The sequence below is a fragment of the Pantoea sp. Mhis genome (genome assembly GCF_009830015.1).
The window spans coordinates 1-57,671 of record NZ_SZZX01000003.1 but is presented as its reverse complement, the minus strand read 5'-3'; the positions used below and the strand labels follow the sequence as shown (position 1 = coordinate 57,671).

Sequence of the window (57,671 nt, the reverse complement as noted above, 5' to 3'; positions counted from 1 at the left end):
TACAACATAGATATGTCTGAGGTACAAAATCCTAATATAAATAGCTATCATACTTTAAACGATTTTTTTATTCGTACTCTAAAAAAAAATATGCGTCCAATTGACAATGATTCATTATTTCTATCTTTACCAGCAGATGGAACTATCAGTCAACTAGGAAACATTAAAGGTGAACAGATTTTTCAAGCTAAAAATCATTTTTATACACTCAACAATCTACTAGGTAATAATGAACGTTTAGCGACACAGTTTTTAGACGGAACATTTATTACTATTTATCTATCACCACGAGATTATCATCGTATACACATGCCATGTAATGGGATTTTATCCGAGATGATTTATATTCCTGGCAAATTAAATTCATTAAACTCTTTTAATGTTTTAAATATTAAAAATCTATTTGCAGAGAATGAACGTTTAATTTGTGTATTTAAGACTGATTATGGTCCAATGATACAAATCCTTGTAGGAGCTATCATAGTGGGAAGTATTGAAACAGTATGGGCGGGTATTGTATCATCTACATCATCTAAAAAAATAATTAAATATTGGCAATATTCAACCCATGATAAAAACAAATCTATTGTATTATTAAAAGGTCAAGAAATGGGTTGTTTTAGACTTGGTTCAACAGTAATCAATTTATTTATAAAAAATCATGTAAAGTTTGTAGAAGATATTAAAATTAATAATAAGACACGTGTTGGTCAAACTTTAGCTATCAATTTATTTCATTTTCATAAAAATACGAAAAATAATAAATATAAATAAATACTTATGCTTCATACGAACTTTATATTAATTTAAGAGTTAAATTTTGCACATAAAATTATTTAAAATAAATACAAATAGAAATTAAAAATTTTAACTCATTTATTTTGATTGATACTATAAATGATTTAATCATTTAAATTAAATGATATCGATATCATAAATAATATTATTTAATTAAATATATTTATTATCGTGTAATTTTACACTAAGAATGTAGAATTCTAATTCTACTAACGTTAGATTTTTTGCTTATTACGTATAGTATATGTTATTGTTAGAAACTAATAAATAACAAGAAAATTTATATAATCAATATATAATTATATTATTTGTTTCTTAAAATCTTTACCTAGTTTTATATCTTGTTCTAATTCTTTTAAAGAATTAGTTAATATTTGTTGTTCAAAAATACTTATCTTGCCAATTGGCAAATATTGCTTAATACCACTTTCTCCTAATAAAAGTGGTTGTGCAAAAAAAGTAGCATATTCACCATCTCCTTCTACATAAGCATATTCTATAATATTTTCTCTTCCTTGTAATCCTTTTATCAAAGATAGACTAAAACGTGTTGCTGCTTGAGCCATAGATAATGTTGCTGAACCTCCACCAACTTTAGCATTCACTACTTCTGTACCAGCATTTTGTATGCGTTTTGTAAGATAAATGATTTCCTCTTGGCTAAAACTAATATCTTTTATTTGTGATAGCAATGGCAAAATAGTCATGTTTGAATGTCCACCAACTACCGGTACTTCAATTGTTGTTGGTTGTTTATTTTTTAATTGCGAAACAAATGTATTAGCACGAATAACATCAAGCGTAGAAACACCTAATAAACGTTTGCGGTCATAAACACCCATAGTTTTTAGGACATCTGATGCAATTACTACCATACTATTTACTGGATTAGTGATAATCCCAATAATAGCTTTTGGTGCAATATTAGCAATCTGCATTGTTAAATTACATACAATATCTGCATTGATTTTAAATAGATCAACACGGTCCATACCAGGTTTACGTGCTATTCCGGCTACAATCAATACTATATGCGCATTTTGCAATGCCTGTGAAGCATCTTCACCTTTAAATCCTTCTACTCGCACGGCAGTGGGAATATGACTAAGATCTATAGCAATTCCTGGAGTAATTTCAGAAATATCATATAATGCAAGGGTAGAACCTATTGGTAATTGTATTTTTAATAAAAGTGCAAGTGCTTGGCCAATACCACCTGCTGCACCAAGGATTGCAATTTTCATTTTTAATCCTTTTACATGAAATTTAAATACTAAATTAGTTATTTGTTATTAATGTAATATGTTATATTAACATATTACATATGTAGTTTATATTATTAATCAATAGCTTAAAATCATTAACAATTAACGAGTATTTATCGTTCCGATATCATCAAAATAATAAGATACAATTTATATTGTAAGTATGTAATATACTTTAATTTGAAATAAGAAGCAGATCATTTAATATAAAATATCTTAAATAGTATAATGTAACGAATACATTTAAAAATTATATAATTAATTATATATATTATATAAATTTATATACTTTATTTTTATAAATATTCTGAACAATAATCATATATTATTAGTCTATTTTAGACTGGATAGTAGAAATAGAGTGATTATTAATATACTTTCAAATTTAATGAGAAACATAAATTATAAGAATTTAATTATTAAATTAATTGATATTAAACATTAATCTTATTAAATATAGATAACGTATTTTAGTAAAATTACTGCTATTTACTATTTGTGTGTTTAAACACAAAGCATATTTAAATTCTTTTAAATTTATAAACTAAAAATTTTTTCTAAATAGTTAATATCAGTACTTCCAAGTTGAAAAGTTGTATCGTACATTATTTTTATTTGAAGTTCAATATTAGTTTTGATGCCATCAATAATTAACTCTCCTAATGCATTTTGCATGCGAGCAATAGCTACATTACGGTTTTCACCGTAAGTAATTAATTTACCTATCATCGAATCATAATATGGAGGAACACTATAACCAGCGTAAATATGAGATTCCCAACGAACACCAAATCCACCTGGTGCGTGAAAACGTGTAATTTTTCCTGAGCTAGGTATGAAGGTATGAGAATCTTCAGCATTAATACGACATTCTATGGAATGTCCTCGAACTATAATATCTTCTTGTTTTATGGATAAAGGTCGTCCAGCGGCAATACATAATTGTTCTTTTATCAATTCTATTCCTGTAATCATTTCAGTTACCGTATGTTCTACCTGAATGCGAGTATTCATTTCTATAAAATAAAATTTATCATTCTCATATAAAAATTCAAATGTACCTACTCCTCGATAACCTATTTTAATACAAGCATTTACACAAAGTTCACCAATATAATTACGTAATTTAGGACTAATATTCGGCGCTGGTGCTTCTTCGACTACTTTTTGATGACGCCGTTGTATAGAGCAGTCTCGTTCTGCTAAATATATAGCGTTATTTTGTCCATCTGCTAAAATTTGAATTTCAATATGACGAGGACTTTCTAGATACTTTTCCATATATACTGTATCATTATTAAAAATAGCTTTAGCTTCAACCTTTGTCATATTAATAGATTGTTCTAATTCTTGCTCACTTCGCACAACACGCATACCTCGACCACCACCACCACTTGAGGATTTAATAATAACAGGATAACCTATATGATTAGCAATCATTCGAATTTTATCTATAGTTTCTACAAGTGGACCATCAGATCCAGGTACGGTAGGTATGCCCACTTTTTTCATTATGTTAATTGCAGATAATTTATTTCCCATCAAACGAATGGTTTCTGCTTTAGGTCCAATAAAAATAAATCCTGAACGTTCTACTTGCTCAGCAAAATCTGCGTTCTCAGAAAGAAAACCATAACCAGGATGAATGGCAACTGCACCAGTAATTTCTGCAGCTGAAATAAGTGCTGGAATATTTAAATAACTTTTAATTGATTGAGCTGGTCCAATACATACCGTTTCATCTGCTAATAATACGTGCTTTAACTCACGATCTGCAGTAGAATGGACTGCTACAGTTTTAATACCTAATTCTTTACAGGCACGTAAAATACGTAGTGCAATTTCACCACGGTTAGCAATTACAACTTTATCCAGCATTTTTTCCCTTATTATTCAATAACGATTAATGGTTCATCAAATTCAACCGGTTGACCATTCTCTATTAAAAATGCTTTGATAATTCCAGATTTATCAGATTGAATCTGATTCATCATTTTCATTGCTTCTACAATACATAATATGTCACCCCTGTTAACTCTTTGGCCGACTTCTACAAAAGCTTTAGAATCTGGATTTGGAGTACGATAAAAAATACCAACCATCGGTGAACGTACAATATGACCATTAACTGTTACTTTTGACCGATTAGCAACTGCTGATGACATAGGATCAATTAATGATGTAGTTTGTAACATTGTAGATGTATCATAGTTTTGTTGAGTAGGATAACAAACATTATTAGTAGAACGGCTAATACGAACAGATTCTTTTCCTTCAGAAATTTCTAACTCAGCAATACCTGATTCTTCAACTAGTTCGATCAATTTCTTGATTTTATGAATATCCATGAATATGGGTTCCGTACTTTCTTTTATTAGAATATGACAGCCGTTTTACTGCTGTTTGCAAAGCCCAGATATAACCATCAATGCCAAATCCACATATAACACCCGATGATATATCTGAAAAATAAGAATGACGTCTAAATAATTCACGCGCATATAAATTAGTAATATGTACCTCAATAAAAGGAATATTAACAGCTAATAAAGCATCACGTATTGCGATACTAGAATGGGTAAAAGCAGCAGGATTAATAATAATGTAGTCTACATTATTTTGTGATTTATGAATATAATCAATTATTTCTGTTTCTGAATTAGATTGTAAATGACGAAATTTTACATGATATTGTTTAGCTTGTTCAGTAAGCTTATTAACTATTTCTGATAATGTTTTATTGCCGTATTTTTCGCATTCACGCGTTCCTAATAAATTTAAATTGGGTCCATTTAAAAGCAATATGTGAAAATTATGAGCCATATTACGTATATTCTCCTATTATTAATAATAATACATTATAAAATATTCCATTACTTTATATTATTAGAAATAAATAACAAAGTTATTTATAATGTTAGATACTATAACTATATATTTTAATATAATAATTATTCATTAGTTAATAAAATGACGGCTACTAACATATAAGCAATTATATACATATTAAGCACAATATAGTATAAACTTATAAGTAATAAAATGATTTAACACAAAGAACGATTATACCGTCATTATTAATAATAATAATGTATTAAAAATTAGTAGTCATATATTATTAGTATATATAATTTTAATTCAAGTTTTTATAAACATATTAATTTTTATATATTTTAAATTTAAATTATATAGTCATTTTGCTAATTAATGCCTTTATATTTATGTAAGATTAAATATTAATTGATTTTTAAAATTAAATTAATATTTTAAGTGTATAATTTAATCTTGTATAGATTGTTATATAAAATCTAAAGCTTATTTTTGATTAATTTTAATAAATCTAAGTTTTAACTAATCTAATTGATATTTCTAGAATAAAAAATCATAGGATAATTTTTTAGAATTTAGACAATTAGTAATTAAATTTTATAATTTAAAATATGAATAAAATTATATAGATGTAAATTTAGTAACAATAAAATACGCAACATTTATTTTATATTGAGTTATATGATGTTATCATTGTATAGAAGTAACTTAAAAGCGTATATATATTATATAAATATCTTTAAATTAAGGATATTTATATGTTTAATTACTCTATGTAAATGTATTAAATGTACTTTTATACAGTGAAATTTGTTTATTAAAATACAAATGTACAATTTTATTGTACGAACATATACCAGAATTAATTTATTTATATTTTCTTTTAGCTGTAATATTTATTATTACATTAATTATAATAATTACTATGTTTATAATTTTGTTATCACTTATATTTAAAATCATTAAATATCGTGATTATATTTTTAATATACATATATTCATATAAATATTTAAGTTGTATTAATTCTATAATATTTAACAAGATAAACATTTTTATTTTCTATCCTAAGATAGCGGGATTATTCTTTAGTATGTTTAAAAAATTTAGAGGTATGTTTTCTAATGACTTGTCCATTGATTTAGGTACTGCAAATACCCTAATTTACGTAAAGGGACAAGGTATTGTTTTAAATGAACCTTCTGTGGTTGCAATTCGTCAAAATCGTACTGGTTCTGCGAAAAGTGTAGCTGCTGTAGGCTATGCTGCCAAACAAATGTTGGGACGTACACCAGGTAATATTGCGGCCATTCGACCTATGAAAGATGGTGTTATTGCAGATTTTTTCGTGACCGAAAAAATGCTTCAGCACTTCATCAAGCAGGTACATAGTGATAGTTTTATGTGTCCAAGTCCTCGTGTACTAGTATGTGTACCAGTTGGTGCAACACAAGTAGAACGTCGTGCTATTCGAGAATCAGCTCAAAGTGCTGGTGCACGTGAAGTTTTTTTGATAGAAGAGCCGATGGCTGCAGCTATTGGTGCAGGTTTGCCAGTTTCTGAAGCTACTGGATCGATGGTAGTTGATATTGGTGGAGGCACGACTGAAGTTGCAGTTATTTCTCTTAATGGTGTTGTTTATTCTTCTTCTGTACGTCTTGGAGGAGATCGTTTTGATGAAGCTATTATTAATTATGTACGTCGTAATTATGGTTCATTAATCGGAGAAGCAACAGCTGAACGTATTAAACATGAAATTGGTTCAGCATATCCATGTGATGAAATGCGCGAAATCGAAGTACGTGGTCGTAATTTAGCGGAAGGTATTCCACGTGGCTTTATTCTAAATTCAAATGAAATTTTAGAAGCTTTACAAGAACCATTATCTGGGATTGTCAGTGCTATTATGGTTGCGCTAGAACAATGTCCACCAGAGTTAGCATCAGATATTTCTGAGCATGGCATGGTACTAACAGGTGGGGGAGCTCTATTACGCAATTTAGAACGTTTATTGATAGAAGAAACTAGTATTCCTGTAATAATTGCAGAAGATCCATTAACATGTGTAGCACGTGGTGGCGGCAAAGCACTAGAGATGATAGATATGCATGGAGGAGATTTATTCAGTGAAGAATAATTCTTCTTTTATTTTAATGTGTGAATATGATGGATTTGATTTTAATTAAATCAGTGTTTAATATTTAAGATTTTATGTAAGGAATTACTTTAACTTATGAAGCTAATATTTAGTAATAGAGGACCATCTCTACAATTACGTTTGCTTTTAGCAGTTGTTTTAGCTATCATGACGATGATAGTTGATAGTCATGTAAGTTATTTCGTTCGATTACGTAATTATCTAGATACCTCGGTTAGTCCTCTTTACTTTTTAGCAAATATACCCCATCAATTGTTTGATAATGTTGTGGAAATGTTCGTATCTCATCAAAAACTTGAAAATGAAAATAAGGCATTACGTAAAGAATTGTTTTTAAAAAAAACTGATTTGTTGATGCTCAATCAATATAAAAAGGAGAATTTGTACCTTAGTAGTCTACTTGGTTCTCCATTACATGAAAATGAATATGAAATAATAGCAAAAAGAGTGCCTACAAATATTAATACCTATACAGATCAAATAATTATAAACAAGGGAAGTATAAATGATGTTTATATAGGTCAGCCATTAATTAATGATAAAGGTATAGTAGGACAGATAGTAACAGTTGGTAAGGTCAGTAGTCGTGCTCTCCTAATCTGCAGTGTATTTCACTCACTACCCATTCAAGTGTTACGTAATGATATTCGCTTAATTGCAAGTGGTAATGGTTGTAATGAAGATTTGCAATTAACGCATCTACCAGCAGATAATATTGATATTCGTGTTGGTGATATGTTAGTTAGTTCAGGTATAGATGGTCGTTTCCCAGAAGGTTATCCTGTAGCAGTTGTTTCATATATAAAAACAGATGAGCAATCTGATTATATCACTATTAAAGCACATCCAATAGCTAACTTACTATATTCAAAATATTTATTGTTATGGGGAACATATAACAACAATAAAATACCATTGTTACCAGATAAAGTACACGAAATCGCTAATGAAAGATTAATTTTAAAGAAAAATCAGAATCTACAACTTACTGATAAGATCAATACTCGATGATACATAATATCACATAAACTTATTAAAGTTATTTAATATAAATAATTCTGAATAATTCTTTATAATTTCATAGCATATATTTTAAAGGAGTTACCCTTGAGTAGATATTCTAGTAATAGATATTGGGTAATTTGGTTTTCTTTTATGATTGCACTATTGCTCCAAATAGTGCCTTGGCCACCAGAAATTTATATATATCTACCATTATGGTTATTGCTAACTCTTATTTATTGGATATTGGCACTTCCACATCGTATCAGTATTGGTACAGGTTTTTTATTAGGTTGTATTACGGATTTAGTTACAGGTTCTGTACTTGGTTCACATGCTCTTGCATTTAGTGTTATTACTTATTTAGTAACTTTAAAATGCTATATTTTTCGTAAATTACCCTTATGGAAGCAAGCATTTATAATAATGATATTATCATTTACTATGAATTTTATTATATTTTTTGCTAATTATTTAATTATAAGGATACCATTACGTGCAGAAATTTTCTGTAGCACCATAAGTAATGGTATTGTTTGGCCTTGGTTATTTTTGTTTATGAGAAGGATGCGTCGTCGATTTAAAATTCAGTAAAATATATAATTTAATTTTATTTAATTAATTAGATAATAAAATCCTAATTTATAACATTTGATTTCATCAAGGCAGTAATTTATCAATTAAATAAAAAGTTTAAAATTATTTAAAATAAATATATTATCTATCTTAAATATAAGATCTAAGATAAGATATAAACAAATACATGATAATAAGAAACAATTTTAATAAAAAGTTAATTATGTAAAATATAAGTATATATTTTATTATGTGCTTATCTAATGATATTAATGAGTAAAACGATGACTTTACATTTAGTTAGTGAACAATTATTAACAATTAATAATATTAATCAACAGAATATTTATTCTTTATTAGAATATCTTTCAGAACGTCGTATAGATTACGGTGATTTATATTTTCAATCTAGTTTTCATGAAAATTGGATGCTGGAAGATAAAATAATTAAAAATGGTTTTTATCATATTGATCAAGGAGTAGGAATTAGAGCTATTAGTGGTGAAAAAACTGGATTTGCTTATACTGATCAATTAACAATAAATGCTTTATTTCAATCTGCTCAAGCTGCACGTAATATTACTCATAAAAAATCTAATAGTGGCACAAAATGTAATTTACTAAAAACACATGAATATTCTTCTTACTATAAATCACTTAATCCACTTAATAGTCTAACAAAAGAAGATAAAATTGCTTTACTGCATCGTATTAATACAGTAGCACGTGCTACTAGTTCTTATGTACAAGAAGTTAATGTAAACTTAAGTGGCACATATGATCAAGTTTTAATCGCTGCAACTGATGGTACTTTAGCAGCTGATATAAGACCTTTAGTACGTATTTCAATTAATGTACAAGTTGAAGATCAAGGAAAAAGAGAAAATGGATCAAGTGGCGGCGGAGCACGTACAGGTTATGAGTTTTTTTTTAACACCATAAATGGAGATGTACTGATAGATCTTTGGGCGCGTGAAGCAGTCCAAATGGCACTTGTAAATTTATCTGCAATTGCTGCACCAGCTGGTGCATTACCAGTGGTATTAGGTTCAGGATGGCCAGGAATATTACTACATGAAGCAGTTGGTCATGGTTTAGAAGGTGATTTTAATCGACGCCAAACATCTGTATTTAGTGGTCAAATAGGAAAATTAGTAGCATCTGAACTTTGTACTGTAATAGATGATGGAACGATTCAAAGATCACGTGGCTCATTATCAATTGATGATGAAGGTGTAATAGGACAATATAATGTACTTATTAAAGAAGGTGTACTGAAAAAATATATGCAGGATAAACTTAATGCACGTCTTATGTCAACTAGGTCAACAGGTAATGGTCGACGTGAATCTTATGCTCACTTACCTATGCCACGTATGACTAATACTTATATGCTAGCAGGTAAATCTACACCGCAAGAAATTATTGAAAGTGTAGAATATGGTATTTATGCTTCAAATTTCGGAGGTGGACAAGTCGATATTACTTCAGGTAAATTTGTCTTTTCTACTTCAGAAGCGTATTTAATTGAAAATGGAAAAATCACTAACCCAATTAAAGGAGCAACGCTAATAGGTTCTGGTATTGAAGCAATGCAGGAAATTTCAATGGTAGGTAATGATTTATCTTTAGATAAAGGAGTTGGAATATGTGGTAAAGAAGGACAAAATATTCCGGTAAGTGTAGGACAACCTACTATTAAATTAAATAAATTAACCGTTGGAGGAACAATTTAGTTTTATATCCTCCTAGAAGAAAGGCTATTGTTAAGTTATATTCATATATATAAACAAAAGTTTTACATAGTATAAGAAGTAATCTATATAAACAGATACAAAAATATATTAAAATAGCAAGGTCTAAACTTAAGAACTTGCCTATTTTTAATTTATTATAACTACATGAAATTTATAAATTATAAACAAAAGAATCGTCATGAAAATTAGAGTTTTGTACAGTATGAGTTCCTATTTACTGTAATATTCTAATCTATGGTTACGAGCAATGATAAAGTCATGAAATTAAATTATATAAATTTAAATCAAAAGTATGAAGTATTTTCTGAAAATTTTTTCAATATTATTTCTGAGTTATCTCAAGATAATTGTATTCATAAAATATTTAATATTTATTAAAGCTAGTAGTGATATTCTTTATGTTATGTCGAATAAATTACATGGGATATATCAAAGATGATTATGTAGTAGCTTGTCCCTTGATTGATTTCAATTTTCATCCATTTTGTATTCCTCCTATCATCCTACTCATCAGTAATGTCTAACTTAAAGAGTTACTTTAAATTAGAAATTATATCTTTTTATAAGGATATAAATTACAGTGTTTAATTTAATATCGTTCATGGAAAAATTATTCTCTACGCTTTTACTTACAACATATCCTAATTACTTTATCTATTCGTTAAGAAAAATATCTTATTATCTAACTTTTACTTATCCTAAGAGATGTACATAAAGTGATATACTTAAGATATTTTATCATCTATTGTACAAAATGTTAATTTACTAATGGTCAATATAATTCTTAGATAAACCCATTAAGCTATAAAATTTCATATCTAACTTAATAAATCATTTTGATAGTTTTACTTTTTTATTAATTCCAATTTACGTTTGCATACTTTTTATTTGTATTTTTAATACAAATGCTAGAGTCTAGTTATTAACTAGAGTTAATTTTAATAACGATTAGACACATTGGCCTTATCTTTTATACAGTTTCGATGAAAGTAATTTACGTATCCAAAACCTATTCTTCATATATTTGCAGTATAGCTATCAGCTATACACTCATTCATCATATAATATTTCATTGTATTGCTTAATTTCAGTAACAATGAAGACGTCTTCTTGTGTTATTAATTTTATGTACTTTATAGTAGCTAAAAGTACGTTTTCTACTAATTAGTAATTATCTAATTCAATGACTAAGTAATCTTCATTATTGTCGTCGTATTTAATGATGTTAGCTCTATATAGTAGATTTACTTAATTCACACCTCACGTTATTTTTGCAATATATTAATATATTGCAAATTATATTGTTACACTATTAGATATTTTCAGAGATATTACTCTTGAATAAACCACTAGTTCCCCAAATCGCAAAAGTAACGTTGCTGTTGCTGTTATACTTTTAAATATTAGTCTTGGGGCTAAATTTTAATTTAGATTAAGACTAAAATCTTTGATTAAAACTTAATTAAGTTTAATTAATAAAATTTTATTTTGTTAGTTAATTTATATATCTAAGTTAGATATTCTTTTTTAATAAAATTTTATTAGCAAATTAAAAACATAAATATTAATTTTTAAAATATTTACATAAATTTTCTAATATATTATTATAAATGAATATTATTAATATAAATTAAATAAACATAATCTATGATTATCTTGAAGCCATATTCTATTGTCTTGTTCTAATACAAATATTTTTAAATAACTTTATTTATACTTATTTAACCTAATGCATGCTAGATTTATTCTATATAATATTATTTTAATAGAAAATCACTTTAGATAACTTAACTAAATAGTTTTTAACCATTCATGATTAAATCATTTAATAAAAGTTTAATTTTTATAGTTAATTGCTATTAATAGCAAATTATTTTTAATATGTTATAAATATTCTTTTATTCAAGTACTTTAAATGATATTATTATATCTATAGAAAATTTAATTTGTTATTTTAAAGTGAAATTATAATTTGGTACGTATAACTCAATATTTACTCTCTACTTTAAATGAGATGCCTGCTAATACAGAACTAATTAGTCATCAATTAATGCTTCGTACAGGTATGATTCGTAAATTAGCTTCTGGCTTATATATATGGTTGCCTACTGGTATACGAGTATTAGAAAAAATTAAAGCTATTTTACGGGAAGAAATGAGTAGGATAGGTGCAATAGAAATATCTATGCCGATAGTTCAGCCAGTTGAGATGTGGAGAGAAAGTGGTCGGTGGACACAATACGGACCAGAATTATTAACACTAAAAGATAGAAGAAATAGATCTTTTGTTCTTGGACCAACCCACGAAGAAATCATTACCGTTCTGATGCGTGATGAATTAAATTCATATAAACAATTGCCCATTAATTTATATCAAATTCAAACTAAATTTCGTGATGAATTAAGACCACGTTTTGGAGTAATACGTTCACGTGAATTTATCATGAAAGATGGATACTCTTTCCATCTTACTGATAAATCTTTACAAAAAACATATAAAGAGATGCAAATAGCTTATAGTCAAAGTTTAAAACGTATGGGTTTAAATTTTTGTATAGTTCAAGCTACTACTGGTTCTATTGGTGGTAACTTATCACATGAATTTCAAGTATTAGCAAAAAATGGTGAAGATAAGATTGTATTATCTAGTGAGTCAAATTTTGCTGCTAATATTGATAAAGCTGAAGCTATGGCTCCAATTGGAAAACGACCACGACCTTTACAAAAAATGATTTTATTTGATACTCCAGGTGTTCAAACTATTGAAGATTTAATTAATCAGTATAATCTACCTATTGAACAAATAGTTAAGACTTTATTTATTAAAGCAGTCAAGGGAAGTGCTCATAGTTTCATAGCAATGTTATTACGAGGTGACCATCATCTGAATAAAAGTAAAGCTGAAGAGTTGGATATTGTAACAAAACCTTTAGAAATGGCAACTGAAAAGGAAATTAAAGAAATGTTGGGAGTAAGTCCTGGTTCACTTGGACCTGTAGGATTAACTATTCCAGTCATTGCTGATCGTACTGTAGCAAAAATGGGGAACTTTTGCGCTGGTGCTAACATAGATGGAAAACATCTAAAATGCATTAATTGGGGTAGAGATTTACCAGAACCACGTGTTGAAGATATTCGTAATGTAGTAGAAGGTGATCCTAGTCCAGATGGACAGGGTATTTTAAGAATTGAACGTAGTATTGAAGTTGGTCATATCTTTCAACTAGGATATAAATATACCCACGCTATGAAAGCTAAGGTTCAAGATGAAAAAGGCGTTAATAAAATTATAACTATGGGTTGTTATGGTATTGGTATTACGCGTTTAATTGCGGCTGCAATTGAACAGAAACATGATGAACGTGGTATTATTTGGCCTGTAGCTATTGCACCATTTAAAGTTGCAATTTTACCTATTTATATGCATAAATTTCACAATGTTAAAATATTATCTGAAGAGATATATCAAATATTATGCTCAAAAAAAATTGATGTTATTATGGACGATCGTGAAGAAAGTCCAGGTACTATGTTTACTGACATAGAGCTTATTGGAATTCCTCATATAATCATAATCAGTAAACGAAATCTTGAAAATGAAGACATTGAATATAAATCAAGATTGAGTGGTAAAAATCAATTCATTAAACGACATGATATTGTAAAATTTTTAATCAATATTATTAAATAATAATTTAATATAATGTTTGTATTATAATGTATTTTTACTTATCTTTTCCATATTATTTGCCATCCTTGATTATTTTTAGCAACACCTTCATATGTAGTAAATAATTTTGGTGCGCCAATTAGAATTTCATTATAGTATATTAAAGGAGTACGTTGTCGTTGCCATGGAGGAATACCTAAGTCTTGCCATAATTTTTTTATTTTACGTCTATGTGCATAGCCAACTATATGATGATAGCCAGAAGCTTTGAAACGAATAGTAATTTGTTCATTATCTGTTGGATGACGCCATTTTGCAATATTGTTAATTGCTTGTAATTCTCCTAATCCTTTCGGTAAACATAAAGGATAATCCCTATTATGCCAAATAAAAATATCTGTGCTCGGTAGTGGTAGTTTTGACAAATAATAAAGTTTATGACGATAACGTCGTATTTCGTAATTAGAGAAATGTAAACATGGTTGTGCATCTTGTCGGCTATACATTACTTCGTGTATAATACGTTTTAATATAGCTCTAGATGGAATGAAATCACTTTGATTAGCAGCAATCCAACGGCGCAATATAACATGACAATATGAATCACTCATGTTTCGTAAAGGAAACCAATCTAATGCACCCTGTTTATCAATTAACCGTGCAAGTTGTTCAGATAACAAATCATCTAGTAACTTTTCTTGTTCAGCACAGTTTATAGCTGTTCTTGCTACTGCAGTATTAAAATGAGGCCATTTAGCTTGCAATAATGGTATTATTTTTAAACGTAAAAAATTACGATCATAATAACAATTAAAGTTACTTTCATCTTCTTTCCAAGAAAGTTTATGTAGATTAGCATACATCTTTAATTGTTGTCGATCAAAATTTAGCAACGGACGTACATGAATATAACCATTAAATGAATTCTTTAAAGGCATTGCCGATAAACCTGCTGGTCCACTGCCTCTCTTTAATGCTAGTAATAGGGTTTCACATTGGTCATTAAGATTATGAGCAGTTAATAAATATTCACCAGTTTGTAGTTTCTCAAAAAGTATTTTATAACGCATATTGCGTGCATTACATTCGAGATTTCCAGCAAATTTATTAACTTTTATGTACAATACTTCACACATTATATTCCATTGATGACAAATTTGCTTACAATGTGATGCCCAACTATCAGCATTTACACTGAGACCATGATGAACATGTAATACGCGTAAATTCAATAAAGTTTGTTGTCGTTGCCAATATATTAACTGATGTAACAATACTGTGGAATCTAAACCACCACTAAATGCTAATACACACCGTGCATTAGATGGTATTAACGAAGCAAGATGAGAGAACGACATATAGTACACCTAGTAATTTGTATAAAATGTTTATATTTCATAATATAATATGTTATTAATAACAAATCTATTTTTATTTATACAACTAGATTAGTTATGAGTACAATATTAAAGTAATATAATATTTAGTATCTATAATTTATACTATTACTTAAGTAATAGTATAAAAACAAAAATAAATAAAATTAGCTATTATACTAAATAACTTCCATTAAAATCATAATTTTATAATTAATTAAATTACTTAACAAAAACATAAACATTATTTAAATAAATTATCCGATTATTTTAATTCTAATATTGTTATCTATTATAAATATAATATTTATTATACTATATTCATAGTGATCTATATATCTTATATAGAAAATATTAAAAATAAATTAACTTTAATATAAGTTAGGTAAATAAAATTAAAATAAGAGGAATAATATCAGTCAATTAACTCTTTTAAAAATTAATTAATTTATTTTATATATTTATTAAATACTTTAATTCATATATATTTGTTTCTAGGTATTTTACGTCGACTAAATCGGTAAACATAATGATTTAATAAAAATCAATCATTCTTTTGAATAATTAAAGGTAAAAACATTATTAATAATATTTTTGAAAAATTGATTTTATCAATTAAGATACAAACATATAATGGCTCGTTAATTAAAAATAATTTTATTTATATAAATATATAAACCATAAAAATTTAAATGATATATTTAATATTATTTAAATTAAAAATTACAATTTTAATTATAACCATAACTAATTAATCGATGATAACGGCGTTTGAGTAATTCTTCAGTACTCCACCGTTCTAAATTTCTTAAATCAATTAATAACTGCTTTTTTAATATATTTGCCATCTCAATTGGATGTCGATGAGCACCGCCTAAAGGCTCTTGAATAACAGTATCAATTATGTTCAGTTCTAATATTCGATCTGCAGTAATCCCCATTGCTTCAGCAGCAAGAGGAGCTTTATCGGCACTTTTCCATAAGATAGAAGCACATCCTTCCGGAGAAATTACTGAATATATGCTATATTGTAACATATTTACTTTGTCACCTACACCAATTGCCAGTGCGCCACCAGAACCTCCTTCACCTATAACAGTACAAATAATTGGAGTTTTTAATTGTGACATTTCCTGCAAATTACGTGCAATAGCTTCAGCTTGCCCTCGTTCTTCTGCACCTATACCTGGATACGCTCCAGGAGTATCAATAAAAGTAAACAAAGGCATGCGAAAGCGTTCAGCGATTTTCATTAAACGTAATGCTTTTCTATAACCTTCTGGAGTTGGCATACCAAAATTACGACGGATTTTTTCTTTAGTATCTCTAGCTTTTTGATGGCCAATAATCATTACAGGACGTCCATCAAGACGTGTAATACCACCGACTATAGCTTTATCATCTGCATAAGCACGATCACCTGCTAATTCATCAAAATCATCAAAAATATTACGAACGTAATCTAATGTATACGGTCTTAAGGGATGGCGTGCAATCTGCACAATCTGCCAAGTTCCTAAATCTGAAAAAATTTTACGAGTCAATTCAATGCTTTTATCCTGTAAACGTTGAATTTCGTCATCTAAATTAATATGAAGATTTTCATCTTGATTGACAATTGATCTTATCGAATCAATTTTAGCTTCTAATTCTGCAATTGGCTGTTCAAAATCTAGATAATTAAAATTCATAATATTTATATACTCTATTTAAATTCTAATGTTACCTGTTCAGTTCCTACTAGTGATCGCAAATTGTTCATTAAAGAATCACTCAGTAGGATTCTCCATTTTTTTTTAAAAACTAATTTTGTCTGAACACTGTTTTTTTGATAATGGATATGTACTAGAACATCACCAGAATGACAAGTTTCCAAAACTTGAGCAAGATTATTTAAAAGTTGATCATTCATCTGATTTTCTAATAACAAAATGGAAATTCCAGATACATATTTTTTACGTGCTGTATCAATGTTCATTATTTTATATGCTATCATTTTTATACTGCTTTTGAACTTATCAAAAATTACTTGACCACTGACTATTAAAACATGATCTTTTTTTAAAATATTTTGGTATTTATCTAAAATATCACTAAATAATATAATTTCTAGAAAAGCAGAAGAATCATCAAGAGTGCAAAAACCAATTCGATTTCCACGTTTAGTAATCATTGTATGAATAGAAATAACAATTCCAGCTATAACAATAATTGTACCATGTTTTGAAGAATATATATCCTTCAAACGGATATCTTCTGGCACATAATGTTTAATTTCTTTTAAATATTGATTTATAGGATGACCAGTAAGATATAAACCCAATGATTGACGTTCTTGATCTAATCGCATCTGTTCAGACCATGGTAGAATATTGGAATCAATTTTTTTTACTTGGGATGATTGTGCTTCTAGAATACCAAACATATCAACTTGACCTATTAATTGATCTTTGATATTTTGTTCAGCTGTTTGTATTGCAGATTCTAATTGATGTATTAATAATGATCGATGTGCACCAAGACTGTCAAGTGCTCCAGACATGATTAATTTTTCTATCATACGACGGTTAATTTTTTTAGTATCTACACGTGCACAGAAATCAAATAATTCAACAAAATAACCACCGATATTACGAGCATTAATAATTTCTTCAATTGCAACTTCTCCCACTCCTTTAATTGCTCCCATTCCATAAACAATCTCACCTTTATTATTAACATGAAACTGATACAGTCCGCAATTAACATCCGGAGGTAATACTTTTAATCCTAAACGCAAACATTCATCAACCAATATGATCATTTTATTAGTATTATCCATATCAGCACTCATAACTGAAGCCATAAATTGGGCTGGATAATGTGTCTTTAACCAAAGAGTTTGATATGATATCAAAGCATAAGCAGCTGAATGAGATTTATTAAATCCATATCCAGCAAACTTTTCTAGTAAATTAAAAATTTTTTTTGATAATTCTGCATCAATTCCTAATTTTTTAGCTCCTTCTTGAAATATATATCGATGCTGAAACATTTCTTCAGTTTGTTTCTTTTCCATTGCTCTACGTAGCATATCTGCAGCACCCAGAGTATATCCAGCAAAAACCTGTGCAATTTTCATAACTTGTTCTTGATAAAGGATTATACCATAAGTTGATTCAAGAACAGGCTTTAGAATACTATGTTGCCATTGAACATCTGGATAAAAAATTCTTTCACGCCCATGCTTACGATTTATAAAATTATCTACCATACCTGATTGCAATGGACCAGGACGAAATAATGCTACCAATGCAATCATATCTTCAAAACAATCTGGTTTAAGACGCTTAATTAATTCTTTCATACCGCGCGATTCAAGTTGAAATATAGCAGTTGTTTCCGCACGTTGTAGAATATCAAAACATTTTTTATCATTAAGAGAAATATTAGCAAGATTAATTAATTCTAGCTTCTGTTTTGTAAGATATGTATTAATCATTTTAAGTGCTGAATCGATAATAGTAAGCGTACGTAAACCAAGAAAATCAAATTTTACTAATCCAGCATGTTCCACATCATGTTTATCAAATTGTGTTAATGGATGATCACCATTTTCATCACAATACAATGGAGCAAAATCAGTTATCTTAGTCGGTGCGATTACTACACCACCAGCATGTTTACCTGCATTACGAGTTACTCCTTCTAATTTAAAAGCCATATTAATCAGTGTCTTAACTTCTTCATCAGCAGCATATATTTCTGAAAGTTGTGGTTCAACAGCAAAAGCTTTTTTTAGTGTCATGCCTGGATCTAATGGTATCATCTTTGAAATTCGATCTACAAATCCATAAGGATAACCAAGAACACGACCAACATCACGGATAACGGCCTTAGCTGTTAAGGTACCAAAAGTGATAATTTGAGATACTGCTGCACGTCCATATGTTTCAGCAACATGCTCAATTACTTGATCTCTTTTTTCCATGCAAAAATCAATATCAAAGTCTGGCATTGAAATACGTTCTGGATTTAAAAAACGCTCAAATAATAATCCAAATTCTATAGGATCTAGATCTGTAATATTTAATGCATACGCTACTAAAGACCCTGCACCAGAACCACGACCAGGACCAACTGGAATACCATTATCTTTAGACCACTGTATAAATTCCATTACAATTAAAAAATAACTAGGAAAGCCCATCTTATTAATAACATCAAGTTCACTATATAAACGTTTATAATATTTAACTTTATTCTTTATAGGTACATTATTATTAGGAAATAAAATTTTTAAACGATTTTCTAACCCTTGACGTGATTTCATAATTAGAAAATTTTCTGTTGTTATATTTCCAGTAGGAAATTCTGGCAAAAAATATTTACCAAGACAAATAGTAACATTACATCTTTTAGCAATTTCCACACTATTTTTTAGTGCTTCTGGTATATCCGAGAATATTTTGCACATTTCTTCTGGAGTACGCATATACTGTTTAGAGCTGTAATTGCATGGACGCTTAGAATCATTTAAAGTATAACCATCATGAATAGCTACACGTATTTCGTGCGCATCAAAATCATCTTCATTAAGAAAACAAACTTGGTTAGTAGCTACAACTGGAATGTTTTTTGTAATTGCTAATTCTACAGCCGCACATAAATATTCTTCTTCATTAGGACGATCTGTACGCGTTAATTCAAGATAATAGCGATTTGGAAAATATTTGGAATAAAAATTTAAACATGTTAAAACTAAATTATTATTACCTCGTAATAAATTAAGACCAACATCTCCTTTACATCCTCCTGAAAGAAGAATTAAATCTTCACCCAACTCAATTAACCAATCTCTGTCAATTACTGGTCCAGTTACACTATATCCTCTTTGATAAGCACGAGAAATCAACAACGTTAAATTCCGATATCCTTTATTACTAATAGCTAATAACGTTAACTGAAAGAAGTCATCGCTTGTCAATTTACTAAAAACATTAAAATCAGCACCGATAATAGGTTTAATACCTAATTTTTGAGCACTATTATAGAAACGTATTAGTCCACATAAATTCATAAAGTCAGTAATAGCAACTGCTGGCATTCCAATTAAAGATACTTTATTAACTAAATCTCCGATTTTTGCCAAGCCATTTACCATGGAATAATCGCTATGGACTCGCAAATGTATAAAATGAGGTTCAGCCATATAACAATCCAATTTAAAAACAAATCTATTAAAAATAATTTAATTTTAAGCAAATATAATTAATTCTAAAAAATTACAATTATTATTATTTAACTTTATATAATCAAACTCTATTTATTGTAAATTTTATAAATTAATCAAGCTAATAAAAATCATCTAACAGATGACTAAATTTAAAAATTTAAATATAATCAATGTGCTTTAATTAATAATTAAATTATCTATAATTAGATGAAATATAAAAAATATATTAATATTTAATTATTAATTATTTCTAGTACTGCATTTGCTGCTTGTTGATTGGCATTACATCTAATTTTATGATGTAATTCATTAAAAATTTTTAATAATGTATTACGTTTAGTACTTCCACATAGTAGAGAATTTAATTCTATTGCTAATGCCATTGGTTGACATTTATCTTGTAATAATTCTTTTACTAAAAAGCTTCCAGCTAGTAAATTAGGCAAAGAAATATAAGGAACTTTTACTAGTTTTTTTGCTAACCAAAAAGTAAGAGGATTCATACGATAACCAACCACCATTGGACATTTAGCTAACATACATTCTAATGTAGCAGTACCAGAAGCAATAATTACCGCATCGCTAGCAATCATTACTTCACGACTTTTACCTTCTAACATATGTACTGGAAGATCTGGTGTAACATAAGATTTAATTATTTCAAACTGTTTGAGAAGTTTTAAATTTACTAAAGGTACCATTATTGTTAATGATTGGTGCCATTTATATAATATTTGAGCAGCATATAAAAAATCAGCACTTAACATTTCTAATTCAGCACTACGACTGCCAGGTAATAAACCAATACATATACTATTTGCAGTTATTCCTAATTGACGTCTTATGGTTAATTTATTAGGTTCTAATGGTATCTCATCTGCCATTATATGTCCTATAAAACGACATGGTATATTAAATTGATCATAGATTTTTTTTTCAAATGGTAGACAAGACAACACCAAATTAGTATTACGACCTATTTTAAATATACGACGTTTCCTCCAAGCCCAAATAGAAGGACTTACATAATGAATAGTACGTATACCTGATTTTTTTAAATAACCTTCTAAGCTAAGATTAAAATCTGGCGAATCAATCCCAATAAAGATATCTGGTTTAAGATCAATAAAACGTTGAATTAAATCCAACCGTATTTTTAGCAAACGTGGGAGAGTATTTAATACTTCTATTATTCCCATTACGCTTAATTCTTCCATTTCATACCAAGTTTCGCATCCTGCAGCTTTCATACGTGGGCCAGCTACTCCAAAAAAACGAGTATTAGGATAACGTGCTTTTAAGGCATAAATAAGACCTTCTCCAAGAATATCACCAGATATTTCTCCTGCGACTAAAGCGATAATTAGAGGACGTACCAACATATGTTAACGAATTAATCCACGAGTAGAACGAGAAAAAAAATCATAGAAAAGCTGTACTTCATTATATTGTTTTGCTAATGCAGCAATTGCTGGTTTAGCTTCATCCAATGTTTTATTACTTCTATATAATAATCTATATGCATTATGAATAGCTTGTAATCCTTCTTTACTGAAACCACGACGTTTTAATCCTTTTATATTAATGCCAAATGGAATTGCATGGTTACCTTGTGCAATAATATATGGAGGTACATCCTGTGTAATACCAGAACAACCTCCAACCATTACATGTGCACCGATGGTACACCACTGATGTACTGCAGTCATACCACCAATAATAACAAAATCATCTATAGTAACATGGCCTCCTAAAGTAGTATTATTAGCAAAAATGCAACTATTACCTATTACACAATCATGCGCAATATGTGTATTTACCATTAATAAATTATCACTTCCTATTGTCGTTAAACCTCCAACTTGCATCGTACCCCGATGAATAGTTACACTTTCTCGAATACGATTACGATCACCAATGTATACACGTGTTGGTTCGTTACCATACTTTAAATCTTGGTTTATTTCACCAATAGATGTAAATTGATATATTTGATTACCTTTACCAATAATTGTATGTCCATTAACTATTATATGTGATTTAAGTATTGTACCTTCGCCAATTTGTACATTGGCACCTATAAAGCAAAATGGACCAATATAAACATTCTCGCCAATAACAGCACCTTTCTCAACGATGGTGCTAAAATGTATGTTAGCTGTTGAATCAATCACTAATTATGTCTCCCGGCTACGGGCACACATCATCGTTGCTTCACAAGCGATTTCTCCATCAACAGTTGCTATCCCTCGGAAACGTGTCAAGCTGCGACGAGTTTTTTCGAAGGTTACTTTCATGATCAGTTGATCACCTGGTACCACTGGACGTTTAAAACGTGCTTCATCAATACCAGCAAAATAATAAAGTTCTCCTGGTTCTAATTTACCTGTACTTTTAAAAGCAAGGATACCAGTTGCCTGTGCCATAGCTTCCAAAATAAGAACACCTGGAAAAATTGGTTTATTAGGAAAATGTCCTTGAAAAAATAATTCATTAGCAGAAATATTTTTTACAGCACATAAATATTTATGCACTTCAAATTCGATCACACGGTCAACCAATAAAAACGGATGACGATGAGGCAGCAGTTCTAAAATTTCTTCGATTTTTAGAGTATGCTTTTCAATAGTCAAAATACTCTTCCTGTCCTAAAAATTTAATGGTAACAATAACACGGCCTGCGAAGGATCATTGTGATCATCGCAGGCCGCAAATCAGCTCGCAAGTATTGTACTTCCTTGCAATACTATTACCGAACTCTGGTTTACCAGAAGTGAAGAAGATATACTGCTTTATTAGTTATATACTTACTTAATAAATATGCCTAGCATTGCACTTAAATCTTGTGTTCAATGCTCTTTAATCGTTTATTTATACTATCGATATTCATCAATAACACTGCCATTTTACGCCACACTTTATTAGATTGTATTGGAATGCCAGAAGAATATATGCCTGGTTTTGTAATTGAACGTATTACCATACTCATTCCAGTTATAATTACTTCATCACATATTTCCATATGACCATTAATGACACTAGCACCACCAATCATACAATTATGTCCAATTTTTAAATCTCCAGCCATAATGACACCAGCAGCAATTGCTGTATTCTCTCCAATAATAACATTATGTGCAATTTGACATAAGTTATCTATAATAACACCATTACTAATTAACGTATCATCTAGTGCTCCGCGAGCAATAGTAGTACAAGCACCAATTTCTACCAGATTCCCTATTATTACTCTACCTAATTGTGGAATTTTAACCCAATTACCTTGATTATTGGCATATCCGAAACCATCTGCACCAATAACTGCACCAGATTGAATCAGACAATTTTCTCCAATTTGAGTCTTATGATAAATTGTTACATTAGCCCATAAACGTGAACCATTACCAATATATGTTTGTTTACCGATAAAACATCCTGGACCAACTACAACATTGTTACCTAGTTTAACATTAGATTCAATTACGACATTCGCACCTATTGAAACATTCTGTCCTAATATTACACTTGAATCTATCACTGCGCTTGGGGCAATATTTTGCGCTGGTGGAGGTGTAGAATCGAATAGTTGAGCAATATAAGCATATGTTAAATAAGGATTTTTTACCACTAACGCAGATATTTTACAAAATTTTAAATCTTCTTCTGTTAATACCACCGCAGAAGCTTGAAGATGATTAAGTTTATTACGGTAACGCCTGTTTGCAAGAAAAGTTATTTGACCTGTTTTGGCAGATCTTATAGAAGCAATACTAGAGATAGTAATATCTCCGTCTCCATATAACTTTGCATTCAAGTACTGGGCTAAATCAGCCAGTCGGATCGATAACATTAATTATTTAACCTGCTTTAATACATCATTAGTAATATCTTTTTCGTGTGAAACATAAGCAATAGCCTCTGCATTAATCACAATATCATAACCTTGACTTTTAGCAACTTTCTTTATAGCATCATGTATACGACTTAATAATTTATTACGTTCCTGTATTTGACGATAACGTCTATCTTGATCAAAAATTTGTGCTTTATTTGAAAATTTTTCACGTTGAATTATAATATCCCGTTCTATGCGATTTCGTTCACTAGCTTTCATTTTAGATTTGTTGATTTGTAATTTCTGTATTTTATTTTGAATATCTAATTCTTGAAGTTGCAGCTCGGTAGAACGTCCTTTAAATTCATTTTCTAATTGTTTAGCAATAATGTTACGTTGTGGTAATTGCTGAAAAATACTTGCAATATTGGCAATTGCAATTCTTTCAGCAGCTTGAATATTTGTAGAAATTACTATAATTAAAGCTAGACTAATTGAATACAAAAGCTTTTTCATCATACATTCCTTTAAGTTAAACATCATTCTTAACAATAGCACCTTACTATGTAGTAAATTTTATATTGATAAAATATTAAAATAAATCTCACCACCATTAATTAACATTTAATACTGCTTATTACCAAGTTGTACCAATATTAAACTGAAAAGGTTCTGTTTTATCTTCATCATATATCTTTAAAGGTTTAGCATACGAGAAAACTATTGGTCCTAAAGGCGATAGCCATTGTAAAGCAATTCCAGCAGAAATTCTAATATTATATGGATTACTATAATCTGGAATTTCTGAGTTATGCATAAATTTAATATGTTGCCATTTAGTATCCCAAACAGTCCCTGCATCTATAAAAATAGATGTACGAAAAGAATTTTTATATTTTTCATTTAGAAGAGGTGTTGGCATGATTAGCTCAAGACTTGCATTAGCTATAGCATCACCACCAATTGCATCATTTGATTTACAAAATAATTTTTCACTTAAATCACAACTGGACAAACCATTTTTAAAATAAACAGCTTTTGGACCGAGTGTATTAGATTTAAAACCACGAACTGATTTAAAACCACCGCCATAAAAATTTTCATAAAATGGCATTTCTTTCTCATGAATTCCAGTCCCATAACCTACACGAGCACTACCTAATATTACCCAGCTACCATCATTGACTAATGATATATATTGCCGTGTCTCCAATACTACTTTGTAAAAAGAATTATATGATCCAGGAATAGTGACCTTACCACTAAAATGAGTTCGATTTCCACTCGTTGGAAAAATTCCGTTATTTAGATTGTTAAATATCCAACCATAATGAAAAGTAATATCAGATGAAGATAAGTGTTGATTACTATTAAGAAATAGAGGGTTACCGATCGAATCAAAATAACGCTTCATAGCTACATGAGGATGCATATTGGATAAATCGTTATGTACATAACCTAAACCAATCTGTAATGTATTTTTTTCACTAACTGGAAATCCTAATGTACCATTTATACCATAACTTCTATTAGTATAACCAGATTTATTTGCATTATCAGCTTTAAATCGACTATGAAAAACACGACCACTTAGACTGATACCATTTACTGTAAAATAGGGATCAAGCATTGAAATGTCAACATAATCATGATGTTCATTTTTTGTGGTATTAATACTTAAATTATTACCCGTACCCAACCAATTATTTTGGTTCATACCACCTTGAAAACGTATACCAATGCCACTACCATATCCAAATCCAAAATCAAAAGTACCAGTATTATGTTCTTTAACCTTATAAATAACATCTAATTGATCTGAGGATTTCAATATTGGTTTTGTTTTTAGATCAACTGATTCAAAGTAACCGGTACGATTTAATCGTTCTTTTCCTTGTTTAAGTAAATTATTATCTAACCAAGCTCCCTCCATTTGCCGAGTTTCTCGACGTAATACTATATCTTTGGAAATTGTATTGCCTTCAAAGCGCACCTGATGTACATAATAACGCTTCCCACTATCAATGTTAATATGCAACTTAACAGTCTTATCGATCGCATTAAGTTCAGGATATACTGTTATACGGCAAGAGTTATAACCATAATGTCCTAAAACATCTTTTATATTATCTTTTAAATGATTAATTTTTTTTGAATTATATATTTGATTTGATGAAATTTTATGTGTTAAACGCTTAATTTCTACAGAATGTCCTTGCATATTACCTTGAGTATATATGCCTGCAATTTTATATATATCACCTTCAACAATATTAATTGTTATGTAAATTCCTTTTTTATCCGAGGTGAAACTAACTTGACTAGATTCTATATTAAAAGCAATATATCCTCGTTCTAAATAGAAATCACGTAGTGTTTTTAAATCATTAAAGAATTTCTGTTTATTGAATTCAGTATTACTCAATATATTCCACCATCTTACTGAATCATGCAAATCAAAATGAGAAAGAATTTGTTTAGTACTAACTTTTTTATTACCTATAATATTAATTTGTTTGATTTTTGTAGATACACCTTCTTTAAATAACATCTTTAGCTTAACACGATTACGTGGCAAAGACGTTACAATAGAATCAATCGTTGCATTATATTTACCAATATCATAAAAAAAATTTTCTAATCCTTTTTTAACTAAATTAAGTGAAGCATAATTAATTGGTTCACCTACACGAATACCTAAAGTATTAAGATTAGTATTTAATTGTTTTTTACTTAACATTTTGTTGCCGGAAAAAATAATTTCTGTAATAATTGGCCTTTCTTGAACTCTAATTACTAATTTTTCATTATCTGTTAACACATTAACGCTTTCAAAGTTGCCTGTAGCAAACAATGATTGAATCATATTAGCTATATTCTTCTTACTCACTATGTTTCCGACATGGAATGGTACGCTTAACATAGCGGTACTAATACTAATTCGTTGCAATCCTTCAAAATGAATACTTTTTACCTGAAAAGTATCTACACCATAAACAGTGCTGCTACTCAAAAGCAGCAATGCTACAATAAACTTTTTCATAGCCATCGTTTTGTGCGTTATCCTAACACATCTCACATCTATTTATTTTCTAGCTATCAATAGATGTGAAAAATCATTGAAAAGCGCAAGTCCCATTAATAATACTAATAAAATTGAGCCAATACGATAACTAACGTTTTGAACTCTATCTGAAACTTGTTTACCTTTTATTTTTTCAATCAATAAAAATAATAAATGTCCACCATCTAATACTGGCAATGGAAGAAGATTAACAATACCTAAATTTATACTAATTAAGGCTAAAAACATTAAATAGCATAAAACACCATAATCTGCTGACAATCTTGCTCCTTGAGCTATAGCAACTGGTCCATGCAGATGATTTAACTTTACATCTCCACTAACTAATTTTTCTAACATAGACATTGTTATTTTAATTAGTTCCCATGTTTTTAAAGTTGCTGCACTTATTGCATTAAGTGGTCCAAATTGCTTTACTGTTTTATATTTATCAGTGATTGGAGTTGTACTCGGTATTATTCCTGCAAAACTTCCTTTATTATTAACTAATGTATTGTTTAGGATCATCTTCAATTGAAGATTTTTGCCATTACGTTCTACTTCTATTACTTTTGTATAAGTATTATTTTGTAACTTTAATGCAAAATCTTGCCATCGTGTTAAGAATTGTCCATTTAGTTTTATGATTTTATCACCAGCCTGAAATCCAGCTATGTAAGCTGGTGAATTAAATTGGACATTTGCAACTACCATTTTAACTTGTGTATTACTATATGGTAATATGCCTAAAGTAATTACTGGATCTTCTTTATCAGGATTAAATTTCCATTTATATAAATTAATGTATTTTTGTTGAATTTTATGATCACCGAACTGTGAAACACTAAATATAACTTTACTATTACCAATTTTACTTAGTAAAATCATACGTACTGTATCCCAATCAGGTGTGTTAATACCATCTATCGCTTTAAGTTCCATGCCAGATTTAATCTCTGCTTCTGCAGCAATAGAATGATTTATAACTTTATTAACAACTGGCCGCACTACGGATATACCATGAATAAATACAAACCAATATATAAAAATTGCAAAGATAAGATTTGCAGCAGAACCAGCCGTAATAATAAGAGTGCGTTGAAGTATAGTTTTATTATTGAAAGCTTGATGACTAAATTTACTAGATACACAACCTTGAGTGCGTTCATCAAGCATTTTAACATATCCCCCAAGAGGGATAAGCGCAATAACGTACTCAGTATCATAACGATCACTAAATCGCCATAAAATTTTTCCAAAACCGATAGAAAAACGTTCAACTTTAACACCACAAAAACGTGCTACTAAAAAATGCCCAAACTCATGTACGGTTATCAATAGACCTAGTGCGCCAATAAAAGCTACAAGACTCCAAAGTATACTCAACATTAATGCCTATCCTTCCTTAAAAAAAGCGGAATATCAATAACAAATATACTAAAATCGGTACTGCAGATGTAAGGCTATCAATACGATCGAGAATACCGCCATGACCAGGAATTAAATTACCACTATTTTTTATACCAGCTTCACGTTTGAACATACTCTCAGTCAAATCACCCAGCACAGAAGTAAGTACAATAATTATAGAGAAAAAAAACAACATGCTTATTTTAATATTATTAAATGGTGCTAATAAACTAAATAACCACGCAATAATAGTCGAAAATAATAAACCTGCAAACAAACCTTCCCAAGTTTTACCTGGAGAGATTTTAGGTGCTAATAGATGTTTACCAAAATATCTGCCAAATATATAAGCTCCAGAATCAGCACTCCATACAAGAAACATCACAATTAATAACCACCATGTTCCTGTAATGTTTTTAATATTATTGGTATATATACGTAATAGGATAATACTTAAAAAAAATGGTATTAGTATAAACATGCCAAATAATAAACGTAGTAAACGTGAATTACGCCATAATCCCGCAGAAGAAGGATAAAAAGATACTAAGATAAAAGCACTAAACCACCATATTATGGATACCCATAAAAATGCTTGTATTTCGAACTGCTGTAGATTATTTTGAGTGATTTGTAGTATATAAACCATTATTAATAATATAAAACCATATAACATAGCAATGAAAGCTCGTTGTCCATGTGTGATTATTCCTGCTAATAATCCCCATTCCCACGCAGCAAGCATACAAACAGCAATATTTATAATAATAAAAATAAATAACGGTAAATAAGATATCAATAGAATTACTAAAGGCATTAAAATACATGCACTAACAATACGAATTTTCAGCAGAAATCACCTCTCTTAACAAATAATTTTGAGATAATCTCTTGTGAATTTCCGCCATATCGACGTTCTCTTTTCATAAATGAATGTAATGCATCTTGAAAAATTAGTTCATTAAAATCCGGCCAAAGAATATCAGTAAACCAAAATTCAGCGTAAGCAATCTGCCATAGTAAAAAGTTGCTAACCCGATGTTCTCCACCAGTCCTTATTACTAAATCTACAGGAGGTAATTCTTGCGTACATAAATATATAGATAAAATCTCTTCAGTAATATGATCTGGATTTAATAATCCTTTCTGAACTTGTTTAGCTATTTTCTTCGTACCTTGAACGATATCCCATCGTCCACTATAGTTGGCAGCAATGTTCAGCACTAATCCCTTATTATGCTGTGTTAGTTTTTGTGCATAGTGTATACGTTTTTGAATACAATTATTAAATTGTTCAATATCACCAATCACACGTAAGTTTACGTTATATTTATGTAAGCTTTTAACTTCGTTATCAAGCGCCCAAATAAATAATTCCATTAAATCTATTACTTCTTGGACAGGTCTACGCCAATTTTCACTGCTAAAAGCATAAAGAGTTAATACTGATAATTTATGTTTTATAGCAAATTTAACCGCTTTACGTACTGATTTTACACCTGCTCTATGACCAAAGATACGTAATTTCCCTTGCTTTGTTGCCCAGCGACCATTACCATCCATAATAATCGCGACATGACTTGGTACAAGATACGATCTTTTATTGATTAAATCATAATTATTAGAGCACATAATAATCAAATACTTCCTTTACTAGAAGGAGTCCTACTTCAATACATATTACACACATGTTAATCCATATTAAATATAACAATCTAGTATATAATGACCATTTTTAGTTTAACATAAAATTTTAAAAGGAACAAATAACAAAGATATTTAAGCTATTAAACTAAAACGTGGTAATAATTTATTAACAATAATGCGTACACGTCTATCGATCTCCACAACATCTTCAATATTAATTGGTTCTGAACATGAAAAAGATGATAAAATTTCTTTATTAATATGCGCAATATCTGTAAATCTAATTTTATGTTGTAAAAAAGCTGTTACTGCAATTTCATTGGCTGCGTTTAAAATAATAGTGGCCGCCTGACCTTCAGCACATGCATCAATAGCTAATTTTAAGCATGGATAGCGATTATAATCAGGTTTTGCAAAAACTAATTCTTTGATCTGTGTTAAATCAAGTGAATTTATCTCAGTATTAATACGTGTAGGCCACGACATACTATATGCAATGGGAGTCCGCATATCTGGCACACCTAATTGAGCTAAAACGCTACCATCACAATAACGTACCATAGAATGAATAATAGACTGTGGATGTAAGATGATTTCTATTTGATCTAAATCAGTAACATTAAATAACCAACGAGCTTCAATATATTCAAAACCTTTATTGATCATGGTAGCAGAATCAACAGAAACTTTATTACCCATGGACCAGTTAGGATGTAAGCATGCTTGTGCTGGAGACATATAAACTAAATCAGAAATTGGTACATTACGAAAAGGACCACCAGATGCTGTAAGCAGAATTGATTTAATACCATGTTTTTGAAGATCAGCATATCCTAATTGATGCTGCATACTTATAGGTAAAAGCTGAAAAATAGCATTATGTTCACTATCTACAGGTAATAACTGCGCCTTATATTGACGGACTGCGTTCATAAATAAAGCACCACAAGTCACAAGAGATTCTTTATTAGCTAATAATATAGTCTTTCCAGCACGTATAGCAGCCAATATAGGTTGCAAACAAGAAAATCCTACAATAGCGGCCATAACCTGATCAACTTCATCCAATACTGCTAATTCACTAGCTGCTTCAATACCAGAAAACACTTCAGTGTGAATATTTAATAATTTTAATTGTTTACGTAAAATTTTAGCTGAAGCTTGATCAGACATAGCTGCATAACGTGGTCGAAATTGCTGACATTGTGCAATCATTTTAGTTACATTCTGATATGAAACTAACGCTGTAACATGATATTTATCCGGATTAGCTGCTATTATAGATAAAGTACTAGTACCAATAGAACCAGTAGAACCTAGTAAAGTTAATTTTTTCTTCATTAGATATCCTTATGAAGTCATAATGAAGGATATTTTGTATATATGTAGAATACATTTCATAAATTAACAAATTATATAGCTATAAATTAGGCGTCTTGAAATAAAGTATTAATTCTATTTAAATAAATAAAATTAAACCTCCATAAGTTCTTTTTCTTTTTCAACCAATGCTATATCAACATATTGGATATGTGTATTAGTTATATTTTGAATCTCTTCTTGTAATCGATGTTCATCATCTTCACTAATCTCTTTGCTCTTTAGCAATATTTTAATTTTGTCATTAGTTTCACGACGAATGTTACGTATAGCAACGCGACTCATTTCTGCTTCATTACGAACAACTTTAATCAACTCTTTACGACGTTCTTCCGTTAATGTAGGTAATGGAACACGAATATAATTACCATCTGAAGTTGGATTTAATCCAAGATTTGATGATACAATTGCTTTCTCAATTGCTGGTCCTATTGATCGATCAAATACATTAATCTTCAAAGTATGTGCATCTTCTACTGTTATAGAAGCTATTTTATTTAATGGTATAATTGTACCGTAATACTTTACTGTAATTCCACTAAGTAATCCAGGTGCTGCACGACCAGTACGTACTTTACTAATAGTATTCCTAAATGCCGATATACATTTATTCATACGTATATCAGCAATATTTTTAATATTGTTAATCACATTAAACCCTCTAGATTTAAATTAGTGGATTTTATTCAGAATAATTAAAGCATTACTAATGTAATTTCATTTGTCTTATATAATTTATAATTGTAAAAATATAGTATAAATATTTATATATTTTAATTATATTTACTTTTTATTAAGTCATAATTAAAGTTCCTTCTTTTTCACCCATAACTACTCTTCTTAATGCACCAAGTTTATTCATATTAAAAATGCGGATTGGCAGTTGATGGTCACGAGCTAATGTAAAAGCAGCTAAATCCATTACTTTAAGCTCTTTTTCTAATACTTCAGTATATGTTAATTGATCGTACAATTGTGCACTAATATTTTTGATTGGATCAGATGAATAAACACCATTAACTTTAGTTGCTTTTAGCACTACATCAGCTTCGATTTCAATTCCACGCAAACAAGCTGCAGAATCAGTAGTAAAAAATGGATTTCCAGTTCCTGCGGAAAAGATAACTACTCTATTATTACGTAACAAACTGATTGCTTCTGCCCAGCTATAATTATCGCATACACCATTTAGTGGAATTGCAGACATTAAACGAACATTCACATATGCACGATGTAGAGCATCACGTAGAGCTAAACCATTCATTACAGTTGCTAACATACCCATATGATCACCAACGACTCGATTCATTCCTGCCTGTGCTAAACCAGCACCGCGAAATAGATTTCCACCTCCAATTACCACCCCTACTTGGATACCTAATTCCACTAATTCTTTTACTTCTTGTGCTATACGATCAAGTACACTTGCATCAATACCAAAATCTTCATTTCCTTGTAGTGCTTCACCACTTAATTTTAATAGGATACGTTGATATATAGGTTTTATATTTATAGGCATGTTTAGCTCTTAAAATATGAAGCTTGACCTAATTAATTAGGTGTTCTTATAAACATAAGAGAAAATAGCTGATTAAAAAAATTAAGGTAATAGCATTTTACACACCTAAAAAATCACTAGAACTTGTTATGCTCTAACAAGTTTAAGATTTATGTGTTCTTATTCAAGTTTATTAGTAAATTAATTTTGGTGTTTCTATTGCTTCTCCAAGCTCAAATCGTATAAAATTAATCACGCTAGCATTTTCTGCTTCTAATATTTGCATAACACTTTTATTTTGATCAAAAATGAATAATTGACTAATTAAAGATATTTCTTCAATAAATTTTTTCATTCGACCGGCAACTATTTTTTCTATAATTTCTTTTGGTTTATTAGATTTTGCTGTTATTTCTAATTGTATTTCATATTCATTTTTAATGACATAATTAGGTACATCTTCTGGTTTGATAAATTCTGGTTTACTAGCAGTAATGTGCATTGCAATTTGCTTGCTTAATGTTTTATTAAGTCCTTGAGTAGAAATTAAAACACCAATACGTTCACTATGTTGATAACAGTTTAATTCTGTACCTTCTAAAATGGCAATGCGACGAATATTGATGTTTTCACCAAATTTTGAAATTAAAGCAATGCGTTCTTCTTCAAATTGTGATTTTAGTTTATTAATATCAGTTAATTTTTTGGTAATAGCTGTATGCATAATGTCACCAACAAAACCTTGAAAAACATTATGTTTAGCAACAAAATCAGTTTCACAATTAACCTCTAATATCATCGCATAACCGTCACTAATTTGAACATTAATTAATCCTTCAACAACTGCATTGCATGATTTTTTTGCAGCTTTAATAATACCAGATTTACGCATATTTTTAATTGCAAGTTCAATATTCCCATTTACCTCAATAAGTGACGTTTTACATTCCATTATGCCTAATCCAGTACGTTCACGTAATTCTTTCACTAATGCAGTAGTAATTTCATTCATTCAAGAATCCTTAATTTTATTTTTTAAAATTATTAGGAATTAATGTAGGAGATTTACTTTATTAATCAGCAGATTATTTTATGAATATAAAGATATAAATCTGGATTAAATAAGAGAGAATATTCTTTGAAAGTTTTAAAAAAAAATAAGTTTTTCAAATATTAGTGATTTCTTCAACATATTCTGATAAACGTTGAGAACGTCCTTTTTGTATAACAACTGCAACAGCAGTTAGATATAAATGTACAGCACGAATTGCATCATCATTACCAGGAATAACAAAATTAATACCTTCTGGATTTGAATTAGTATCAACAATAGCAAAAACAGGAATACCTAATTTATTTGCTTCTTTAATTGCAATATGTTCATGATCTGCACCAATAACAAATAATGCATCCGGTAAACCTCCCATATTTTTAATTCCACCTAAACTATTTTCCAACTTCACTAATTCACGAGTACGTATCAAGGCTTCTTTTTTAGTTAATTTATCAAAGGTACCGTCTTGAGATTGAATTTCTAGTTCTTTTAATCTTTTAATAGATTGACGAACAGTTTTCCAATTAGTTAACATACCGCCTAACCAGCGATTATTTACAAAAAATTGATCACAATTTAAAGCATATTCTTTTATTGCTTTGCTAGCAGCACGTTTAGTACCAACTAATAAAATTTTACCTTTACGGAAAGAAATTTGACTTAATTCTTTTAAAGCTTTATTAAACATAATAACAGTTTTTTCAAGATTAATAATGTGAATTTTATTACGTGCACAAAAAATAAAAGGTTTCATTTTTGGATTCCAATAACGAGTTTGATGACCAAAATGAACACCTGCTTTGAGCATATCGTGCATAGAAACAGTTACCATAATTACCTCCAACTTTAATTTAACGTTATGCTTGCATGCATTTATAATACATTGATTCCTTATATAGAATCAAAAGCATTTAAATTATATGCCAATGCGTAGGAGTGTTAATTTTATATTTTGTTTTTTAAAGGTTCATGAACAAATAATCAAAATTATAGATTAATTATATTATACTGAAGTATCTTAATACATTGATAATTATCATTTTAACAATCCTTTTAGATTTAAAATAAATATTTATATATTAATAATTTTATTGTAATCTTAGTATTGATTTTAAAAATAAATAAATTATCCCATACTTTTTTATTAAAAATAATAGACTATCATTCCCTATATTATATTTTTATAGTACTAGAATATAGTTATATATTCAATTGATAATATTTTAAAATATTAAAGACATATCTTTTAATACATCAATATATAAACTACATTTATACAGTAAGTTATTCAATATAAATTTAATTATTTTATTATTATAATAATTTCTTAAATTATTAATTTATACTTAAGAAGTATAAATTAGCTAAGTAAATAAAATAAATTATATGGTCATTATATAAATTTATTAGTCAGATAACTACATAAAATATTTATTTTTATTTAAAAAATTACATATAAAGTTCCCGATCTACATCTAAATAATATTAATGTATTAATTATGTTATAAACATTATTTAAATTGTTAAAGATATTTTTTAATCTTTAATTTATGCGATATTTATGAAATTTTTGATTTAAAAAGTTAGGAATTCATTATGCAAGAATTACAGAACATTATTGAAAATACTTTTGAGTACCGTAATAACCTTAGTCCATCAAATATAGATGATGCAACTAAAAAAGCTATTAATCAGGTAATTATACTTTTAGATAAAGGTAATATACGTATTTCTGAAAAAATTAATGGTAAGTGGGTAACTTACCAGTGGATAAAAAAAGCAATTTTATTGTTTTTTCAAATTAATGAAAATAAATTAATAAAAGGCATTGAAACATGTTTCTATGATAAAATTCCAATGAAATTTGCAAATTGGAATATTGATAAATTCAAACATGAAAGGATTCGTATAGTTCCTCCAGCTACTGTTCGTCAAGGAGCATTTATTGCCCGTAATACTGTTTTAATGCCATCTTATATTAACATTGGAGCTTACATTGATGAGGGTACTATGATTGATACTTGGACTACAGTGGGGTCCTGTGCACAAATCGGGAAGAATGTTCATATTTCTGGTGGTGTTGGTATAGGAGGAATTTTAGAGCCTTTACAGGATAATCCTACTATTATTGAAGATAATTGTTTTATTGGAGCACGTTCTGAAATAGTTGAAGGTGTAATTATTGAAGAAGGTTCAGTTATCTCTATGGGAGTGTATATTGGTCAAAGTACAAAAATTTATAATCGTAAAACAGATGAAATTCATCATGGATATATACCTGCTGGTTCAGTAGTTATTGCAGGTACTCTACCTTCTAAAACAGGTAAATATGCAATGTATTGCGCAATCATAGTAAAAAAAGTTGATATAAGAACTCGTAATAAAGTAGAAATCAACAAATTATTACGTTCTATTAATTAGAATATTTATCAAATTATCCACCTTACAGATTGTAATCAAATCAAACTAAATTTCAATAATTTAAATATAATTATTTGATATATATAATTTTCTAAACTTAATAATTCACAGTTACTTTAATATCTAACAAATATCCAAAAATTTATTTTAATTCAATAATTGAAATTTGTTAAAATAATAAGAATTTAATCTTTTAACTACTAAATCCTTAATAAGGATTAAGGTATTTTATATAAAATTATTGTAAGGTAAGCAATAGCTTACCTTACAAAGAACTTGTATATTTTATTGCATTAGTAAAAGATAAATATTATTAGAGCCACGTTGAACATTTATCGCTAAAACCGGTGGTTTTGTATCAAGAATTTTACGTAATTCACCTAGATTTTTTACTGATTGTTGATTAACAGATAAAATGATATCACCTTTTTTGAGACCAACATGTGAAGCAGGACTACCATTTTTTACACTATTAACACGTACTCCTCCTTTTCTACCTCTAACATTACTTAAATCAGCACCTTCAATTCCAGAGTATATTGAAGATGATTCTAATTTGTTTACTTCACTTTCCTGAAGTTCAACTACTACGTTGAATATTTTCCCATTGCGTAATATGCCTAATTTTATTTTAGTTCCTACTGGTAAAGTTCCGACCTCTGCTCTTAGAGCAGCAAAATTACTTAATGGTTTATTATTCATTGATATGATAACGTCACCTGATTTAATACCAGCTCTAGCAGCAGCAGATTTGGATAATACTTGACTAATGAAAGCACCTCGCTGTACATTAATCCTCATTGCTTTTGCTAGATCTGAATTTAATTCAGTACCTAAAATACCTAATTCACCACGTTTTACTTGTCCGTATTCTAGCATCTGAGCTATTAAATTTTTTACCATAGAACTAGGAATAGCAAATCCTATACCGATATTACCACCATCTGGTGCTAAAATAGCAGTATTTATACCAATTAACTCACCATTTAAATTTACTAATGCACCACCAGAATTACCACGATTAATTGCTGCATCAGTTTGAATAAAGTTTTCATAATTTTCTACATTTAAGCCGCTGCGACCTAATGCAGAAATAATACCTGATGTAACTGTTTCACCAAGGCCATAAGGATTACCAATAGCTACTGCATAATCACCTACACGTAAATTATCAGAGCTAGCGATTTTAATAGAAGTTAAATTTTGTGCATTTTCTAATTGAATTAATGCAATATCAGATCTTTGATCTTTACCAATAATTTTAGCATTATAACGCCGACCATCACTGAGTTGTACTTGAATTTTGGTAGCACTATCAATTACATGATTATTAGTAACAACATAACCTTTTTGAGCATCAATAACTACACCTGAACCAAGCACATGAAATTTACGCTGTTGATTACTAGTGTTATTATCATCATTTTCATTATCACCATTGCCTTGACAGATTGGGGAACCCTGAAACGGTGAACCCTCTTGGCAAAATAAAAAATTGTCACCAAAAAAATGTCGAAATTGTTGCGACATATGAGGCGTTTTAACAACAGTATTTCCTTCTACACTAATACTAACTACAGAAGGCATAACTTTTTCTAACATGGGTGCTAAACTAGGTAATTGATAACTCGAGGAGGAAGAGGACGTTATTCCTTCTGCGAAGGTATTTATTGAGCTTAAAGCTATACCAATACTAAATGTTAGAACACTTAACGTTAATGTATTTTTTTTCATTCATCTATGTCTCATCTAAGATTTACGGACAGACCATTCTTTGGTCATGAGAGTGAGATTTAATATTTAGCACGAAGTTCCTAATGAAGTTTTATAAAGGTAAAATTTATTTTTAATACTTTATAAAAAGTTTGTTATATTTTATAATATAAGGTAAAAAGATTTTACTCAAAAAATAATTTCTAATTATATCACTGCTCTTGCTACTAGTAATTTTAATTAAATTAAAATTATAAATAATAACGTTTAGATAACATTTTTAACATAACTATTCAAAAATAGTCACTAATTGATAGTCGGATATTAGATTTTTTAATTTTTATTAAATCAAATTAAATTATATTTTAATATATGAACTAAATATCATGCTTTTCCAATACTGTTATATTTTCATTGCATTATGCCAAATAGCTATACGTACATAACTATATATAAGTAAATTAAATATAATCATTATATAACTATATTTTTAAAAAAACTTAGATAATAGTTATTTAATAATAAGAAAATCTCTAAAAAATAGAAATTTTAAATAGAAAAAGCAAAAAATAAAATTTTGATAAAAGTAATAAGATAAATTATTTCATATTAGCAACATTAAAATTACGTAGCTTAATTACATAAAGTAAATCTAATCTTATTAGATTCAAGATTGAGAAAATGGATGTATTATATTATCACTATTATTTTGATAATATTATACAAATCGAATTTTATAATTAATAATTTTTGTAATGGAATAATAGCTCCAATGTTAAAAATGAGCGATAGATTAAATCTAATGAAAATTAATTCTTATTATACTAACATAAGAATGTTTGGATACGAATTTGGTCAAGCTATGAGACTTGCATAACGGTACTTCTAATAATATTTAAATTTTCTATCTTTAAAGAAGATATTAAATCTGCTTTATTTATAGTAATTCGACAACTATTAAATATTAATTAATTTTTTTGATACTTAAATTACACCAAGTTAGCTATAACTATTAATTATGTTTATTACCGATTTAATATATATTATTAGTAAAAATATATGTTTTTTGATATAGCTGCGTGAAAGCTATTTTGTAATTTTTATGATTTACTTATGCCTAATGTATCATTAATAATAAATAATGATCAAAACTATTAGTTAATAACTAATTAATAGATTATTCAGCTTATTTAAGGTTTCATAAAGTCTTAAATAAAAAATTTGAAGTAATTAAAACGTAAAATATAACATTGATTCATTATTAATGATATTAGCTATTAATCATATTAGATACTAAAAGAATAACCACAACCACAAGTTGTTTTCGCATTTGGATTATTTACAATAAAACGTGATCCATCTAATCCTTCGATATAATCTATTGAACCACCAAATAAATATTGTAAGCTAATTGAATCAATAACTAAAATTACGTCTTGTTTTTCAACAATTATATCACCATCATTGATTTTATCATCCAAAGTAAAAGCATACTGAAAACCATTACAACCTCCTCCTGTAATATAAATACGTAATTTTAATTCTGCTTTATTTTCTTGTTCAATGAGATTTTTCACTTTTTGAACTGCTGTATCAGTCAATTGTAATGGTATATCTATGCTTTGATTCATTTTTTACTCCAATGATACTATCTAAGATATATATGTTTTGTATTTTTAAAAAATATAATCAAGTAATCTTTTACTTAAAAATTTTGATTAATATACTTTAGCCATTAATCTTCAACATTAATTCCAATATTTTATTTTCTATTTATTTCTTGATTTTTCTAATTGACATTATTGAGAATAAATAAGCAAATTATTCCATATGTACTAATTATTATACATATAATAATTAGCCCTTTTATATGTTAAATGCTTATATACAATAAATTATTTGAAATAATACAATATTTTTAATGTATTCATTATGTTAGTACAAATATATTAAGTTACATTATATTTAATATATTCAAGTTATATTTAAATAAATTTATTAAAATTCAAAAATTTTTTAATCTATATATGTATATAATAGTATGTTATATACATATATGAAAACAATTTTGATTTGTTCATTAAACTAATTAGCAATATTTGAGTATTTTAAAAATATATTTGTTATATCTATGTATATATAAATATAATAAATTAGAATGTTAACATTGACTTAAATTATCATAAAACTAACTAAACTAGTTTTATGATAAAATAAAATACTATTAGTTATAGTACATAAATACTATGTATATTTTCAGTAGATATTAGAATTTAAATTCTATTTATAATAATATAAATATTAGTATAAGTTTTACATAACTTACCATATAAAATAACTTCAGAATTAAATTCTTTTATCTAACACAACATATAATATAGCAATAAATCAATTTTTTAATTAAGTTAAAAAATTTTAGATATGAATGACAATAATCATTCAGTTATTTTTTTTGGATTTTCACATAATTTATCTGGATTTAAAGTCCACACTGGTAATGTACGTAAAGTTTTATTACACACAAAATTACCAATTGAATCAATATTAAAATATGAAATATCTTCAGGTAATATCAATTCCAAAGGAGTTGGTGCTTGATTTTCTAAATAACGAATATAAACGTGTAGTGCACCAGTAGCACCATAAAGCTTTGAACTTTGATTATTATCACGGCCAACCCACGTAATAACTACTTCCTTACCATCAATTCCTGCAAACCAACTATCTACTAAATCATTAGTAGTACCCGTTTTACCAGCTAAGTGTGCTTTTGGATATCGTCTGCCTAATATATGAGCAGTACCATGTGAAACAACTTGTTGCATAGCATACATTGTTAAATAAGCAGCTTGTGGAGCTACAACATATTCTGCTTGAGGATAACTTTGATATAAAATAGTTCCATTTTCTGCTATTATTGCGCGTACTGATGATAATTTAGCATAGTTACCTCCGCTAGAAATTGATTGAAACACCTGTGCTACTTCAATAGGTGTTAAATTAAGTGCACCTAATAATATAGAAGGTACTAAATGTAATTGATTTTTTGGCACACCAAGTTTAATCCAAGTCTTAGCAACTGATTCTAAACCTAACACCATACCAAGATGTACTGTAGGTATATTCATTGAGTAAATTAATGCATCTCCTAACAATACTTTGTCAGTATAATGATGATCGTTATTCATAGGTTTCCAAACATTACTATGTGATTGTTTTAAAGCAATTGGAGTATCGGCAATCCATGAATTTAAACGATAACTATTTGGTTGACTTAAAGCTGTTAAATAAGTAGTTGGTTTAGCTAGTGACCCAATTGAACGACGAGCTTGAAGTGCACGATTATATCCAGCAAATTGAGGTTCAGAACCACCTATTATAGCACGTATTTCACCACTAAATCGATCTACTACCACCATTGCTATTTCTAAATCTTTTAGAGCATGCTTTTTTTTTAAAATTGGAATTTCTTTTTGAACAGCTCTGTCTGCTAATTTTTGAGTATTCAAATCTAATGTAGTAAAAATCTTTGCACCAGAAAGATCTTCAATATTATTCCCAATTTTATTTTGAATTTCATTACGCATAAATTGAATAAAAGCTGGTTGCGGAATAATTACACCACCTTTTTTTTGCACACTTAAACCACGCACTGATAATACATCATACAGTTTTTGATCAATTATTTTTTGATGTTGTAATAAATGTAATACTACATTACGACGTTGTATAGCTAATTTTAGACTATGCCATGGATTATAAAGTGATGCACCTTTTACCATACCAACCAAAGTTGCTTGTTGATCTAAGCTTAATTCATCTACTGGACAACCAAAATAATATAAGCTTGCTAATGGAAATCCATGTATTTGTTCATTACCAATTTGTCCCAAATAAACTTCATTAAGATAAAGTTCTAGAATATGATTCTTACTGTATCTGGCATCCATAATTAATGCCATATAAACTTCTCTCACTTTACGCCATAGAGAACGTTTATTTGTTAAAAATAAATTTTTCACTAACTGTTGTGTTAAGGTACTACCTCCTTGTACTGTACGTCCTGCATGAATATTAGCTAAAATTGCACGTCCAATTGAATATAAATTAATCCCACCGTGTCTATAAAAATAACGGTCTTCGGTATCTATTAACATATTTATTAATAAATTAGGAAATCCGGTAAGAGGAACAAATAAACGTTGTTCACCATTAGGTGACTGCAACATACTAATAAGACGAGGATCAAGTCGAAAAAAACCTAAATTACGTCCAGTATCTAAATTTTTAATCTCGGTTATTTCATTTTTATTAAAAGTCATACGTACATGAAACTGCCACTCTTTACTATCTGGAAAATTGAAGGCTCGTCGTAAAATATCAATAGTATTATCTTTAATACTAAATTCACCCGTATGATTAATATATAATACCTTTCGGTATTGTGCTACTTCAAGCAATTTAATTACTTGATTTTGCGTATATAACATACCAGGTTCAAAATCTACAATACGACCGTAAACTAAAACGGGAAATTTCCATACCTTACCATCAATACGTGTACAGATTTCTGAATATAGATAAATTCCCCATATTAAAATTGTAATTATCAAAATTAATGATATTATGGTTAAATAACCTAGATAATGATATTTGCCATTGTATAATAAACGTTTTATTAAAATATACTTATTATTTAGTTTATAGGAACTACGTTTGATATTGTGATGCACAGTTTTAGTTTGTCGTTTTTTGCGTCCAATAGGTTCACGATTGTTCCATAACATGCTACGATTCTCCAATCGTAATTAATGATAATTTGATTAGTTTATTAAACTATATACAAATTTACTGGAAAAGATTAATAATTTCAAATTATTAATCTTTATTTAATAGATTTAAATAATAAAACAGTTACGATAGTTATTATTAATAACCACTATTATACAATACCAAAATATTTTATGAAAATTATTTATTTTAGTTTAATCACTAATAAATAAAAGCTATTGATGCATAATCAGTATTAAATTTTATTTTTTTGTAATTTAGCAATTTAGTATTATTAGTTAGTTTTTATAAAATATTTTCATTTAATTAAATTAACTAGCTTTAATTATAGACTGTATTTTTACAGTCGGCGTTTAAATTATTTAATAATACATCTTATACTTAATATAAGTATTCTTTTAACTACTTTAAATTATTAAATAATCTTATATGAGCTTATAATTCTATGTTTATTATATATAATGATATTTGAATCTTTATTAAATATGATTATCTTCTAAATAGGTTAAAGCTAAATATAAAGCATTATTCATATATGATTTTATCATAACTAAATTGATTATTAATCAATAATCAATTTTTCTGGTTTAGAAAATGAATTATTAACTTTTATCATGATGAAATAATGATTATTGATTTTAATAGATACCTAAATTTTTATAATGATGTTTATCAATTTTTAAAAAATATGCAATAAATTACAGAAAATGTTTAATTAATAAAAAATATAAAAATTTACTACTGATTTTATCATTGGTCATAAAAGATTAAATATTCATCGTCTTCATAGGATACTTTAGTATGAATAATTGCTAACCTTAATAGGTTCTGTTATTTATAACGTTTTATTTTCCCTGATGGGAAACAATAGTACGTATTAAGTAGGAGAAATAACATGCAAAAAGAGCAAAATCGTAAAACATCATCTCTTAGTATCCTAGCCATTGCTGGAGTAGAATCATATCAAGAAAAATTAGGTGAAAAATATATGAATCAAGATCAACTTGATCATTTTCGTAAAATTTTAAAAGCCTGGCGTGATCAACTTAGAAATGAAGTAAGCCGAACTATGTTGCATATGAGAGATGAAGCTGTTAATTTCCCAGATCCAATTGATCGTGCAGTACAAGAAGAAGAATTTAGTCTAGAACTACGTAATCGTGACCGTGAACGTAAACTAATTAAAAAAATTGAAAAAACACTAAAAAAAATGGAAGATGATGATTTTGGGTACTGTGAATCATGCGGCATAGAAATTGGTATTCGTCGTCTTGAAGCAAGACCTACAGCAGATCTATGCATAGATTGTAAAACATTAGCAGAAATTCGCGAGAAACAGATGTCTGGCTAATAGCTATGTATAGAATTGTTATACAATTATTACTTATTACACAGTGAAAATCATTGTTACTTTTTCACTGTGTAGGTACTGAACCACTATCTTTAATATTTTTAATTTATTGTTTATCCTGTTTGTATTCCTCTTTATTTTAATGATTATTATCTTCTTAACAAAATATAATAAATATATATTCATACTAGAAACTAGCTCTATTTAAATATATTAGAACACCTATTATCTAAAATAGATAGTTTTTCTTATCATTATTTTGTTCAGTTGTGGTAATAAGATGTTTAAATAATTTGTAAAATAATATTTTTAATTATGAATCTTATTCAACTCAATTTTGTTATTATGAAATTTTCTATTTATTATCATAGTTAATAATTTGTTATATTTGCTTGAAGGATAACAAGAAATAAACTAAAGGAATTAAACTTAAAAATGCAATGACCATCATCTATAAAAAAAAACATAAGATTTCGCACAAAGATATAAGCGAAAATGCACTTAAGGTTCTAAATCGTTTACATAGAGCTGGATACGAAGCCTATTTGGTGGGAGGAAGTGTACGTGATTTATTATTAGGTAAAAAACCAAAAGATTTTGATGTTACCACTAATGCTACACCTGATCAAATGCGAAAATTATTTCGTAATTGTCGTCTAGTAGGACGACGTTTTCGTTTAGCACATGTAATGTTTGCTTCAGAAGTAATTGAAGTTGCTACCTTTCGTGGTAATCCTCAACAAATAAATGAAATTGATTTTCATTATTTACATCGTAACTATAATGGTGTATTACTTCGTGATAATATTTTTGGTAACATTGAAGATGATGCACAACGTCGTGATCTAACAATTAATAGTCTTTATTACAACATATCAGATTTTACAATACATGACTATGTTGGAGGATTAAAAGATCTACATAACGGAATTATTCGTCTTATTGGTGACCCCGAAACTCGTTATCGTGAAGATCCAGTAAGAATGTTACGTGTAGTACGATTTGCTGCTAAACTAAAAATGCGAATTGCCATTGAAACTGCCAAACCAATTACCAAGTTAGTATCATTATTAAATGATATGCCACCTGCAAGATTATTTGAAGAATCTCTTAAATTATTACAAGAAGGTTATGGTCTTAGTACTTATCAACTGTTACGTAAATACCAATTATTTCAACTCTTATTTCCAGGCCTTGCATCTTTATTTACAGAAAAAGAGGATAGTGTTATAGAACGTATGTTAATACAAGTATTAAAAAATACCGATATCCGTATTAATAATGCTATACATGTTAATACAGCTTTTTTATTTGCAGCAATGTTTTGGTATCCGCATTTAAAATCAACTGAACAAATAATTGCACAAAGTACATGTTTAACATATTATGATGCATCTTCAATAGCCATGAAAAATATATTATATGAAGCATGCAGAGTACTAGCAATCCCTAAAAAAATTACTATGTTAATTCGAGATATATGGCAACTTCAATTAAGAATGCCGCGTCGTCAAGGCAAACGTGCTTGGAAGTTAATGGAACATCCAAAATTTAGTGCAGCTTATGATTTATTAGCATTGCGAGCTAATGTTGAAAATAATTCAGAATTACATCTTCTCATTCATTGGTGGGATGAATTTCAATCATCTGTACCAACACATCAAAAAAATATGCTTAATCAGCTTTGTAACACAGTGCTGAAAAAAAATATTAATAACACTATAAATAGTATCACAAATCGTCATGAATCATGTTTACATCGCTTTAGGTAGTAACCTTGCTGATCCTTTATACCAGATAAACACGGCATTTACTGCTCTTGATAATCTTCCAGATACTATTCGTATTGCCACTTCTTCTTTATATCAAACTTCACCATACGGAAGTTCATTAAATCAATCTGATTATCTTAATGCAGTAGTAGAACTAGAAACACTATTAGAACCAGATATACTACTTCAATATATACAACATATTGAATTAAAACATGGACGAGAACGTAAAAAAGATCGATGGGGACCTCGTACGTTAGATCTAGATATTTTATTATTTGGTAAAGCATTAATTAATACAATTAATTTAATTATTCCACATTATGACATGCATAATCGTCCTTTTATGCTAATCCCATTAATAGAAATTGCTCCACAATTATCTTTACCAAATGGTCATTCATTAATACAATTAATCAGTAATTTAGATTGCAGTACGGTTCATCCATGGTTAAAATAATATAACTTAATGTTAGTCAATTAACTGTTTAATAAGTATATTATATTTTAAAATAAAAATTAGATTGAAAATAGATATTATAACTATTGATGATTTAAATCATTTTAAAATCATAAATTATACATTTATACTTTTCTTACCTAAATTGCTTATTATTTTAAATTCACTTATATATTGTTTGATGAAAATATTAAATTGCTATTATTTGGATATTAACTTGCTATGACTATACAAAGGCAAGATTATATATTACTATTTAGTAAAAATAGTAGAAAATACAAGTATATCATAATACTATAGCAGTATAGTATGATACATCGAAAACATTAATAATAACTGATGTATTTTGTATGCGTTATATTACTACAAAATAAATTCTATACAATATAAACACGTTGTTCAAACAGGCAGCAAGTATGCTAGCAAATAGCTAATTAGAAAATGTATACATATGTTAAGTGTAGATTATTAATTTCCATAGAAAATGGTATCTAACTTTCCTTAATAAATAGATATAATGATAAATTATAAACTATAAGCAGTAATGAAATAAAAGAAGTAAATCATTATTAGGAATGTATGATAAGTATCAAAAGAATATTTACTATTATTATTAGACTGTATACCAGTATAGTGAATAACATCTATCATCAAATGTATAAAAATTCTTCTTATTAATATCAATTTAAGTAATGTTATTGATGAGGACTAAATCTTAGAATCGCATGATTTATTTGCTGTTTTAGTGAAATATTTCTCAATTGGCAAAGTAATTTTAATTACAATAACTGATCTATAGTATTCATAATACGATTTATTCGTGTAATCTGAATATTCAGATAAAAATATTCAGATAAAAAATTGAATACTTTTATCAGAAAAGAGTATAGCGTTAGTTTCTGGTAGCAAGATGGATTATATACATGGATGTCTTCTATTAAATAGATATTTTATGTATGTTAAAATGTAAATATTATATTAGTCTTATCAATCTTTGTAAATTATGTGCAATTTGATTGCATAAGTGATTTAGAGAAATTACATGTATATTCAAAATGGTTATAAGCAATTAAATAAGATTCAAGTTAATTTGTTGTGTTATCAACATTAGAGGTATAGATAAAATCTATTCATCAAATAGTTATAGAGTTTATAATTTTATTACTTATTATGCAATAAGTAAAACATGCGAATTACTTGCAAAGCATAAGAAATTAGCATTATGAATAAGATTTTTAATCTTATAACAGCAAGTATTGGTTGCTTCCAACAAAAGATCTCCAAGAATTAATAATTCTTCTTAAAATATCATAAGATGACAATAGATATTATAGATTAACTTAAATATTGATATAGAATTGCTAGGCTTATTTTCTCTGACAATAATGGAAAATTAGGTTCAAGTAATATTCTTCGCACCATATCAAAAAAAAAATCACACCAATGTGAAATGAAATGATTGTTAATATCACTAACAAATTTCTTTAGAATAAAAAGAAAAGAGATAATCTTATTAAATATTCTAAGTTAATCATTATATATAAAATATTTTGACTTAATGACATAGCAATATGTAAGAAAAACATCTTATAACTTTTGAGCATTAATAATAAAATATTAAATGATAATCACCGCTACATAGTTAGCAATTGCTCATCTAAACAATAATCAACAATTTATATGAGTGTTAAGTATGTATTATTTATACTAAATAATGGTTACATACGCAATCCTCGTCCATGTTGAATTAACATATAAATTGTAATATAAAATATTATAATAAAAATTACTAATACAGAGATTGTAAGTCTTATCGATACATCATGTATACCGAGAAAACCGTAACGAAATCCACTAATCATATATACTACAGGGTTCAAATGGGATATAGATTGCCAAAAAGATGGAAGTAAAGTCAATGAATAAAATACTCCACCTAAATAAGTTAAAGGAGTAAGTACGAAAGTTGGAATCAAACTAATATCATCAAAATTATGTGCAAATACTGCATTAAGCAATCCAGCTAAAGAAAATAAGATGGCTGTTAATAGCAGTGTAATTACTACCATAAACCATGAGTATACATGAAAAGGTACGAATAATAATGATATTGCAGTTACTAAAGCTCCTACACAAATTCCCCGCGCTAAACCTCCACCTACGTAACCAGCAATAATGATATGTGTAGGGACTGGTGCTACTAATAATTCCTCAATATTACGTTGAAACTTAGCACTAAAAAATGAAGATGCAACGTTCGTATAAGCATTAGTGATTACTGCCATCATAATTAAACCAGGAACAATAAATTGCATGTATTTAACACCACACATATCTCCAATACGAGTACCTATTAGATTGCCAAAAATAATAAAATATAGTGTAATAGTTGTGACCGGTGGCACTAATGTCTGAATCCAGATACGAGCAAATCGATTAATTTCTTTCATCCAAATACTTGTAAGAGCTACCCAGTAAAATTGAGTCATACCTTTGCCTCTGTTTCTTTGCGCATAAGACTAATAAATAATTCTTCTAAGCGATTTGCTTTGTTACGCATACTTAACACCTGTATTCCCTGTAAGCTTAATTGATGAAATAAATCATTTAATCCTTGTCCTCTCATTACTTCTACTTCTAATGTTAAATTATCTACTAATCTATAACTAAAATATTTTAAGTGAAGAGATGAGTGATATGGAGATAAATCTAAAATAAATATTTCAGATTTTAATTTAGAAAGAAGACTTTTCATTGAGGTATTTTCTATAAGTTCACCGCTTTGCATTATGCCAATATTTCGACATAACATTTCTGCTTCCTCAAGATAATGAGTTGTTAAAATAATAGTCGTACCTTTAGCATTAAGATCTTGTAGAAATAACCACATAGTTCGCCGTAATTCAATATCTACTCCTGCTGTTGGTTCATCAAGAATTAACAATTTTGGATCGTGCATTCTAGCGCGGACAAGCATAAGACGCCGCTTCATTCCTCCAGAAAGCATACGAGCTCGTTCATTACGTTTATCCCACATCTCAAGTTGACTAAGATATTTTTCAGCACGCTGATTTGCTTCTTTCCGTTTAATACCATAGTAACCAGCTTGATTAACTACAATTTGTATTACAGTTTCAAATGGATTGAAATTAAATTCTTGCGGGACTAATCCAAGTTGCCTCTTAGCATGTACAACATCTTTTTCTAAGTCATAGCCAAAAATATGCACATTACCACTCGATTTATTTACTAGTGAACTAATTATTCCGATAGTAGTAGACTTACCAGCACCATTTGGTCCAAGTAAAGCATAAAAATCGCCCGATTCAACACTTAAGTTGAGATTTTTTAAGGCTTGTACTCCACTAGGATATGTTTTAGTTAAACTAGACAGTTCTAGTGCATAAAAAGTCATTATGAATTGCTACCCCTATATTATAGGTATGAACATTTATCAATAATAAAAAATAAATACTTAATTTAAAATACTAAATATATAAATTGATAATTAACTCATTTTGTATATTAAAAATTAAAAATAGCAAATATCTATTATAACACTTATAGTATTATTTTATTTACCTTCAATTACATAATAATTTTTTTTAAAAATATAATTTTATTACAATCAAGTATATATAATACTATAAATAAAATTAAATGATACAAAGAATAAATTTATTTTTTTAGATTTTAATTAGCATGTTTGATTGAATAATTTAGTTAACATAACTATTCACTTATTTGAGAATCATTATCATTCTATTTTATGAAAAAAGTATATATTCACTTTTAATTTTAATAAAATTAAAAGTGAATATATACTTAGATACTATCTACCAATAATTAAGATTATTCCATGCGATATATAAATAAATTAAATTATATATTATATTTAAATTTATTAATTCAATTTCAATCTTTAATTTTATTATATAAATATATTTTAATTAAACTTAAATAATTAAAATTATTGAACTTATAATATATTTAAAATATTATTAAACTATTGGTATATAAACATTAGCTGTTTATGAAAGCAGCTAATGTTTATGAATATATAATTTATTTATTTTTAAAATTGTTGATTGCTTTTGGATTTATTAAATCCGTAATACTACCTTCAAAAATTTTAGCAGCTAAAGCAATAGATTCATATAACGTAGGATGTGCATGGATAGTTAGTGCTATATCTTCAGCATCACAACCCATTTCAATAGCTAATCCTATTTCTCCTAATAATTCCCCTCCATTATTACCAACAATTGCACCACCAATAATACGCCGCGTCTCTCTATTAAAAATTAATTTAGTCATACCATTAGTACAATCAGAAGCAATAGCACGTCCTAAATTCTTCCATTGAAAAGTGGAAATTTCATAATTAATAGCTTGTTTTTTAGCTGCTTTTTCAGTTAACCCTATCCATGCTATTTCTGGATTAGTGTAAGAAATTGAAGGGATAACCTTGGGATCAAAATAATGTTTTAATCCAGATATTACTTCAGCTGCTATATGTCCTTCATATATACCTTTATGTGCTAACATAGGCATACCTACTATGTCACCAATAGCATAAATATGAGATATATTAGTTCTCATTTGCTTATCAACACTAATAAAACCACGACTATCTACTTCTACTCCAACTTTATCTATATCTATTGTTTTAATATCAGGTATACGACCAATTGCAACTAATACAATATCATAACGTTTTAATTTAATTTCTGAGTTTTTACCTAATATTGATACATAAATTCCATCTTGTCGACTTTCAATTGCAGTTACTTTAGTCTCTAACATCAAATTAATCTTTTTACTAAGACTTTTAGTTAATATTTTTACTACATCTTGATCAGCTTCCGGAATAATTTGATCACATATCTCAACCAAGTCGATTACTGAACCTAATGTCTGATAAATAGTACCTATCTCCAATCCGATAATACCACCTCCTATAATGAGCATATGATTTGGTATATCTTTTAACTCTAGTGCATCACTGGAACTCCATATACGTGGATCGGTATAAGGTATCAAGGGCATTTGAATAGGAATGGAACCTGTTGAAATAATGGCTTGTTTAAAATTAATAATAGTCAAATGATCTTTATTTTCAATTAGTAATGTATTAGAATCTTTGAATTTACCTATCCCATGTATTACTCGTACATTCCGGCATTGGGCCATGGTCTTTAAACCATTGGTTAACTGATTAATAACAGTTTCTTTCCAATTTTGAAGTTTCTTTATATCTATAACAGGATTTGCAAAAAAAATACCATGTTGTTCGATATTTTTTGCTTCTTCAATAATTTTTGTTAGATGCAATAATACTTTAGAAGGAATACATCCAACATTTAAACAAACTCCACCAAGATTTTCATAACGTTCCACTAATATAGTTTCTAATCCTAAATCAGCACAACGAAAAGCTGCAGAATATCCTGCAGGGCCGGCCCCAAGCACCACAACTTGAGTTGTAATTTCTATACTCATTAAGAACCTCTTATTAGACCGGTAAATAAAAATTAGCTGCTCTTAACCTCTTGATAATTTATCTTGTATTGAAATAATATAATTAGCAAGTTCTAATAGCACTCTTTACAATAAAATTTAAATAATGCAATTTTATGATTTACATTAATAAACAACGAATATCTCTTAATATTTTATTAATAATATTAATAAAACGAATACCATCAGCACCATCTATGATACGGTGATCGAACGAAAGAGATATTGGCATCATTAGTCTTGGAATAAATTTTTTACCGTTCCAAACAGGTTCCATAACAGCTTTAGAAATACCAAGGATTGCTACTTCTGGAGCGTTGACAATTGGGGTAAAATAAGTAGTTCCTAAACTCCCAAGATTAGAGATCGTAAAACAACCACCTTGTACATCACTAGGCATTAATTTATTATCGCGAGCTTTTTTAAAAAAAATTATTAATTCACGAGATAATTCAGTAATTCCTTTATGATTAATATTTTTAAATACAGGAACTGTTAAACCACTAGGTGTATCTACTGCCACACCAATATTAATGTATTTTTTTAATGTTAATGTTTGGCCATCTTCAGACAATGAACTATTAAATAATGGCATTTGTTTTAATGCTACAGCGACAGCTTTTATAATAAATACTAAAGACGTAAACTTGATATCTAAATTGTTTTTTTCTGCTTCAATATTTTGTTGTTTACGGAATAGTTCCAATTCAGTAATATCACTTTTTTCAAAATGAGTAACATGCGGAATTATTATCCAATTACGGCTTAAGTTAAAACCAGCAATTTTCTTAATACGACTAAGTTTTATTTCTTCAACTTCACCGAATTTAGAAAAATTTACTTTTGGCCATGATGACATATTGATATGACTATTACTACTATTTAAAACTGGTAACGCTTGTACATAGTGAATAGCATCTTTAATATAATGTTGTATATCTTCTTTTAGTATTCTACCCTTACGACCACTACCTACAATTTTTGTTAAATTAATACCAAATTTACATGCTAGACGACGAACAAGTGGAGTGGCATGTACTTGAGTATCTTTTTTATCTTTGTTGGTACTCATATCGTTTTGAGCAAGATTATTTACTATATCTTGATCTATTTCTAGTTTAGATGCACAAGATAAAGATGTATCTTTATTTATTTCAAATACCATGATTAACGAGTTAGTAATTACTTTATCAGTAATTCCTACTTTTAATTCTTTTACTACACCTGCAAATGGTGATGGTATTTCCATTGAAACCTTATCGCCTTCTACAGTAATTAAGGATTGTTCAACTTTAACTTCATCCCCTACTTGTACTAAAATTTCCGTAACCTCAACTTCATCTGATCCTATGTCCGGTACTCTAATTTCGATAAGCATTACCCTATTACCTCTTAAGCTAAACGTGGGTTAACTTTATCGGCCTCAATGTTAAATGTATTAATTGCTTCTTTAATTGTAGTTTTACTAATTAAACCCAGTTTAGATAATTTACTTAAAGCAGCAACTACAATATATGATGCATCTACTTCAAAGTAATAACGTAGATTTTCACGACTATCAGAACATCCAAATCCATCAGTTCCTAATACATGATAATCATCTGTTGGTATATAATTTCTAATTTGTTCTGCGAACAATTTCATGTAATCCGTTGATGCAATCGTTGGAGCATCATTCATTATTTGTGCAATATATGGAACACGAGGCTCTTCAGTTGGATGTAACATATTCCAACGCTCGCAATCTTGACCATCACGTGCTAATTCAGTAAACGAAGTGACGCTATAAACATCCGAGCCAATATCATAATCTTTTGCTAATATACGAGCTGCACTGCGAATATAACGTAAAATAGAACCTGAACCTAGCAACTGAACTTTTCCTACATTACCGCTTAATGTTTCTAATTTATAAATACCTTTAATTATACCTTTCTCTACACCTGGAGGAATAGCTGGCATGAAATAATTTTCATTTAATGTAGTTATATAGTAATAAATATTTTCTGGTGATTCACCATACATACGTATTAATCCATTATGTATGATTACTGCAACTTCATATGCATAACATGGATCATAAGATATACAATTTGGGATAGTCAAAGCATGGATATGGCTATGACCATCTTCATGCTGAAGACCTTCCCCATTTAATGAAGTGCGTCCAGATGTTGCTCCTATTAGAAAACCACGTGCTTGTTGATCTCCTGCTAACCACATTAAATCACCAATGCGCTGAAAGCCAAACATTGAATAATAGACATAAAAAGGAATCATTGGTAAATTGTTAGTACTATAAGAAGTTGCCGCTGCTAACCAAGAAGAACCTGCACCTAATTCACTAATACCTTCTTGTAAAATCTGACCCTTTTTGTCCTCTTTATAATAAGCTAGCTGTTCTTGATCCTGAGGAACATATTGTTGACCATGTGGACTATATATGCCAATTTGTCTAAATAATCCTTCCATACCAAAAGTACGAGCTTCATCAGCTAAAATAGGTACTAAGTGATTTTTTATAGATTCATTTTTTAAAATTAATTGCAGTATACGAACAAAAGCAATTGTAGTTGATATATCTTTGCTTTGTTCTTGCAATAATGTGCTAAATATTTCTAATCCTGGTATTTTTAGTTTTTTAGTAAATTCAATTTGACGTTTAGGTACATATCCTCCCAGTTTTTTACGTTGATTATGTAAATAATTAAATTCTTCTGAACCTTTTTCAAAAACTACATATGGTAAATTATCAATTTTATCATCAGTTACTGGTATATTAAAACGATCCCTAATATAACGTATATCATTCATATTTATTTTTTTCACTTGATGCGCAATATTTTTACCTTCTGCCGTTTTTCCCATTCCATATCCTTTAATAGTATGGGCTAAAATAATTGTTGGTTGATTTTTAGTATCTTGAGCTTTCTTTAATGCTGCATATATTTTTTTTGGATCATGTCCTCCACGATTTAAAGCAAATATTTCTTTATCTGTCCAATTTTTAACTAAATCTGCTGTTTCTGGATATTTTCCAAAAAAATGTTTTCGAACATAGGCGCCATCTCGGGATTTAAACGTTTGATAGTCACCATCAAGAGTTTCATTCATTAACTGAATTAGTTTTCCACTATTATCTTTTTTAAATAATTTATCCCATTTATTGCCCCAAATAACTTTAATTACTTGCCATCCAGCTCCAATAAAAATTCCTTCTAATTCATTAATAATCTTACCATTACCGTTAACTGGACCATCTAAACGTTGTAAATTGCAATTAACTATAAATATTAAATTATCTAGCTTATATCGTGTTGCTATAGTAATAGCGCCTTTAGATTCTGGTTCATCCATTTCACCGTCACCAATGAAAGCATAAACTATTTGATTAATAGTATTTTTTAAGCCACGATCTTTTAAATATTTTAAAAATTTTGCTTGATAAATTGCATTTATTGGACCTAAACCCATAGATACGGTTGGAAATTGCCAAAAATTTGGCATCAATTTTGGATGAGGATAAGAAGAAAGTCCTTGCCCTTTTTTTATTTCTTGACGAAAATTATTCATCTGTTCTTCAGTAATACGGCCTTCAAGAAATGCACGTGAATAAATTCCTGGAGAAATATGCCCTTGAAAATAAACAAGATCTCCACCATCAATTTCATTGCTTGATCGGAAAAAATGATTAAAACATACTTCATAAATAGTAGCAGCAGACTGAAAAGAAGCAATATGACCACCTAAATCTAAGTTTTTTTTAGATGCCCGTAAAACCGCTATAATAGCATTCCAACGAATTACAGAACGAATACGGCGTTCAAGAACAATATTACCTGGATATTCAGGTTCATTTTCTTTATTAATAGTGTTAATATAATCAGTAATTACAAAAGATTTTGTTGTTGTAACTTCTACGCCTCTTTGGCGTGCAACAATTAATACCTTATCAATTAAATATTGAGCACGTTTGACACCTTCTTCACGTATAACTGATTCGATCGCCTGTATCCATTCGCAAGTTTCGATTAGATCTGTGTCATTTTGTAGAGATTGTGGCATAGGATATATTCCTTATCTATATCTAGGATATTATGGCAATAACTTTTTACTCATCTTGTATTTTGTTGCGTTACTTTAATTGTTATGAAAAGTCTATTTTTATTGAGCTTTTGTATTATTACAATTTCATAATGAAATTGTAATAAAGTATCTAAGAGATAGATAATAATATCTATATACTTAATTTTTAATATAGCAATAAACTTAAATGAATTATTAATTAATTACTTATATATTTTAATAAGTTACAAACGGTAAATCTTTCATTAAATATATATATTATGTATATAAATCTAATTGAGCATGTAAGTAAAATTATACTGTTAATGATTGATAATTTTATTAATTATGGATTTTTAAAAATATAAAAATCTTATAAATTTTGTTATATTATATAAAATAATTGAATATATTAAATATAGTAATTAACTTTTCATTATTTTAAATAAAATTTAAGCGTTTTATAAAAATTATTTAAAACACTTTACTAATTTAAATTTTTTATAATATAAATATATTTACAAATGGTAATTTTACTAAATAAATAATAATTGATTAATATAGGCTAACGATTATTGTAAAACAATTATGTGTAGGTAGCACTCGTTATCCATTATTTGTATGACGATTTCAACATAATCACTCGTCCAGATATAATCTAAGGTAGCGGTATTGTCCCACGGGGATAAATAAATTTTTTTTTAACAAGAGGTAAGATTTTTTAATTGTTCTCATTATTTTATTTTTTATTGTGCTCTAAATATTATTAATTACTGCAATAATCCTTAAAAGTAATTTTAAAAGAAAAGAGTAAAGAAGTGATGGATACAAACAAAAAGAAGTAAGAAAGATAATCAAAAAAAATCTGAGAATAAAAGTATTTTGTTGGGAGAAAAAAAAAAAAAGAAGCTCTATCACGCCTAATTACAAGAATAAAATAATACCACTAAACAAATACAATCTGTTATAAATGCTCAATATATTAATAGTTTAATGCATATTACAGGGAATAAAGTTGTTCATGATTAATTAGACAATATAGGAGA

38 protein-coding genes and 1 pseudogene (1 of these 39 running past the window's edge) are annotated in these 57,671 nt (G+C 28.4%); 10 read left to right on the top strand and 29 right to left on the bottom strand.

Translation table 11 applies throughout. The features are described 5' to 3' along the window. Positions 1-774 carry the 3' portion of an archaetidylserine decarboxylase gene (asd, locus tag FD727_RS01675; protein ID WP_159938440.1) on the top strand. It extends 132 nt beyond the left edge of the window, so only the last 774 of its 906 coding nucleotides appear in the window; its start codon lies off the left edge, out of view; it ends in the stop codon at positions 772-774. A 323-nt stretch (positions 775-1,097) separates the two neighbouring features. Here the strand turns inward: asd and mdh are convergent, their stop codons facing one another. The 4 genes from mdh to aroQ form a co-directional block, all read right to left on the bottom strand. Further along, the gene (gene mdh / locus FD727_RS01670) at positions 1,098-2,042 is read right to left on the bottom strand and encodes a malate dehydrogenase (protein WP_159938439.1); all 945 of its coding nucleotides are present in this window, start codon (positions 2,040-2,042) and stop codon (positions 1,098-1,100) included. Positions 2,043-2,600: 558 nt separating this feature from the next. Then, positions 2,601-3,941 (bottom strand): acetyl-CoA carboxylase biotin carboxylase subunit, encoded by a 1,341-nt coding sequence (gene accC / locus FD727_RS01665; RefSeq protein WP_159938438.1) that lies wholly within the window; start codon positions 3,939-3,941, stop codon positions 2,601-2,603. Positions 3,942-3,952: 11 nt separating this feature from the next. Then, positions 3,953-4,411 (bottom strand): acetyl-CoA carboxylase biotin carboxyl carrier protein, encoded by a 459-nt coding sequence (gene accB / locus FD727_RS01660; protein ID WP_159938437.1) that lies wholly within the window; start codon positions 4,409-4,411, stop codon positions 3,953-3,955. Beyond that, positions 4,398-4,886, bottom strand: a complete 489-nt coding sequence (aroQ, locus tag FD727_RS01655) for a type II 3-dehydroquinate dehydratase (RefSeq protein ID WP_159938436.1) — start codon at positions 4,884-4,886, stop codon at positions 4,398-4,400. The genes accB and aroQ overlap by 14 nt, the downstream gene beginning before the upstream one ends. A gap of 1,097 nt (positions 4,887-5,983) precedes the next feature. On the opposite strand from aroQ, the gene FD727_RS01650 reads away from it, so the two are divergent. The 5 genes from FD727_RS01650 (at position 5,984) to FD727_RS01630 (ending at position 14,074) form a co-directional block, all read left to right on the top strand. Beyond that, positions 5,984-7,027, top strand: a complete 1,044-nt coding sequence (locus FD727_RS01650; protein WP_159938435.1) for a rod shape-determining protein — start codon at positions 5,984-5,986, stop codon at positions 7,025-7,027. 96 nt (positions 7,028-7,123) lie between these two features. Next, entirely contained in the window at positions 7,124-8,059 is a 936-nt protein-coding gene (mreC, locus tag FD727_RS01645) for a rod shape-determining protein MreC (RefSeq protein WP_159938434.1), read from the top strand. Positions 8,060-8,155: 96 nt separating this feature from the next. Beyond that, positions 8,156-8,644, top strand: coding sequence for a rod shape-determining protein MreD (gene mreD / locus FD727_RS01640; RefSeq protein WP_159938433.1), 489 nt, complete (start codon positions 8,156-8,158; stop codon positions 8,642-8,644). A gap of 266 nt (positions 8,645-8,910) precedes the next feature. Then, a complete protein-coding gene (tldD, locus tag FD727_RS01635; protein WP_159938432.1) occupies positions 8,911-10,362 on the top strand; it encodes a metalloprotease TldD in 1,452 nt (483 codons plus the stop codon). A gap of 1,993 nt (positions 10,363-12,355) precedes the next feature. After that, entirely contained in the window at positions 12,356-14,074 is a 1,719-nt protein-coding gene (locus tag FD727_RS01630) for a proline--tRNA ligase (RefSeq protein WP_255454568.1), read from the top strand. Positions 14,075-14,112: 38 nt separating this feature from the next. Here FD727_RS01630 and tilS read toward each other — a convergent pair whose 3' ends face one another. From tilS to rpsB, 17 genes are all read right to left on the bottom strand, one after another. Next, on the bottom strand, positions 14,113-15,411 hold the full coding sequence (tilS, locus tag FD727_RS01625) for a tRNA lysidine(34) synthetase TilS (RefSeq protein ID WP_159938431.1): 1,299 nt from the start codon (positions 15,409-15,411) through the stop codon (positions 14,113-14,115). 749 nt (positions 15,412-16,160) lie between these two features. After that, the gene (accA, locus tag FD727_RS01620) at positions 16,161-17,120 is read right to left on the bottom strand and encodes an acetyl-CoA carboxylase carboxyl transferase subunit alpha (RefSeq protein ID WP_159938430.1); all 960 of its coding nucleotides are present in this window, start codon (positions 17,118-17,120) and stop codon (positions 16,161-16,163) included. 14 nt (positions 17,121-17,134) lie between these two features. Further along, positions 17,135-20,620 (bottom strand): DNA polymerase III subunit alpha, encoded by a 3,486-nt coding sequence (dnaE, locus tag FD727_RS01615; protein WP_159938429.1) that lies wholly within the window; start codon positions 20,618-20,620, stop codon positions 17,135-17,137. Positions 20,621-20,877: 257 nt separating this feature from the next. Continuing rightward, positions 20,878-22,026 (bottom strand): lipid-A-disaccharide synthase, encoded by a 1,149-nt coding sequence (gene lpxB / locus FD727_RS01610; protein ID WP_159938428.1) that lies wholly within the window; start codon positions 22,024-22,026, stop codon positions 20,878-20,880. A 3-nt stretch (positions 22,027-22,029) separates the two neighbouring features. Next, positions 22,030-22,818: an acyl-ACP--UDP-N-acetylglucosamine O-acyltransferase gene (lpxA, locus tag FD727_RS01605; RefSeq protein ID WP_159938427.1), complete on the bottom strand. Its 789-nt coding sequence runs from the start codon at positions 22,816-22,818 to the stop codon at positions 22,030-22,032. A gap of 3 nt (positions 22,819-22,821) precedes the next feature. After that, positions 22,822-23,277, bottom strand: coding sequence for a 3-hydroxyacyl-ACP dehydratase FabZ (fabZ, locus tag FD727_RS01600; RefSeq protein WP_159938426.1), 456 nt, complete (start codon positions 23,275-23,277; stop codon positions 22,822-22,824). Between the two features lie 203 nt (positions 23,278-23,480). Continuing rightward, positions 23,481-24,494 (bottom strand): UDP-3-O-(3-hydroxymyristoyl)glucosamine N-acyltransferase, encoded by a 1,014-nt coding sequence (gene lpxD / locus FD727_RS01595; RefSeq protein WP_159938425.1) that lies wholly within the window; start codon positions 24,492-24,494, stop codon positions 23,481-23,483. 3 nt (positions 24,495-24,497) lie between these two features. Next, entirely contained in the window at positions 24,498-24,995 is a 498-nt protein-coding gene (locus tag FD727_RS01590; protein WP_159938424.1) for an OmpH family outer membrane protein, read from the bottom strand. A gap of 121 nt (positions 24,996-25,116) precedes the next feature. Continuing rightward, the gene (gene bamA, locus FD727_RS01585; protein WP_159938423.1) at positions 25,117-27,528 is read right to left on the bottom strand and encodes an outer membrane protein assembly factor BamA; all 2,412 of its coding nucleotides are present in this window, start codon (positions 27,526-27,528) and stop codon (positions 25,117-25,119) included. Positions 27,529-27,564: 36 nt separating this feature from the next. Continuing rightward, the gene (gene rseP, locus FD727_RS01580; protein ID WP_159938422.1) at positions 27,565-28,932 is read right to left on the bottom strand and encodes a sigma E protease regulator RseP; all 1,368 of its coding nucleotides are present in this window, start codon (positions 28,930-28,932) and stop codon (positions 27,565-27,567) included. A gap of 16 nt (positions 28,933-28,948) precedes the next feature. Next, positions 28,949-29,806, bottom strand: coding sequence for a phosphatidate cytidylyltransferase (locus FD727_RS01575; RefSeq protein ID WP_159938487.1), 858 nt, complete (start codon positions 29,804-29,806; stop codon positions 28,949-28,951). After that, positions 29,800-30,585, bottom strand: a complete 786-nt coding sequence (uppS, locus tag FD727_RS01570; RefSeq protein WP_159938421.1) for a polyprenyl diphosphate synthase — start codon at positions 30,583-30,585, stop codon at positions 29,800-29,802. Before uppS ends, FD727_RS01575 begins: the two co-directional genes overlap by 7 nt. A 147-nt stretch (positions 30,586-30,732) precedes the next feature. Beyond that, positions 30,733-31,941 carry a 1-deoxy-D-xylulose-5-phosphate reductoisomerase gene (gene ispC / locus FD727_RS01565; RefSeq protein ID WP_159938420.1) on the bottom strand — a complete coding sequence of 403 codons (1,209 nt, stop codon included), beginning with the start codon at positions 31,939-31,941 and terminating at the stop codon, positions 30,733-30,735. 132 nt (positions 31,942-32,073) lie between these two features. Beyond that, positions 32,074-32,595, bottom strand: a complete 522-nt coding sequence (gene frr / locus FD727_RS01560) for a ribosome recycling factor (RefSeq protein ID WP_370515957.1) — start codon at positions 32,593-32,595, stop codon at positions 32,074-32,076. Between the two features lie 178 nt (positions 32,596-32,773). Further along, a complete protein-coding gene (gene pyrH / locus FD727_RS01555) occupies positions 32,774-33,499 on the bottom strand; it encodes a UMP kinase (RefSeq protein WP_159938418.1) in 726 nt (241 codons plus the stop codon). Between the two features lie 172 nt (positions 33,500-33,671). Beyond that, entirely contained in the window at positions 33,672-34,490 is an 819-nt protein-coding gene (gene tsf / locus FD727_RS01550) for a translation elongation factor Ts (RefSeq protein WP_159938417.1), read from the bottom strand. 154 nt (positions 34,491-34,644) lie between these two features. Then, entirely contained in the window at positions 34,645-35,364 is a 720-nt protein-coding gene (gene rpsB, locus FD727_RS01545) for a 30S ribosomal protein S2 (protein WP_159938416.1), read from the bottom strand. Between the two features lie 764 nt (positions 35,365-36,128). Here rpsB and dapD point away from each other — a divergent pair. Next, on the top strand, positions 36,129-36,953 hold the full coding sequence (gene dapD / locus FD727_RS01540; RefSeq protein WP_159938415.1) for a 2,3,4,5-tetrahydropyridine-2,6-dicarboxylate N-succinyltransferase: 825 nt from the start codon (positions 36,129-36,131) through the stop codon (positions 36,951-36,953). Between the two features lie 285 nt (positions 36,954-37,238). On the opposite strand, the gene degP is transcribed toward dapD, so the two are convergent. The 3 genes from degP to mrcB all read right to left on the bottom strand — a co-directional run bounded on the left by degP (position 37,239) and on the right by mrcB (position 43,453). After that, positions 37,239-38,687, bottom strand: a complete 1,449-nt coding sequence (degP, locus tag FD727_RS01535) for a serine endoprotease DegP (RefSeq protein WP_159938414.1) — start codon at positions 38,685-38,687, stop codon at positions 37,239-37,241. 1,265 nt (positions 38,688-39,952) lie between these two features. After that, a complete protein-coding gene (erpA, locus tag FD727_RS01530) occupies positions 39,953-40,297 on the bottom strand; it encodes an iron-sulfur cluster insertion protein ErpA (protein WP_159938413.1) in 345 nt (114 codons plus the stop codon). An 804-nt stretch (positions 40,298-41,101) separates the two neighbouring features. Next, complete coding sequence (gene mrcB, locus FD727_RS01525; RefSeq protein ID WP_159938412.1) at positions 41,102-43,453, bottom strand: bifunctional glycosyl transferase/transpeptidase; 2,352 nt, start codon at positions 43,451-43,453, stop codon at positions 41,102-41,104. 899 nt (positions 43,454-44,352) lie between these two features. Between mrcB and dksA the strand changes: the two genes are divergently transcribed. The 3 genes from dksA (at position 44,353) to folK (ending at position 47,040) form a co-directional block, all read left to right on the top strand. Continuing rightward, positions 44,353-44,808, top strand: coding sequence for an RNA polymerase-binding protein DksA (gene dksA / locus FD727_RS01520; protein ID WP_159938411.1), 456 nt, complete (start codon positions 44,353-44,355; stop codon positions 44,806-44,808). 440 nt (positions 44,809-45,248) lie between these two features. Then, positions 45,249-46,580 carry a polynucleotide adenylyltransferase PcnB gene (gene pcnB / locus FD727_RS01515; protein ID WP_159938410.1) on the top strand — a complete coding sequence of 444 codons (1,332 nt, stop codon included), beginning with the start codon at positions 45,249-45,251 and terminating at the stop codon, positions 46,578-46,580. Continuing rightward, a complete protein-coding gene (folK, locus tag FD727_RS01510; protein ID WP_159938409.1) occupies positions 46,552-47,040 on the top strand; it encodes a 2-amino-4-hydroxy-6-hydroxymethyldihydropteridine diphosphokinase in 489 nt (162 codons plus the stop codon). The genes pcnB and folK overlap by 29 nt, the downstream gene beginning before the upstream one ends. 1,718 nt (positions 47,041-48,758) lie before the next feature. On the opposite strand, the gene FD727_RS01505 is transcribed toward folK, so the two are convergent. The 5 genes and pseudogenes from FD727_RS01505 to aceE form a co-directional block, all read right to left on the bottom strand. Continuing rightward, positions 48,759-49,529 carry an ABC transporter permease gene (locus FD727_RS01505; protein WP_159938408.1) on the bottom strand — a complete coding sequence of 257 codons (771 nt, stop codon included), beginning with the start codon at positions 49,527-49,529 and terminating at the stop codon, positions 48,759-48,761. Continuing rightward, positions 49,526-50,455, bottom strand: coding sequence for an ABC transporter ATP-binding protein (locus FD727_RS01500; protein ID WP_159938407.1), 930 nt, complete (start codon positions 50,453-50,455; stop codon positions 49,526-49,528). Before FD727_RS01500 ends, FD727_RS01505 begins: the two co-directional genes overlap by 4 nt. 650 nt (positions 50,456-51,105) lie before the next feature. Further along, positions 51,106-52,542 carry a dihydrolipoyl dehydrogenase gene (gene lpdA, locus FD727_RS01495; RefSeq protein ID WP_159938406.1) on the bottom strand — a complete coding sequence of 479 codons (1,437 nt, stop codon included), beginning with the start codon at positions 52,540-52,542 and terminating at the stop codon, positions 51,106-51,108. A gap of 139 nt (positions 52,543-52,681) precedes the next feature. Next, positions 52,682-53,929 (bottom strand): annotated as a pseudogene (gene aceF, locus FD727_RS01490) (dihydrolipoyllysine-residue acetyltransferase); the annotation flags it as partial. A gap of 23 nt (positions 53,930-53,952) precedes the next feature. Further along, positions 53,953-56,625, bottom strand: a complete 2,673-nt coding sequence (aceE, locus tag FD727_RS01485) for a pyruvate dehydrogenase (acetyl-transferring), homodimeric type (protein WP_159938404.1) — start codon at positions 56,623-56,625, stop codon at positions 53,953-53,955. Between the last annotated feature and the right edge of the window lie 1,046 nt (positions 56,626-57,671).

What these genes read in the sequence shown, in the direction of transcription:
- ispC (WP_159938420.1), bottom strand. Translation starts at nt 31,941, where the DNA reads ATGAAGAAAAAATTAACTTTACTAGGTTCTACTGGTTCTATTGGTACT.
- dapD (WP_159938415.1), top strand. Translation starts at nt 36,129, where the DNA reads ATGCAAGAATTACAGAACATTATTGAAAATACTTTTGAGTACCGTAAT.
- degP (WP_159938414.1), bottom strand. Translation starts at nt 38,687, where the DNA reads ATGAAAAAAAATACATTAACGTTAAGTGTTCTAACATTTAGTATTGGT.
- lpxD (WP_159938425.1), bottom strand. Translation starts at nt 24,494, where the DNA reads ATGTTATCGATCCGACTGGCTGATTTAGCCCAGTACTTGAATGCAAAG.
- rseP (WP_159938422.1), bottom strand. Translation starts at nt 28,932, where the DNA reads ATGTTGAGTATACTTTGGAGTCTTGTAGCTTTTATTGGCGCACTAGGT.
- mrcB (WP_159938412.1), bottom strand. Translation starts at nt 43,453, where the DNA reads ATGTTATGGAACAATCGTGAACCTATTGGACGCAAAAAACGACAAACT.
- FD727_RS01650 (WP_159938435.1), top strand. Translation starts at nt 5,984, where the DNA reads ATGTTTAAAAAATTTAGAGGTATGTTTTCTAATGACTTGTCCATTGAT.
- aroQ (WP_159938436.1), bottom strand. Translation starts at nt 4,886, where the DNA reads ATGGCTCATAATTTTCACATATTGCTTTTAAATGGACCCAATTTAAAT.
- accC (WP_159938438.1), bottom strand. Translation starts at nt 3,941, where the DNA reads ATGCTGGATAAAGTTGTAATTGCTAACCGTGGTGAAATTGCACTACGT.
- pcnB (WP_159938410.1), top strand. Translation starts at nt 45,249, where the DNA reads ATGACCATCATCTATAAAAAAAAACATAAGATTTCGCACAAAGATATA.
- rpsB (WP_159938416.1), bottom strand. Translation starts at nt 35,364, where the DNA reads ATGGTAACTGTTTCTATGCACGATATGCTCAAAGCAGGTGTTCATTTT.
- accB (WP_159938437.1), bottom strand. Translation starts at nt 4,411, where the DNA reads ATGGATATTCATAAAATCAAGAAATTGATCGAACTAGTTGAAGAATCA.
- lpdA (WP_159938406.1), bottom strand. Translation starts at nt 52,542, where the DNA reads ATGAGTATAGAAATTACAACTCAAGTTGTGGTGCTTGGGGCCGGCCCT.
- uppS (WP_159938421.1), bottom strand. Translation starts at nt 30,585, where the DNA reads ATGTGCTCTAATAATTATGATTTAATCAATAAAAGATCGTATCTTGTA.
- erpA (WP_159938413.1), bottom strand. Translation starts at nt 40,297, where the DNA reads ATGAATCAAAGCATAGATATACCATTACAATTGACTGATACAGCAGTT.
- FD727_RS01590 (WP_159938424.1), bottom strand. Translation starts at nt 24,995, where the DNA reads ATGAAAAAGCTTTTGTATTCAATTAGTCTAGCTTTAATTATAGTAATT.
- dksA (WP_159938411.1), top strand. Translation starts at nt 44,353, where the DNA reads ATGCAAAAAGAGCAAAATCGTAAAACATCATCTCTTAGTATCCTAGCC.
- accA (WP_159938430.1), bottom strand. Translation starts at nt 17,120, where the DNA reads ATGAATTTTAATTATCTAGATTTTGAACAGCCAATTGCAGAATTAGAA.
- aceE (WP_159938404.1), bottom strand. Translation starts at nt 56,625, where the DNA reads ATGCCACAATCTCTACAAAATGACACAGATCTAATCGAAACTTGCGAA.
- tldD (WP_159938432.1), top strand. Translation starts at nt 8,911, where the DNA reads ATGACTTTACATTTAGTTAGTGAACAATTATTAACAATTAATAATATT.
- frr (WP_370515957.1), bottom strand. Translation starts at nt 32,595, where the DNA reads ATGAATAAATGTATATCGGCATTTAGGAATACTATTAGTAAAGTACGT.
- bamA (WP_159938423.1), bottom strand. Translation starts at nt 27,528, where the DNA reads ATGGCTATGAAAAAGTTTATTGTAGCATTGCTGCTTTTGAGTAGCAGC.
- dnaE (WP_159938429.1), bottom strand. Translation starts at nt 20,620, where the DNA reads ATGGCTGAACCTCATTTTATACATTTGCGAGTCCATAGCGATTATTCC.
- pyrH (WP_159938418.1), bottom strand. Translation starts at nt 33,499, where the DNA reads ATGCCTATAAATATAAAACCTATATATCAACGTATCCTATTAAAATTA.
- mreC (WP_159938434.1), top strand. Translation starts at nt 7,124, where the DNA reads ATGAAGCTAATATTTAGTAATAGAGGACCATCTCTACAATTACGTTTG.
- lpxB (WP_159938428.1), bottom strand. Translation starts at nt 22,026, where the DNA reads ATGTTGGTACGTCCTCTAATTATCGCTTTAGTCGCAGGAGAAATATCT.
- FD727_RS01505 (WP_159938408.1), bottom strand. Translation starts at nt 49,529, where the DNA reads ATGACTCAATTTTACTGGGTAGCTCTTACAAGTATTTGGATGAAAGAA.
- tilS (WP_159938431.1), bottom strand. Translation starts at nt 15,411, where the DNA reads ATGTCGTTCTCTCATCTTGCTTCGTTAATACCATCTAATGCACGGTGT.
- tsf (WP_159938417.1), bottom strand. Translation starts at nt 34,490, where the DNA reads ATGAATGAAATTACTACTGCATTAGTGAAAGAATTACGTGAACGTACT.
- folK (WP_159938409.1), top strand. Translation starts at nt 46,552, where the DNA reads ATGAATCATGTTTACATCGCTTTAGGTAGTAACCTTGCTGATCCTTTA.
- FD727_RS01500 (WP_159938407.1), bottom strand. Translation starts at nt 50,455, where the DNA reads ATGACTTTTTATGCACTAGAACTGTCTAGTTTAACTAAAACATATCCT.
- mdh (WP_159938439.1), bottom strand. Translation starts at nt 2,042, where the DNA reads ATGAAAATTGCAATCCTTGGTGCAGCAGGTGGTATTGGCCAAGCACTT.